General features: G+C 34.7%; 45 protein-coding genes and 2 pseudogenes (1 of these 47 running past the window's edge). 33 read left to right on the top strand and 14 right to left on the bottom strand.

What is annotated here, in order from left to right; genetic code table 11:
• The 3 genes from EVI01_RS06445 to EVI01_RS06435 form a co-directional block, all read left to right on the top strand.
• Window positions 1-2636 carry the 3' portion of a lysozyme family protein gene (locus tag EVI01_RS06445; RefSeq protein WP_010750050.1) on the top strand. Its footprint begins 385 nt before the window's first position, so only the last 2636 of its 3021 coding nucleotides appear in the window; its start codon lies beyond the left edge, outside the window; its stop codon occupies window positions 2634-2636.
• Window positions 2637-2829: 193 nt separating this feature from the next.
• The gene (locus EVI01_RS06440) at window positions 2830-3639 is read left to right on the top strand and encodes a hypothetical protein (RefSeq protein WP_244150176.1); all 810 of its coding nucleotides are present in this window, start codon (window positions 2830-2832) and stop codon (window positions 3637-3639) included.
• 36 nt (window positions 3640-3675) lie between these two features.
• Entirely contained in the window at window positions 3676-4458 is a 783-nt protein-coding gene (locus EVI01_RS06435; protein ID WP_010750052.1) for a hypothetical protein, read from the top strand.
• A 160-nt stretch (window positions 4459-4618) separates the two neighbouring features.
• On the opposite strand, the gene menA is transcribed toward EVI01_RS06435, so the two are convergent.
• The 3 genes from menA to pplA all read right to left on the bottom strand — a co-directional run bounded on the left by menA (window position 4619) and on the right by pplA (window position 7749).
• Complete coding sequence (gene menA, locus EVI01_RS06430; protein ID WP_010750053.1) at window positions 4619-5575, bottom strand: 1,4-dihydroxy-2-naphthoate polyprenyltransferase; 957 nt, start codon at window positions 5573-5575, stop codon at window positions 4619-4621.
• A 12-nt stretch (window positions 5576-5587) separates the two neighbouring features.
• Window positions 5588-6688 (bottom strand): FAD:protein FMN transferase, encoded by a 1101-nt coding sequence (locus tag EVI01_RS06425; RefSeq protein WP_010750054.1) that lies wholly within the window; start codon window positions 6686-6688, stop codon window positions 5588-5590.
• A 131-nt stretch (window positions 6689-6819) separates the two neighbouring features.
• Entirely contained in the window at window positions 6820-7749 is a 930-nt protein-coding gene (gene pplA / locus EVI01_RS06420; RefSeq protein WP_010750055.1) for an extracellular electron transfer flavoprotein PplA, read from the bottom strand.
• Window positions 7750-8053: 304 nt separating this feature from the next.
• Here pplA and EVI01_RS06415 point away from each other — a divergent pair, with 304 nt between their 5' ends.
• The 4 genes from EVI01_RS06415 (at window position 8054) to EVI01_RS06400 (ending at window position 12253) form a co-directional block, all read left to right on the top strand.
• Window positions 8054-9994 (top strand): NAD(P)/FAD-dependent oxidoreductase, encoded by a 1941-nt coding sequence (locus EVI01_RS06415; RefSeq protein WP_010750056.1) that lies wholly within the window; start codon window positions 8054-8056, stop codon window positions 9992-9994.
• Window positions 9995-10251: 257 nt separating this feature from the next.
• The gene (locus tag EVI01_RS06410) at window positions 10252-10662 is read left to right on the top strand and encodes a NusG domain II-containing protein (protein ID WP_010750057.1); all 411 of its coding nucleotides are present in this window, start codon (window positions 10252-10254) and stop codon (window positions 10660-10662) included.
• A 12-nt stretch (window positions 10663-10674) separates the two neighbouring features.
• Complete coding sequence (locus EVI01_RS06405) at window positions 10675-11241, top strand: Gx transporter family protein (RefSeq protein ID WP_010750058.1); 567 nt, start codon at window positions 10675-10677, stop codon at window positions 11239-11241.
• A 22-nt stretch (window positions 11242-11263) separates the two neighbouring features.
• On the top strand, window positions 11264-12253 hold the full coding sequence (locus tag EVI01_RS06400) for a polyprenyl synthetase family protein (RefSeq protein WP_010750059.1): 990 nt from the start codon (window positions 11264-11266) through the stop codon (window positions 12251-12253).
• A gap of 120 nt (window positions 12254-12373) precedes the next feature.
• On the opposite strand, the gene EVI01_RS06395 is transcribed toward EVI01_RS06400, so the two are convergent.
• Window positions 12374-13399, bottom strand: coding sequence for a hypothetical protein (locus tag EVI01_RS06395; RefSeq protein WP_010750060.1), 1026 nt, complete (start codon window positions 13397-13399; stop codon window positions 12374-12376).
• Window positions 13400-14054: 655 nt separating this feature from the next.
• On the opposite strand from EVI01_RS06395, the gene EVI01_RS13850 reads away from it, so the two are divergent.
• A complete protein-coding gene (locus tag EVI01_RS13850) occupies window positions 14055-14297 on the top strand; it encodes a hypothetical protein (RefSeq protein ID WP_010750061.1) in 243 nt (80 codons plus the stop codon).
• A gap of 562 nt (window positions 14298-14859) precedes the next feature.
• On the opposite strand, the gene EVI01_RS06385 is transcribed toward EVI01_RS13850, so the two are convergent.
• Window positions 14860-15321 (bottom strand): MerR family transcriptional regulator, encoded by a 462-nt coding sequence (locus EVI01_RS06385; protein WP_010750062.1) that lies wholly within the window; start codon window positions 15319-15321, stop codon window positions 14860-14862.
• Between the two features lie 452 nt (window positions 15322-15773).
• Between EVI01_RS06385 and EVI01_RS06380 the strand changes: the two genes are divergently transcribed.
• Complete coding sequence (locus EVI01_RS06380) at window positions 15774-16820, top strand: zinc-binding dehydrogenase (RefSeq protein ID WP_025480568.1); 1047 nt, start codon at window positions 15774-15776, stop codon at window positions 16818-16820.
• Window positions 16821-16933: 113 nt separating this feature from the next.
• Here EVI01_RS06380 and EVI01_RS06375 read toward each other — a convergent pair whose 3' ends face one another.
• The 4 genes from EVI01_RS06375 to EVI01_RS06360 all read right to left on the bottom strand — a co-directional run bounded on the left by EVI01_RS06375 (window position 16934) and on the right by EVI01_RS06360 (window position 20974).
• Window positions 16934-17896, bottom strand: coding sequence for a biotin--[acetyl-CoA-carboxylase] ligase (locus EVI01_RS06375; protein WP_010750064.1), 963 nt, complete (start codon window positions 17894-17896; stop codon window positions 16934-16936).
• Between the two features lie 380 nt (window positions 17897-18276).
• Window positions 18277-19080, bottom strand: coding sequence for an ABC transporter ATP-binding protein (locus tag EVI01_RS06370; protein ID WP_010750065.1), 804 nt, complete (start codon window positions 19078-19080; stop codon window positions 18277-18279).
• Window positions 19073-19987: an ABC transporter permease gene (locus tag EVI01_RS06365; RefSeq protein WP_010750066.1), complete on the bottom strand. Its 915-nt coding sequence runs from the start codon at window positions 19985-19987 to the stop codon at window positions 19073-19075. The genes EVI01_RS06370 and EVI01_RS06365 overlap by 8 nt, the downstream gene beginning before the upstream one ends.
• An 18-nt stretch (window positions 19988-20005) precedes the next feature.
• Window positions 20006-20974: an ABC transporter substrate-binding protein gene (locus EVI01_RS06360; RefSeq protein WP_010750067.1), complete on the bottom strand. Its 969-nt coding sequence runs from the start codon at window positions 20972-20974 to the stop codon at window positions 20006-20008.
• A 744-nt stretch (window positions 20975-21718) separates the two neighbouring features.
• Between EVI01_RS06360 and rpoB the strand changes: the two genes are divergently transcribed.
• The 3 genes from rpoB (at window position 21719) to EVI01_RS06340 (ending at window position 30842) form a co-directional block, all read left to right on the top strand.
• Window positions 21719-25336, top strand: coding sequence for a DNA-directed RNA polymerase subunit beta (gene rpoB, locus EVI01_RS06350; RefSeq protein WP_010750068.1), 3618 nt, complete (start codon window positions 21719-21721; stop codon window positions 25334-25336).
• 79 nt (window positions 25337-25415) lie between these two features.
• On the top strand, window positions 25416-29069 hold the full coding sequence (gene rpoC / locus EVI01_RS06345; protein ID WP_010750069.1) for a DNA-directed RNA polymerase subunit beta': 3654 nt from the start codon (window positions 25416-25418) through the stop codon (window positions 29067-29069).
• Between the two features lie 1539 nt (window positions 29070-30608).
• Window positions 30609-30842: a hypothetical protein gene (locus tag EVI01_RS06340; protein WP_010750070.1), complete on the top strand. Its 234-nt coding sequence runs from the start codon at window positions 30609-30611 to the stop codon at window positions 30840-30842.
• Between the two features lie 557 nt (window positions 30843-31399).
• On the opposite strand, the gene EVI01_RS06335 is transcribed toward EVI01_RS06340, so the two are convergent.
• Entirely contained in the window at window positions 31400-32893 is a 1494-nt protein-coding gene (locus EVI01_RS06335; protein ID WP_146811576.1) for a helix-turn-helix domain-containing protein, read from the bottom strand.
• 1102 nt (window positions 32894-33995) lie between these two features.
• On the opposite strand from EVI01_RS06335, the gene EVI01_RS06330 reads away from it, so the two are divergent.
• Window positions 33996-35432, top strand: coding sequence for a helix-turn-helix domain-containing protein (locus EVI01_RS06330; protein ID WP_010750072.1), 1437 nt, complete (start codon window positions 33996-33998; stop codon window positions 35430-35432).
• Between the two features lie 266 nt (window positions 35433-35698).
• A complete protein-coding gene (locus EVI01_RS06325; RefSeq protein WP_186808771.1) occupies window positions 35699-37906 on the top strand; it encodes a fibronectin type III domain-containing protein in 2208 nt (735 codons plus the stop codon).
• A gap of 151 nt (window positions 37907-38057) precedes the next feature.
• On the opposite strand, the gene EVI01_RS06320 is transcribed toward EVI01_RS06325, so the two are convergent.
• Window positions 38058-38447 (bottom strand): hypothetical protein, encoded by a 390-nt coding sequence (locus EVI01_RS06320; protein WP_010750074.1) that lies wholly within the window; start codon window positions 38445-38447, stop codon window positions 38058-38060.
• Between the two features lie 315 nt (window positions 38448-38762).
• On the opposite strand from EVI01_RS06320, the gene msrA reads away from it, so the two are divergent.
• The gene (msrA, locus tag EVI01_RS06315; protein ID WP_010750075.1) at window positions 38763-39287 is read left to right on the top strand and encodes a peptide-methionine (S)-S-oxide reductase MsrA; all 525 of its coding nucleotides are present in this window, start codon (window positions 38763-38765) and stop codon (window positions 39285-39287) included.
• A 125-nt stretch (window positions 39288-39412) separates the two neighbouring features.
• On the opposite strand, the gene EVI01_RS06310 is transcribed toward msrA, so the two are convergent.
• On the bottom strand, window positions 39413-39874 hold the full coding sequence (locus EVI01_RS06310) for a MerR family transcriptional regulator (protein WP_010750076.1): 462 nt from the start codon (window positions 39872-39874) through the stop codon (window positions 39413-39415).
• Between the two features lie 197 nt (window positions 39875-40071).
• Here EVI01_RS06310 and EVI01_RS14050 point away from each other — a divergent pair, with 197 nt between their 5' ends.
• Window positions 40072-40470 carry an NAD-dependent epimerase/dehydratase family protein gene (locus EVI01_RS14050; RefSeq protein WP_010750077.1) on the top strand — a complete coding sequence of 133 codons (399 nt, stop codon included), beginning with the start codon at window positions 40072-40074 and terminating at the stop codon, window positions 40468-40470.
• A complete protein-coding gene (locus EVI01_RS06305) occupies window positions 40418-41095 on the top strand; it encodes a Rossmann-fold NAD(P)-binding domain-containing protein (protein ID WP_010750078.1) in 678 nt (225 codons plus the stop codon). The genes EVI01_RS14050 and EVI01_RS06305 overlap by 53 nt, the downstream gene beginning before the upstream one ends.
• 1 nt (window position 41096) lies before the next feature.
• On the opposite strand, the gene EVI01_RS06300 is transcribed toward EVI01_RS06305, so the two are convergent.
• Complete coding sequence (locus EVI01_RS06300) at window positions 41097-41774, bottom strand: prepilin peptidase (RefSeq protein WP_010750079.1); 678 nt, start codon at window positions 41772-41774, stop codon at window positions 41097-41099.
• A gap of 63 nt (window positions 41775-41837) precedes the next feature.
• Between EVI01_RS06300 and EVI01_RS06295 the strand changes: the two genes are divergently transcribed.
• The 8 genes and pseudogenes from EVI01_RS06295 to EVI01_RS06260 all read left to right on the top strand — a co-directional run bounded on the left by EVI01_RS06295 (window position 41838) and on the right by EVI01_RS06260 (window position 48395).
• Window positions 41838-43421 carry a gluconokinase gene (locus EVI01_RS06295; protein WP_010750080.1) on the top strand — a complete coding sequence of 528 codons (1584 nt, stop codon included), beginning with the start codon at window positions 41838-41840 and terminating at the stop codon, window positions 43419-43421.
• Between the two features lie 134 nt (window positions 43422-43555).
• Window positions 43556-44023: a Dps family protein gene (locus EVI01_RS06290; RefSeq protein ID WP_010750081.1), complete on the top strand. Its 468-nt coding sequence runs from the start codon at window positions 43556-43558 to the stop codon at window positions 44021-44023.
• A gap of 304 nt (window positions 44024-44327) precedes the next feature.
• Window positions 44328-44756: a 50S ribosomal protein L13 gene (gene rplM / locus EVI01_RS06285; RefSeq protein WP_035008022.1), complete on the top strand. Its 429-nt coding sequence runs from the start codon at window positions 44328-44330 to the stop codon at window positions 44754-44756.
• 15 nt (window positions 44757-44771) lie between these two features.
• The gene (gene rpsI / locus EVI01_RS06280) at window positions 44772-45164 is read left to right on the top strand and encodes a 30S ribosomal protein S9 (protein WP_002287505.1); all 393 of its coding nucleotides are present in this window, start codon (window positions 44772-44774) and stop codon (window positions 45162-45164) included.
• Window positions 45165-45605: 441 nt separating this feature from the next.
• Window positions 45606-46673, top strand: coding sequence for a Fic family protein (locus tag EVI01_RS06275; RefSeq protein WP_010750083.1), 1068 nt, complete (start codon window positions 45606-45608; stop codon window positions 46671-46673).
• A gap of 132 nt (window positions 46674-46805) precedes the next feature.
• A pseudogene (locus EVI01_RS06270) lies at window positions 46806-46916 on the top strand (type II toxin-antitoxin system PemI/MazE family antitoxin); the annotation flags it as partial.
• Window positions 46916-47211, top strand: a pseudogene (locus tag EVI01_RS06265) (type II toxin-antitoxin system PemK/MazF family toxin). The pseudogenes EVI01_RS06270 and EVI01_RS06265, both read left to right, overlap by 1 nt.
• A gap of 680 nt (window positions 47212-47891) precedes the next feature.
• Window positions 47892-48395, top strand: a complete 504-nt coding sequence (locus EVI01_RS06260; RefSeq protein WP_010750085.1) for a hypothetical protein — start codon at window positions 47892-47894, stop codon at window positions 48393-48395.
• A gap of 684 nt (window positions 48396-49079) precedes the next feature.
• Here EVI01_RS06260 and EVI01_RS06250 read toward each other — a convergent pair.
• Complete coding sequence (locus EVI01_RS06250; RefSeq protein ID WP_010750095.1) at window positions 49080-49808, bottom strand: Rgg family transcriptional regulator; 729 nt, start codon at window positions 49806-49808, stop codon at window positions 49080-49082.
• Between the two features lie 433 nt (window positions 49809-50241).
• Between EVI01_RS06250 and EVI01_RS14045 the strand changes: the two genes are divergently transcribed.
• The 8 genes from EVI01_RS14045 (at window position 50242) to EVI01_RS06215 (ending at window position 57183) form a co-directional block, all read left to right on the top strand.
• On the top strand, window positions 50242-51063 hold the full coding sequence (locus tag EVI01_RS14045) for a hypothetical protein (protein ID WP_010750096.1): 822 nt from the start codon (window positions 50242-50244) through the stop codon (window positions 51061-51063).
• Window positions 51064-51081: 18 nt separating this feature from the next.
• On the top strand, window positions 51082-51543 hold the full coding sequence (locus tag EVI01_RS06240; RefSeq protein WP_244150177.1) for a thioredoxin family protein: 462 nt from the start codon (window positions 51082-51084) through the stop codon (window positions 51541-51543).
• A complete protein-coding gene (locus EVI01_RS13645) occupies window positions 51544-51705 on the top strand; it encodes a hypothetical protein (protein ID WP_010750098.1) in 162 nt (53 codons plus the stop codon).
• A 140-nt stretch (window positions 51706-51845) separates the two neighbouring features.
• Window positions 51846-53495, top strand: a complete 1650-nt coding sequence (locus EVI01_RS06235) for a MutS-related protein (RefSeq protein WP_010750099.1) — start codon at window positions 51846-51848, stop codon at window positions 53493-53495.
• Window positions 53496-53742: 247 nt separating this feature from the next.
• Window positions 53743-54678, top strand: a complete 936-nt coding sequence (locus tag EVI01_RS06230; RefSeq protein ID WP_010750100.1) for an ABC transporter ATP-binding protein — start codon at window positions 53743-53745, stop codon at window positions 54676-54678.
• Window positions 54671-55441 (top strand): ABC transporter permease, encoded by a 771-nt coding sequence (locus EVI01_RS06225; protein WP_010750101.1) that lies wholly within the window; start codon window positions 54671-54673, stop codon window positions 55439-55441. The genes EVI01_RS06230 and EVI01_RS06225 overlap by 8 nt, the downstream gene beginning before the upstream one ends.
• 142 nt (window positions 55442-55583) lie before the next feature.
• Entirely contained in the window at window positions 55584-56105 is a 522-nt protein-coding gene (locus EVI01_RS06220) for a GNAT family N-acetyltransferase (RefSeq protein ID WP_010750102.1), read from the top strand.
• Window positions 56106-56220: 115 nt separating this feature from the next.
• A complete protein-coding gene (locus EVI01_RS06215; RefSeq protein WP_010750103.1) occupies window positions 56221-57183 on the top strand; it encodes a tRNA dihydrouridine synthase in 963 nt (320 codons plus the stop codon).
• The last annotated feature ends 488 nt before the right edge of the window (window positions 57184-57671 follow it).

The following is a 57671-nucleotide window of genomic DNA, read 5'->3' as shown; positions in this document are numbered from 1 at the left end:
GACAAGAAAAACAAATAGATGGTAAAACAACTGGTAGCCCATCTTACGAATCGTCAACCAAAAGAAAAGATCAAAATAGAAATCGCCAACGTAGAACACAAAGGCTAAAAAATCAAAAAAGAAAAGAAGGAACGTTATCAAAGGAACAAGTAAAGTTATTAAGTCGTAAAAAGGCAACGATTGATATCAATAGTTCACGTATCAAAACAAAAAATAAACGAGAAAATCTCCAAGAAAAATCACCGATCAAAAAAAATGACACTTTAAAGAACATCAAGGTAAAACCCAAAAAAGAAAACAAAAAAAAGAAACTTAAAAAAAATAAACGCAAAAACGGTAAAAAGAAAGTCATTGGCCCCAAAAAACTTTTTGGTGGAACAAAAGATGTAAAGAAAACCATGTTTAACAAGATGACAGGTAAAGGTGGCGCAAAAGGCAAAGTTCAACAAATGATCATTGATAAAGTTGGACGAGATGAAAAAGGTAATTTAAATATAATAGGGATTATCCTAACTGTTGTTTTTTTACTTATGTCGACTACGGTATTAACTGTCGTTGCTACTGTACTTGCTATTCTTATTGTAGTGATTGCTGTGGTTGCTGTGGTTATGACTATTTGGTCATTTATCGTTGCGTTGTTTACTATAAAAACCGAGGATATGGCTTTAACAGAAGCCTATGAGTACGTCACTTACTTAGATGCTTATAAAAATAGAGATATTTATAAACGTTACAATCAATTAGTTGAACAATATGATAAAGTTTATTTTGAAGTGAATGGGAGAGAATCAGATCCAAACAACTTTTCTTTTGTTTCTAATGCGGATAACTATGTTTATTATCTAAATGCAAAATATGAAGATTATGATATCCAAAATAGTGCACTTAAGGATTATTTGAAACGTTTGAAAGAACATACTGGTGTTGCAGCGCCATCTTATGTACCTATTCATGCTGAATTTAAGGATAGTAAACAACCGATGGATGAAGATCCTGTTCAAATAACTAAGGTAAAAGATGAGATTCATGCCATGCATGATGCTACTATCACATATAATGTAAAAGTGGAAGACAAGAAAGCAACGATGGACGTGAAGATCCAAACACTAGGAGAAATGCTTGATCTTGATCCGCAGTTAGAAATCTATGCACGTGATAAAGTCATCGGAACAATTCCTGCATTTTCGGAAGACGAAATTGATAAATACTATCCAGCGTTAGAAATGGATCGATTTGAGTCAAAAATCTTTATGAATAATCCTTTAGGTCAGGATAGATATTCTTCTGTTATCGCACAATTTGGTTATCGTGGCAAAGACGATGCAAATAAGAATACGGAGATCATCATAGCTGCTGAACCAGGTACGCCAGTTTATGCAACAACGGTTGAGAAAGTAATAGCTATTGAGTCCTATACTGCTAGAGATAGCAGTGGCAAAGAACAAAAAACGAGAAGTATCAAAACGCAGACAGCGAATTATCAACCCTATTACATCAATGTGACATCGACGAGACGTGTTGGAGAGGTACTCAAAGAAGGCGATTTGATTGGTTATACACGGGATGAATTCGATGGGAATTTATTGGTGTCTATTAAAGAAAGACGGATATTTCTCTATCCAAATCCCAGAGTCGTTCCAGTTGTTTTTATTGATAAATTAACTTATGCTGATCGCACGAAATTTAGTTATAACGATATCAATCCATTACAGGGTGATTTGCTCTACCCTCCAGAAAAAGTAACTAAATGGAAAGAAAAGGTAGAGAAAGAAGCAAAAAAATACAATATTTTGTCTTACACGAATGCGATTTTATCCATGATTTGGGTAGAAAGTGGAGGAGATGAAGAAAAATTACCTGATATTATGGGCATTGCAAAAGCGAAAGGGTTAACCACTACCGTTTCACCTGAAGAATCAATTGAACAAGGGGTTGAATATTTTGCCGACTTATTAAAGAAATCTCAACTCAATCAATTAGGCGACCTAGCAGCAGTTCAAGCTTATAATTATGGTGAAGAATATTTGGATGATTTGATTCGTTTAAATAGTAAATACTCTTTTGACCATAGCCGACTTTATGCCAAAGAAAAAAGCAAGGGACATACGGTTTCCTGTAATGATGCAGCGGCTTTAGATTTAGGCTTCAATTGGCGTTATACTTTTGGTGATATGTTCTACGCTAGGAAAGTTACTTATAATATTTCGAAAAATCTCAATAAAATGCTTCAAGTTGCAAAAGAAGAAATCGGCACACCAAATGGCGATAAGTACTGGGAATGGGCTGGTTTTACCAACCGAGTCGATTGGTCGGCACTCTTTGTTAGCTGGGCCGCCGATCAAGCGGGTTACATTGATGAGGGACGAGTACTTAAGACCTCAAGTCCATTGAATATGATGGAGTGGTTTAAAACAAATAAGAAATTTGTTGCCCCTGATGAAAAATATATCCCCCAACCAGGCGATTTAGTATTCTTTGATTGGAAGGGTGGAAAGACAGGAAAAGACCAGGTAGGCATTGTGGAATTTGGTAGTGGAAGCATTCTCCAAGTGATTGAAGGAAATTCAAGTAATTTAGTTAGACGAAATACTTATGCACTAGATGATCCAGCAATCTCTGGTTATGGAACTCCTTAAATATCTTGATAAATTCATAATAAACATTTGTTAAAAATAAGTGTTTCCAAACTTTTAATAATAAAGGTGGTGAGGAATTTCTAAAAACTAAAGAGCAACTTTATTTTTAGAAACAACTATGATCAAAAACTTTTTGGAAACTAAAACTGGCAGAAATTTTTTAATAGGGCTAGCTCTTTTTACGGTAGTAGTAGTGAGTTTACTTGGGTATTCTTTATTGACGAATAGACCCAATCAAACAACCGCTTCAGAAAAAGACAAAACTACCGAAACACAAGAGAGTAAAGAAGTCACTGGCCAATATAATGCAACAATGTATAGTGGCAAATGGTATTCAAACCGGGAAGATGAGATGACACTTGATTTAGAAAAAGATGGTACGTACCAAGCTTCTTCTTGGTTGACTGATGGCAAATATTATTTAGTTGATAATGGTGTCTTAGTGTTAGAAGGAAAAGACGGTTCAACCAGAAAACTTAAATTACAGACACGTATGGGTACGACTATTTTGTCCTTAAAAGAAGACAAGAAAGAAATTTATTTCTATCCAAATGAAGATGTGAAAGCAAAAATGGAAGCAGAAATAACGGAGCAATCAGAAGCTGCACAACAAGTGATTTCGCAAGCATGGTTAGATATTTTAAAGCAAGGGACTTGGGAAAATTCTAATTCTAAACGCACGTTTAAATTAGAATTTACAGATGATACAATCACTCAAACCAAAATAGAAGAGGGGGAAAAAGATGAAAAAATAACTTATCATTACCGTATAGTCACCATGGATCTGAATCAAGATGGCGCAATATTCACTATTCAAAAAATGGATGAAAAAGATCGCAAAGAAGAAGTATCATTTTCTGTGAAAGAAAATGGCTCGAAATATTTATTAAATGGTGACCCAGGATCGTTTAATTGGATTACGATCTATGAAAAAGAGTATCAAGATGTGACGCCAACACAAGATGGAACGACGAAAGAAGAAGCAACCAAAAAACAGACATAGCAGAATAATTACTAGATAAAGGAGGTGAAAAATGAAATGGATAATGGACCAGATAGAGAACTCGGTAAGCTTGAAGATTTGTCTAAAGCTACACCAGCTATGATCTTTAAAGGTAGTAAAAAGTTAATACAAGCTGTTACATGGTTGGTAAGAAAAGTAATCAAAGCCCGTCAAACGAAAATAGAGGAATTAAGGAAAAGTGCAGAACGAGAAGTAATAGATGAAATATCTGCAAAGATTGATGATAAAAAGCTTTTAGAGAAGACATTCAGGAAAGAACCAGAATTAAAAGAATATCTTACACCTGAACCACAAAGTATGACAAGTAAATTATGGGGCAAACTTAGTGGAAAATCACAGGAAAAAACGATTACTCATCCGAGAGAGTTAAGTAAAGCAGCCTGGAAGTTTAAACATAACCTTCTAAAACGATTAATATCACTAGACAAAACCGGTAAGATTGAAGAGATAGTAAAAAATAATCCCCAATTATCAGTCTTACTTGAAAATCCTAAGAAACCGAAAGATATGCCATTGAAAGCTGTAGATACAGATCGAAACGTTGAACAAAGACGGCCATCGAAAGCTGTAGATACAAATTTAAATATGTCAAACAATCAGCCATTGGATAAAGAAGTAAAACAAAGTAGATTTTCAGACCGTGTTCAACATGCAAAACAAAAATCTGCTCTACAGAATGAGGAATTGCGACGAGGTAATAAGGCAAGAGAGCTAGGTCTAGGATCAACAGTAACTAAGTCTGGTATGAAACCGCCAATAAAACGTCTTAATACGCCAAATGTATCATTTGGTCGTTGATATTTGTAAGATTACTGCTCTGTTTTACGATCGCAACGTATTGAATTTGTCAAAAGACTCTAAACATCAAGCTAAAATGCTCGTTGTTTAGAGTCTTTTTATTGAAACGTATACTTGCTGTTGATTTCTAAAGTTAAAACAGCGTGCACGGGTTTTCTGATTAGTTCAGGTGAGTAAAAAGAATACTAAGCAATAATCCAAAAGCGTAACTTCCATTAAATAAAATCATATTTTTGATAGCATAGCTAAAACTAATCGGTTGTGGGAGTTGTTGTTTAAATTTCTGGAGATTGTTATAGATTTTTGGCAATGTGAAAAAAGTGACAAGCACTGGCCATTGGTACACTTGGGTAAATACGCCTAACAAAATCACCAAATAACAAGTATACATGAGTAGTTGAAATAAGACGATGCCCACTGGACGACCAATGTAAAAAACCAAAGTGTACCGGTGATTTTCAATATCACGTTCTAAGTCACGAAGATTGTTTGCTAACATGATGTTGGCGATCGTAAAGACTAAAGGTAGTGAAGCCAGGATGATTGCTAGAACTACCCAAATATTGCCCTCTAAGCGAAACTGCCCACTGTGCAAGGAAAGAACTAAATCAAATACTTTTGTACTGTAGGTATTGATATAAACCACCATGGCAAAAATACCTAACCCCATCGTTACGCCACTGAAAATTTCACCTAAAGGCATTCTTGATAATGGAATAGGGCCAAAGGTATAAAAAATACCAATAAAGCAACAAACAGCCCCCATAAATAGTAATAAAATTCCTGTACGAGCAGTTAAAATTAGACCTAGTATGAGAACGAATGAAATCATGCCTAAGATCATGTTTCGAATGAGTTTTGGTGAAATTCCTGTACGACCAATGACATTCTCCTCGTATTTATAAATAGTTGAGTGCGCTTTTTGATAGTCCATATAATTATTAATTGCAGTCGTTGCTAAATCAAAAATCAGCATACCAATAAAAAACAATAAGGTGTTGAACCAATGTACTTCATGAAAAAAAGCGATAGAGAATAAAACCCCTATCGCAAAAGGAAATACACTAGCCACCTTTGTTCGTAGTTCCACTACTTCTAAAAAGATTTTTAGTGTCATGTTTCATACTCCTTATTTTAATTCAGAACGATCACCCATTGTATATTTTGAATCTTTATCTAAGACAAAGGAATCTTTAATTGGGTCGGTTACATATACTTTATTTTCCTTGGTAACAAAGATTGCTTCGGTGCCATCATTTAATTCGCTTTCGACGTAGTCCAATCCTTTTTTGACACCCATTGAAAATACTGCTGTAGATAGGCCATCACCATCAATTGATTTATCCGTAATGATTGTGACACTGGCAATGTCGTTATCAAAAGGATAGCCAGTATCAGGATCAAATAAGTGATGGTATTTTTTGCCATCTACTTCCAAGTAGCGTTCGTAGATACCTGAAGTGACTAGTGTTTTGTTTCGTTCTTTAATGGAGCCTAAAACAGAGCCACGTGCTAAGTTAGGATCTTGGATACCAACTGTCCAGTCTTGATCATTTCCTCTTGGACTATGACCTAAAACATACACATTTCCACCTAAATCAACAATAGCTGTTGTCACACCTTGTTTTTTAAGTACTTTGACGACTTCGTCAGTAATGTAACCTTTTGCAATTGCCCCAAGATCGATGATCATTCCTTTTTCTTTTAGATAAACAGTTTTATCTTGATCATTTAGCACAATTTTATGATAATCAACTAATTTTAATGCTTGATCGATTTCTTCTTGTGATGGCTTTCTCGCATCATCAAAACCGATTCGCCACAATTGAGTAATGGCGCCGATTGCCATGTCAAATCCACCTTGAGAATCTTCACTATATTCATAGGCACGCTTTAGCAATGTATAAACATCATCCGAGACCTTTACCGGTTTAATCCCCGCCTGTTGATTGACGGCATCAATTTCTGAACCAGATTGATTGATGGTGATCTTGTCTCCTAATTCTTTTACCCGAGCAAAGGCCGGTTTTAAAGCATCTTTTTTCCCTTCATCATAGATGCGGATGCGAACGTAAGTACCTAATAGAAACTGTTCATCAGAATAGGGTTCTTGTAAGATTTTGTTTGCTGTTTGACTCTGTGTTGTCGCTTCTTTTGATGAAGTGCCACAAGCGGCTAACGTCAATAAAGAGAATAAAGCAACAACGAAGAGTAATTGTTTTTTTAACATGTGTTTCCTCATTTCATTCAGAAATAAGCCGAAATACCACAAAAATTTTTCAAAGAAAATTTTTGGATATCTCGGCTTGGATCGAAAGAAACCACTTTTGCGGTCATCTTTTTTCAAATAGTTCGTTTCAATTATTTTGTTACGATATTGTCAACTTCAATTGTTTGAGTGTCGCCTTTTTCAGCTGCATTCACTAATTGTTGTGCATACATTACGAATGAATGTGAGCTGTGAGTTGCCCCCGTAACCACTTCTACGTCTGCTGGAGAACCGTCTTCTTCACCCATGGCTTTCACAAGTTCATCATTTAGTTCTGGAATGTAAGTCTCAGGTGATGTACCAGATTTAGCTTTCATATTTTTATTGTAGTCAGCATCATCTTGTTTTGATTTGCCATCTTTATCCACATAATCAAATTTTGATTCTGATACTTTTCCATCAGCTACAGTCATCTCAAATTGCACACGGTAACCGTTAGAGTAGTTCTTTTCTTCTAATTTATAAGTGCCATCTTTAAGATCTGCACCATTATCGATTTCGATTGTGTCAGTGTTTCCAGCTTGAGCTGCTTGGATCAATTGTTGAGCATAGTTTTGGAAGCTTTCTGAAGAATGAGTTGCACCAGTCACTACTTCAACACCGCTTGCGCTTTGAGCTTCGATTAATTGTTTGTTCAATTCTGGAATGAATTTTTCTGGGCTTGTACCAGCTTTATTTTCCATATTTTTGTTATAATCTGTATCTTTGGTTTTAGATTCGCCGTTTTCATTTACGTTGTCATATTTTGATTCAGTAATCTTGCCATCTTTGACAACCATTTCGAAGACAGCACGATAGCCATTAGAGTAATTTTTTTCTTCTAATTTGTAAGTGCCATCTTTTAATTCGCCACCTGCAACGACTTCTGTTGTACTTTCAGTTGTTGCACTTTCAGAAGTTTGTGTAGTTGACTCTTTAGATGAGCTATTCGAACTGCTGTTGTTATCTGCACCACAAGCGCCTAACACTAAAGCTGAAAAAGCTAATACAGCAAATCCAGTAATAAATCGGTTTTTCTTCATTTTTTACTCCCACCGTTTCCTTTTTTATTCCACAATATTCTTTGTGATCCATTATACATTCTAATATATATCAGCTATAAGTCAACCGTTTTACGTAAATAACTGATGTATTTTTAAAACCGTTTTCTTTCTGTAATTTTCGTGAAAAAATGCTTTGCAACAAATTTTTAAAAATAATGAAAATGAATTAGACAAACGAACATAACATCTATATAATGTATAAAGATTGTGTAATAGTTATCAAATGAAAACTTTTATTATAAATTTTAAAATAATAGGTTTACAAATAAGGAGCGGATGAACAGTGGCAAAGCAAAATATTGTCGTTGTAGGTGCAGGTTATGCCGGAGTGTCAGCAACAAAGTTCTTGGCAAAAAAACTGAAAAAAGAAGATGTAACAATCACTTTGATTGATCGACATTCATACCACACGATGATGACAGAACTACATGAGATTGCAGGTGGAAGGGTTGAACCAGAAGCCATTCAATATGACTTACAGCATTTATTTGCACGACAAAAAAATGTTCACTTAGTCACAGATACAGTAGTTGGTATTGATAAAGAGCAAAAGATCGTCAAAACGAAATTAGGGACTTATCCATTTGACCAGTTGATCATCGGAATGGGTGGTGAACCCAATGACTTTGGAACACCTGGCGTAAAAGAAAATGGATTTACCTTATGGTCTTTTGAAGATTCAGTAAGAATCCGTGAACATATCGAAAAAACGGTTGCAAAAGCAGCGTTAGAGCCAGATGATGCGCTACGTCAAGCGATGTTGACGTTTGTTGTGTGTGGTTCTGGATTTACTGGAATTGAAATGATCGGTGAATTAATCGATTGGAAAAATCGCTTGGCTAAAGATTATAAACTAGACCCAAGTGAAATTACCTTAATGGTTGTAGAGGCAATGCCTACGATTTTGAACATGCTTGATCGTAATGATGCCGCAAAAGCAGAGCGTTATTTGAAAAAACAACAAGTAGAATTACTGTTGAATGCGCCAATCGTTGAAGTAGCCAAAGACCATATCAAATTAAAAGACGGCCGACAAGTACCAACTCACACGTTGATTTGGACAGCTGGAGTAAAAGGAACATCTGATGCCGCTGATTTTGGATTAGAATCTGCTCGCGGTCAACGCCTAGTGGCAAATGAGTACATGCAAGCGAAGGGTTACGAAGATAAAAACATTTATATCATTGGAGACTTAGTTTTTTATGAAGAGTTTCCTGGGACACCGACACCTCAGATTGTTCAAGCAGCTGAACAAACGGGACATACAGCAGCAGCCAATATTGTCGCATCAATCAAGGGTGGAGAAAAACATAAATTTAAAGGAAACTATCAAGGATTTATGGTTTCGATTGGTGCCAAATGGGGTGTGGCTAATTTATTTGATAAGATCCATTTAAGTGGTTTCTTAGCAATTGTAATGAAACATATAGTCAATTTGAAATATTTCTTTGATATTCGTTCAGGCTATTATATGTTCCAATATATGATGCATGAGTTCTTCCACATTAAAGATGATCGAAATGTCACACGTGGTCATTCTTCACGCTATGGTAATGTATTATGGAGTGTTCCTTTACGCATATTTTATGGGTTGGTATGGTTCATCGAGGCATTCAAGAAAATCGTAGGTGATGGCGAAGTATTGAAGCCAGGAACTTGGTTTGGTGAAGGTTCTTGGTTTACTGGCAATAGTGTTTTTCCTTGGACTTGGGAGTACAATGTCACAGATGTAGCAAGTGGAGCTTCTGCGACTGGGGATGCTACAACAGCTGCTAGTGGTGCTGCAACAAGCGGTGCAGGCGAAGCAGCGACACAAGCAGCCACGCATTTCGGCTTAAGCTATGGTTATGGAGAGCAACCAATGGCTGTGATTGAAAAATCACCGGATTGGTTTACAAAAATGATGCAAGTGATCATGCCGAATAATGATGTGGCGATGTTCTTTCAAAAATTCATGGTATTCTTTGAATTTGCTTTAGCTTTAGCGTTGATTGCTGGATTATTTACATGGCTATGTAGTGCAACAACAATTGTATTAGTCGTTACTTTCTGTTTATCAGGAATGTTTTATTGGGTAAATATTTGGTTTATCTTTGTTGCATTTGCTTTGATGAACGGTTCAGGTCGTGCGATTGGATTGGATCGATGGGTTGTTCCATGGTTACAAAAAACACTAGGTAATTGGTGGTATGGTCGATCTAAATCCCGATATGGCTCAAAATAACAATTGGCTGAACCATTAAACGAAACATTTAAAAACATAGTTGCTGAGAGATTGGATAAATCGCAAGAATTGAATAAATGGTGTTCGGTTTTCCAAAAGTAACTATTCTTGGAAATAAGCCGGAATATCCTGAAAATTTGTGACATCAAATTTCGGATATTCCGGCTTATTTCTCGGAGAAAAACCCTTTTGTCACAATCCATGTTTCATGCTAAAATTGGGAAACAGCTCAGAAAAAGAAGGAGGCGTACGAAAAAATGAAAGAATTTATCAAAAAAAGTTTACTCAAACCTTGGGATATATTCATTATCGTTCTTTTGATTGCTCTTTCTTTTTTACCAGTCATCGTGTTTAGCTACCAACAAGAAAATGCTACGCCGAATAAAGAAGCAGTATTACGTGTAGATGGTAACGAAATCAAAACTTTTCCATTAGTAGCTGGAAATAAAAATTATACGTATACTTATGAAGATGCTCATGGGGATTATAATTTAATTGAAATTGATGGGGACAAAATTCGAATAAAAGAAGCAGATTGTGATGATCAAATTTGCGTAAGGCGAGGTTGGGCTTCCAAAAACGGAGAAACGATCGTCTGTTTACCACATAAATTAGTGATCGAAGTTCGATCCACAGATGGGAGTGAAGAAGACAGCTTGATTTATTAAGCCGTTCACACCATGACAAAATTACAAAAAATGATTTATATTTCTTTACTAGTCGCACAAGGGGTTATTATCGGATTAATCGAAAATATGATTCCTTATCCTTTTGCTTTTGCTCCAGGAGCAAAATTAGGGTTAGCGAATCTAATTACGATTGTAGCAATCTTTACGATGAAAAAACGAGACAGTTTCTTATTACTGTGGTTACGTTTATTTTTGACTACTTTATTAGGTGGAACGATCTCCACTTTCCTTTATAGTATGAGTGGTGCCTTACTTAGCTACATTGGGATGCTACTAGTGAAACAGTTAGGTCCTAAGAGAGTAAGTATTATTGGCATCAGTGCAACGGGGGGCTTTATGCATAATGTTGGTCAGTTAGTCATGGCTTCCTTTATTGCCCAATCATGGACGGTCATGTTATATCTACCTGTCCTGTCTTTTTTAGGTATTTTATCTGGGATTGCAATTGGCATTGCAGCGAATTATTTATTGCAACATGTGCGAACTTTACAAAATTTCCAAAGAGAATATGAAAAAGAGCAAAAAGAGAAATGGCAACCACTTTTTTTGAAAAAATAATTGTTATACAAGGGGTTTTTTTATGAAGTTACATCCAATGTGGGACGACTACCCCACTTTAAAAGATGAATTAAACGAAACATTGAAGAAGATGGAAGAAGCTGTTCGTTTAAAAAATAAACCAGTGGAACAAGCAATCAAAGAGACCATCCATGCTGGAGGAAAATTGTTGAGACCTGCTTATCAACTGCTGTTTTCCCAATTTGGACCAGAACAAGATCGAGATAAAGCGATTGCATTAGCTGCTTCAATTGAAATGCTTCATACAGCAACATTGATCCATGACGACATTGTAGACGAAGCAGATGTTCGTCGTGGAGTGCTTAATTTGCGAGGTCGTTTTGGCAATACGGTGGCTGTCTATGCGGGCGATTATTTATTTGTGTGTTGTTTCAAATTGTTGTCTAATTATGCTACTTCACTAAAAAGTATCCAAATCAATTCACGGAGTATGGAAAAAGTATTAGATGGTGAACTGGGTCAAATGGACGATCGCTACAATTATCATTTGACTGTGTCCCAATATTTAGAGAATATTTCTGGAAAAACAGCCGAACTCTTTCAATTAAGTTGTTCGGTAGGGGCTTATGAAAGTGGCATGAACGAACGCTTTTCACAAAAAGCTGGTTCCATCGGATTATCTATTGGAATGGCCTTTCAAATCATTGATGATATATTAGATTATACGAAAAAACCTGAAGAGATTGGCAAACCAGTATTAGAAGATATGCGCCAAGGTGTTTATTCTTTGCCACTGATCTATGCATTACAAACAAAACGAAAAAATGAATTAATCAACTACTTAGAAAAGAAAGAGCAATTAACACAAGCAGAAGTGGAAGCTGTCCGTGCGATTGTGACAAAAGCAAACGGCGTAGAAAAAGCCCAACATTTAGCAAAGAAATATATCGAAAAAGCCTTAAATGAAATCAATAAATTACCAGAGACAACACGACAGACAAAAGAAACATTGATTTCATTAACAGAAGCAATTTTAAAGCGAGAGAACTAAATAAAAAACGCCTTTCTTAAGTCCAAATGGTTAAGAGAGGCGTTTTTTTGTTATATGTAAGCAATGCTTATATATTTTGATAGGATAGAGGTATCTTTTATTTAGAATTATCGGGCAATTTTAGTGTACAAAATTCCTATAAACTGGAGTAGTTAACTCTAAACCTGGTAAATTTCTTTTCTTCAAATCTTGATTGATTTGTTGGCTTTGTTTTTTTACCTCTTCTTTTCTAGTTGTTAAACTTCCTTTGGTAAAAGCTCTTTTTTCTATTTCCTCTAAACAAGTGTCAACGTGTTTTATTCGAAGATTTACAGTATTTTTATCTGGGAATTTATTTATTTGATTATAAAGATCTTTTTCAGAGTTTCGCAGTGGTTGCAGGTTAGCTATTACGGTATCTAAATAAGGTTCAATGATCTTTTTGTCATAACTACTACTTGGTAAGTCATATAGAGTATTTTTCAAAAAATTAGAGAAAGTCATTTTTTTGTACTCTTCTACGTAGTGTTTTTTTTGTACAGAAATATCATCATGGTGAGCAGGTTTAAGTTCAAGGTCAAGCAGAATACGTTCAGAAGGTTTATATTCAGAACCCATATTAGGTAATATTTCCTTATTAATGTAATTCTTTATCTTGTCAAGCTTCTCAAGTTGATTTTCAATGTCCTTTATCTTAATTTCGGAAAGATGATGATGGTTATCCAAAATTAACGTGGCAATAGAATTTTTCTCCATTTCAAATTTAGCGATTTCATGATTGAAAAATGCCTTATAATCAGCTTTTATTTTTTCATTCTTTTGTTCTGTATTTATTAGAAATGTATGGACAGCGTTTAAATCTTTTCGTTTTTCTTTAAGATGTTTTAAACGTGCATCATCATTAGGAAACTTCTCTTCTAGTTCTTTCATTGATAAAACATCTAAACTTTTACTACGTTCAGAAGATGGCATGTCAACGAGTTTTTTGAATATCTGTGCTGAAGACTGACTAATACTGGGTTCATTTGGTGATATTTTAAGGTGAGTTGTCAAGCCTTCTGTTTTTATTTGTGGGGCATTCTTTTTAAATTTGAGAGATCGCAACCAACGAATTGGTCTTAGTAAAAAATGTGTGTGTGTTTTTGGCTGTTGCAATGTTTTGGGCATATTGTTTCTCCTTAGTTTATTTTTATTTTGTGGACATGTTTACGATAGCACATTTTACTGGTAAGTCGTGCTCTATTTTTTCTTTGAAAAGAAATTAATGTTTATGTATAAATCCAATTCTTTGATGTCTCTAGAAGACTAGAAAGAAGTTCTGTATGGTTAATCCAATAAGAATAAATGTGTGCTACTTTTTTTTCTTTTTAAGAAAAAAATAGTTGTCAACGTGATTTGATAAGCAAGTATGCTAGTAATAGATGTCCGTAAATTTTATGAGTAGTTAGTATAGAGAAAATAGCTCTATTCATAAAATTTTACTACATAACTGTAAGAAACATCCTATACATAGCTTTTGAGATATGCAAGTATAGATACGATCAGCAACAAAAAAGGAGGGAGCAGACCATCACTATGAATGGACGACCAATTGTTTTGGGGGAAACGATTGGTCATCCAAAAAAATGAAAAAAGCGATTTTCTATTTAGAAAATTGTTTTTTTTTATAAAAAAATAGAAATAGCAAGATTTGATTGTAGTCATGGAAATAATGATTTTCGTGCCATTCTTTCCTTATTTTAAAAATTATTGTTCTTAATATGATAAAAAGACATGCTATATTTACTAATAGTAGAAATCTAATTAGAAAGGAAGTTTTTATTTGAAGAAGCGATTAACAACTGACCTAACGAGAGTAGATGTGAACAAAATTTTGACTCGTATTATCAGTAAAAAAAATCATTTTTCTTTTGAAGATATTGAAAAAGAATGCCAAAAAACTTTGACAACAGCGGATAAATTTTTGATAAGGTCTTTGGTTGTCAAAAAATTTAAACTGGATGTAGAATATCTTTCATCCAATCAACTAAAATTTTACAGATCAAACAATAAAATTTGTTTATAAAACATTGCTGTTTTTTTTACATATGTATAAAGTTGCAACGCTATACAAAATAATTATTAGATAAAAAAATAAGATAAGATAAAATCAGAGAAAAATAGAAAGGAGTGGAATGGAAAAAAGGGTTGTTGCATAAAAAATTGATGAAATAAGTTAAATCGTTTAGGGGAAAACAATTTAACGAAATGTAATTTGTGGGGAGAAGCGAGTAGAAATAGGTATTAAGAAATGCTACTGGAAGAATAATGTGCGATCAACAAAAGCTATTGGTAAAAATTCCATAGATTAGATTGATAGTACAATTGCATAAAAAAGCACATAGATAGTTTAGAAAATTGTGTAGTTTTTTATTATAAACAGCAATAGCACATAGAATAATCATATTTCATTTTTATATCTCGCTAAATGAAGGGGACAGAACATATTTTAGGAAAACAGATAAAAAAGGAACCACCATTGATGATAAAAGAGAGTAAGAAGATAATCAGATTTTTTCTGACTATTTTCTACTCTCTTTTACTATTGCAAATATTGTGAAAACCAATAAAAAATAATCAATCGTTTTTTAGGAATTGTGAAACTCTATAAGTTTTTTTTTCGTTTTTAACATCTGTTTAGGAACCTCATCCTCTGCGAGTGTATCATGTATGGCACAAGTGCCAGCATCTTTGGCTGTTTCATAATACCAAGTTTTGTATTTGACCACATCTAAAACTTCTTGTAATTCAGAAAGTTGTTTTTCCAGTTCAATTTGCCGTTCTTTGAACATATGTAGCCGATCTTCAATGGTTGCATCTCCTTGCATCGTCCATTCTACAAAAGATTTGATGTCTTTGATTGATAAACCTGCATGTTTTAAACATTTGATAATATAGATAAATTCTAAATCTGATTCTTTGAACAATCGCGTGCCGATACTATTGGAACTGCGCTCCACGAAATCAAATAGTCCTTCACGAGCATAATAGCGTAGTGTATAAGGCGTGAGGCCAGTCTTTTTGGCCACTTCATGAATGGTTAAATACATTTTTTCTCCTTCTTTTGTTGTAAATATTTGACTGATAGTTAACTATCAGGTTTAAGCTTAATATAAAGTTTAATCAATAAAGTGTCAACGAGCCATTTATGTTTGTTTATTAAAAAAGGATACATCGTTCAAGTTGCTTATTGAACTCAAACAAATGGTTAGATGACAAGGAGGGATGCTTGTTTCTTTGACATAAATAAATGAATAACAATCATAAGAACAAAGAATGGTTATTATGACGAATTATCCAATTAGTTAAGCTGGATCTTGCTGACTGAAATCATAAAGTCTTTTAAATAGAAATGGGTTTTGCTATTTAGATAATGATGTTTCGCATGAAAGCTGAATTGTATAAAACAATCGGCAAGCAAATTGAAAAAAAGATGATGAAAGGAATTGGACGTGAATCACTGATTAAACATAGAGATTTATTCGTTCATGGTACGATAATGATGAGAACTGCAATTTTTGAAAAAGCTGGTTTAGTAACTGTTCAAGAAGTAGAAAAGCCTAGATTGCAAGCGGAGGATGATGTCATCATCAAAGTAGTACGTGCTTGTGTCTGTGGATCTGATCTTTGGTCTTACGCTCATGGAGATAACAAAGAAGCACACTCTATCAATGATGGACATGAAGCGCTTGGGATTGTTGAAGAAATTGGTTCTGCGATCACGACTGTAAAACCTGGTGATTTTGTGATCGTCCCATTCACACATGGTTGTGGAGAATGTGATGCCTGTCGTGCAGGATTTGATGGAACTTGTGACCGTCATAAAGGAAGGACAAATTGGTCTAAAGGATTTCAATCAGAATATATTCGTTTTCATTATGCAAATTGGGCGTTAATCAAAATTCCTGGTCAACCTTCTGATTATACGGAAGGAATGATCAAATCACTGTTAACCTTGGCTGATGTGATGCCAACCGGTTATCATGCAGCACGCTGTGCGAATGTTCAAAGGGGCGATAAAGTAGTGGTAATCGGTGATGGTGCGGTCGGTCAGTGTGCAGTGATTGCCGCAAAAATGCGTGGGGCTTCTCAAATTGTTTTGATGAGTCGGCATAAAGACCGCCAAGAAATGGCACTTCAATCAGGAGCGACGGCTATCGTAGCCGAACGTGGAGAAGAGGGAATAACAAAAGTTCGTGAAATTCTTGGTGGAGGGGCGGATGCTGCTCTTGAATGTGTCGGGACAGAAGCGGCGATTGAACAAGCAATTGGTGTGCTTCATAATGGAGGGCGCATTGGCTATGTTGGGGTTCCTCATTACAATAAGCGACCACTAGGTTCAACGTTTGCTCAAAATATTTCTGTGGCAGGGGGTTCTGCTTCTGTGACCACTTATGATAAACAATTTCTTCTTAAAGCTGTTCTTGATGGTGACATCAATCCAGGACGTGTGTTCACTCAAACATATGACCTACATGCGATTAATCAAGCTTACGAAGACATGCAAGAACGTAAGACGATTAAGTCAATGGTTGTCGTGTCTAATTGATTGTTTGGGCTTATATCAAAGAGACCAGCAGATTTAACACTTTTATAAACAAAAAAAGTGTGGGCAGTGATCAGATAAAAACTGATCATTTCCCACTTTTTTGATTCAAATGATTATTCAATGGAATTTAAACTGATTTCGCCAGAAGACAGGGGAATGGTTTGTTCACCTATACGGACGATTAATTCACCATGATCTCCGATTTTTTCAGCCATGCCTGTATAGAGCTGTCCTTTTTGATGAAAACTCACTTTTTTTCCTAAAACAAAAGATTGTTCCCGATAAAGTGTCAGATAATCGTTGGTTGTTTCTGAAAGATACAGAAAGAAATTTTTCCAAATTTGACTAATCAACTGATTGCGTGTGATTGTCTTTTGCCCATCTGGAAAAAGAGAAGATGCTTTATGTTGGATCTCCTCTGGAAAATACTTTTGAGGAATTGAAAAATTCAGCCCGATGCCAATGATGATTGAGCTGATACCGCCACTTTCCATATCACTGATTGCTTCAGATAAAATCCCACTAATTTTCTTTCCATTCAAGTAAATATCATTCACCCATTTGATTGAAGATTCTTTTCCAGTTAACTCTTTTATTGCTTTCACGCAAGCACTAGCAGCGATAATTGTATACTGTGGTAATTCATCAAATCGTTTTTGAGGATGAATTAATAAACTCATGTAGATTCCCTGACCAGGTGCTGCAAAAAAAGGACGCCCAAATCGCCCATGGGCTTGTTCTTGCGTATCAGCGATAAATAGAGCGGGACCTATTCCTTTGGTCGCAGCAAGTTTTGCATCTGTCATAGTAGATTCTGAACGGTCTAGAACAACAACCTTTAAATTTGATTCAAAAGGGAGTAACTCTTGACGAATTTCTTTGGCGTCTAACACATCAGATGGCAAGTAACGATAACCTTTGGCTTGATGCTCAAAACGATAACCTATTTTTTCTAACTCTTTAATGGCTTTCCAAATGCTTGTTCGGGAAACTTGTAGTTGTTGGGCTATTTTTTCTCCTGAAAGAAAATCAGGTGATTCCTTTAATAGTTGGAGTACTTTATCTTTTGTCGTCATCTATTGCAACTCCTTTCAATAGTATTGTATCAATAAGTCCAACAAAGTAAATTAAGAAAATTTTCAAATAAAAATAGAGTAGAAAAATCTACTCTAAAAAAGTTATTTTTGGAAGTCCCACTGTTGAGATTACAACAGAGCTATTTTTCCCTGCTCGCTTTCAGTACTTGCTGAAGTCTAACCTTTTTACAGCCTATTTGAACTATACCCAAAAGCTAATCTTTGACTTATTGCTCAGGTCAAAGCGCTTCTGTCACAACCTATCCACGGTGTTCATCAAGCAACTCCTCAACAATAAGCAAAGATTTTCCAAAATATGAAAAGCTATTTTAGAAAATCATTGCTTATTTGCTCGGAGCTGATCGCTTGATTCACAACCTTTAACTTAACAGTACTTGGTCATCTTTTAGGATGGTTCCGCTGTTTTGTTTGAACATTTCCAATAAATGTGGGACGGTTAAATGTTGCTTTTCTTCGTGTGGAATGTCTACTACGATTTGACCTTGATGTAACATGATCAAGCGATTGCCATAGTGGATGGCGTCTTCCATATCGTGGGTGACCATGAAGGCGGTTAGTTGTTGCTCATTGATCAATTTTTCAGTGAGTTCCATAACTGTTTTTGAAGTGGCTGGATCAAGTGCCGCAGTATGTTCGTCTAGTAAAATTAATTCAGGTCTTTGTAAAGTTGCCATGAGTAGTGTAATGGCTTGTCGTTGCCCACCAGAAAGTAACCCGATTTCTGGTGTCAAACGATTTTCTAAACCAAGATTCAGACGAGCCAACTGTTCTTTAAAAAAGGTGCGATCTTGTGGTTTGACGCCTCGGAAAAAGCCTCGTTTTTTTCCGCGTTTCATTGCTAAAGCTAAATTTTCTTCGACGGTCAAACGAACGGCTGTGCCTAATTTAGGGTCTTGAAAAACACGACTAATATCTTTTGAACGAGCGACAACTGATTTTTTGGTGATTTCTTTTCCATTTAATAAGATATGACCTTGATCAACTGGAAAAGAACCAGCGATACTGTTTAGCAAAGTGGATTTACCGGCACCATTACCCCCGATGATTGTCACGAAATCTCCTTGTTTTAAGGTAAGATTAATCCCTTTTAACACATGGTTTTCATTGATTGTTCCTTTTTCAAAGGTATGATGAATGGATTGAAGTGTTAAGACATCACTCATTTGCGGGACCTCCTGTTACTTTTTTGCGAGCAGGTAATTTTAATTTTTGTTGGACTTGTGGCAAAGATAGACAGATGACCAACACAAGCGCAGAGGCTAATTTTGAATCGCTTGGTTGTACGTTTAATTCAAAAACTAATGCTAAAATAAAACGATAAATCACCGCACCTAAAATAATAGTCAATAGGCGCAGTAGCAGTGATTGGTTTCTAAAGAGTACTTCAGCAATAATAATCGATGCCAAACCAATAACGATTGTACCAATCCCAGAGTTTAAATCCGCAAAACCATTATTTTGTGCAAGTAAAGATCCTGCTAAAGCGATGCACCCATTTGAAATCATGTAACCGATAATTTTCATTGTATCCGTATTGATTCCGTTTGCTTCACTCATTGCTAAATTGTCACCGGTGGCATGGATCGCAAGTCCAGTTTCTGTTCTCAAAAATAAAACAAGTAGGACGACAACAACTAAAGCGACAATTAAACCAATAATTAAAACGACATTTACTTTGGAAAGTCCCGTTGATTCCAATAAAGTGAAAACTGTTTTTTGTCCTAATAAAGAAATATTAGGCGCCCCCATTACCCGTGAAGTGACTGAATAAAGACCAGTCATTGTAATAATTCCGGCTAAAAGTGCAGGGATCTTAAGTTTCGTATGAAGTAACCCCGAAACAAGACCTGCTAAAGCACCTCCTAAAAAGCCTAGCAGGCAAGCAACAAATGGATTGATCCCCTTAGAGATGGTCATAGCAGCAATGCCAGCACCTAAAGGAAAACTTCCTTCAGCAGTTAGATCAGCGATATCTAAAATACGGAAAGTAAGAAATACGCCGATGGCAAGCAATGCCCAAAGGACACCTTGTGAAGCAGAAGATAAAAAGATACTAATAATATTTGTCATGATAATCCTCCATTAAAATTATTCCGCTTCTTTGATCGTTGATGGGTCGATCCCAATTGCTTTTGCCATCTCTTCATTGACATATAATGAAAGATCATCAGCGGTTTCGACAGGAAGTTCACTTGGCTTTTTCCCATCTAGAATTTTAGCTGCCATCTTACCAGTTTGTTTTCCTAATTCCTCATAATCAATTCCAACCGTTGCTAAACCGCCTTCTTTGACTTGATCAACTGAACCAGCAACGATCGGTGTCTTTGTTTCCTTCGCTACTTCACCGATGACACTTGCTGCACTCGCAAATGTATTATCAGTTGGAATGTAGATTCCATCGACATCTTTTGCCAAGCTTTTCGTGACTTGTTGAACATCATTTGTTGAATTAGCAGTTAACACTTTGACTTTTACACCTGCTTTTTTTAATGCTTTTTCGGCTAAATCACCTTGGATTTTAGAGTTTGCTTCACCGTTGTTGTACATGATGCCGATTGTTTTAGCGTTGGGAACGATACGTAATAATAAATCTATTTGTTTTTCAATTGGCACCATATCCGTTGTACCCGTCACATTTCCTCCGGGTTTTTCATTCGAAGTGACTAAATGAGCTTTTTCTAAATCAGTCACCGCAGTTACCGTGATCGGAATCGTCGTTGTTTCATTTAACAGAGATTGTGCAGCAGGAGTAGCAATTCCTAATAATAGATCGGGCTGTTCTTTTACTAGTTTTTCACTCATACTTTTGAGATTATCTTGATTGTTTTGTGCATTTTGATAAACGATCTTTAAATTATCGCCTTCTTTGTAGCCATTTTCTGCCAATCCTTCTTTAAATCCTTTGTAACTGGCATCAAGTGAATTGTGTTGAACAAGTTGCAATACGCCGATTGTTTTCATGTCCGCTGATTTCTCAGTGGAGTTCCCAGCAGAACCACATCCTCCAAGTGCGAATAATAATGTTGCGCCTAACCCTAGTAATAATTGTTTTTTCATTTATTTTTCCTCCTTCAATTTTGAAAACAAAAAATCCATTTAGACAAAACGTCTAAATGGATTCAGTCATCGAAAGAAGTTAAAGTAAGAAACTTTGTTTACTTTGTCCTTTTTCGCTTAGCCACTTAGCGTTATGTCTACGTGGCCTTTGCGTAATACAAAGTTCTTTAGCCATCATAGATACAAACCGAATGTTTGGTGTTTGCATCCATAACTATGAATACAAACCTATCTAAAGTAGCTAAAGTAAAAGTTATTCAATTGTGTCGGTGTCAGTTGATTGTTTTTTATTCGCATAAAGAGTTCCTCCACAAATTGTTTACTTCCTTAAGTATAGCGAAAGAGCAAATAAAGTGTCAAGAATAAATTTCAGAAAATTCCCAAAAAACTTAAAATTTAGAAAGACACATTATAGTAAGAAAAATTTAAGAAAAAGCGAGGAAAAGTGAAATGAAACGCCAGGAAGTGTTGACTTTTGTAAAAAAAGAGTGTAATATATGAAGTTGCAAAAACTATCTGATGAAGTAAAGGCAGAAACGAAATATTGTCCGTTTCGGCTTTAATATAAGGAAACAAAAATAGAAGCGCATGGAGAAATGGTTCAAATGGATGCTCTATTTTTGGTTTTTTTTTGCCTAAAAGCCGCAAAAAATGTCTGTTGTTACTTAAATATAATATTTTTAATATTATTGTAACAATTGATCGGGTAGTCTTTTTGAATGACATTTTAGAGGGGTGAAGAGCTTGGCTGGACACGTAGTAAAATACGGAAAACATCGCGAACGTAGAAGTTTCGCACGAATCAGTGAAGTGTTGGAATTACCAAATTTGATCGAAATTCAAACAGACTCTTACCAATGGTTCTTAGATGAAGGACTTAGAGAAATGTTTGAAGACATTTTGCCAATCGATGACTTTAATGGCAATCTATCTTTGGAATTTGTGGATTATGAATTGAAAGAACCTAAGTATACTGTAGCAGAAGCACGCGCACATGACGCAAATTACTCTGCGCCCTTACATGTTACTTTACGACTAACAAACCGTGAGACAGGTGAAATCAAAGCACAAGAAGTGTTCTTTGGTGATTTCCCATTAATGACGGAACAAGGAACGTTCATCATCAACGGAGCGGAACGAGTAATCGTTTCTCAGTTGGTTCGTTCACCAGGCGTTTACTTCCATGGTAAAGTAGACAAAAACGGAAAAGAAGGATTCGGTTCAACCGTCATTCCTAACCGTGGCGCATGGCTAGAAATGGAAACAGATGCAAAAGATATCTCATATGTACGTATAGATCGTACACGTAAGATTCCATTAACTGTTTTAGTTCGTGCATTAGGTTTTGGTTCAGATGATACCATCTTTGAAATTTTTGGTGACAGCGAAACATTACGTAATACAATTGAAAAAGATTTACACAAAAATGCGAGCGACTCAAGAACAGAAGAAGGTTTGAAAGACGTCTACGAACGGTTACGTCCAGGCGAGCCTAAAACAGCAGATAGCTCTCGTAACTTATTAAATGCTCGTTTCTTCGATCCAAAACGTTATGATTTAGCAAACGTTGGTCGTTACAAAGTAAATAAAAAATTAGACTTGAAAACTCGTCTATTGAACTTAACTTTGGCAGAAACATTGGTTGACCCAGAAACTGGTGAAATCATTATTGAAAAAGGAACCGTGTTAACTCATCAAGTGATGGAAACATTAGCACCTTTCCTTGAAAATGGCTTAAATTCAGTGACTTACTATCCATCAGAAGACGGTGTAGTTACTGATCCAATGACTGTTCAAGTAATCAAAGTCTTTTCACCAAAAGATCCAGAACGTGAAGTCAACGTTATTGGTAATGGTTATCCAGAAGCAGCCGTGAAAACAGTCCGTCCAGCAGACATCATTGCTTCAATGAGTTATTTCTTGAACTTGATGGAAGGTATCGGCAATGTGGATGATATTGATCACTTAGGTAACCGTCGTATTCGTTCAGTTGGGGAACTTTTACAAAACCAATTCCGTATTGGGTTAGCTCGTATGGAACGTGTGGTGCGTGAAAGAATGTCCATTCAAGATACAGAAACATTAACACCTCAACAATTGATCAATATCCGTCCAGTTGTTGCAAGTATCAAAGAATTCTTTGGCTCTTCTCAGTTGTCACAGTTCATGGACCAAACGAATCCTCTCGGTGAGTTGACGCACAAACGCCGTCTTTCAGCCTTAGGGCCTGGTGGATTAACACGTGACCGTGCCGGCTACGAAGTTCGTGACGTTCACTATTCTCACTATGGCCGTATGTGTCCGATTGAAACACCTGAAGGACCAAATATTGGGTTGATCAATAGTTTGTCAAGTTATGCAAAAGTAAATAAATTTGGTTTTATTGAAACACCATACCGTCGTGTGGATCGTGAAACAGGTCGTGTGACAGACCAAATCGATTATTTAACTGCAGACATCGAAGACCATTATATTGTTGCCCAAGCAAACAGCTTGTTGAACGAAGATGGAACGTTTGCTGAAGAAGTTGTCATGGCTCGTGCTCAAAGTGAGAACTTAGAAGTTTCAATCGATAAAGTAGATTACATGGACGTTTCTCCTAAACAAGTAGTTGCGGTTGCGACAGCATGTATTCCTTTCTTGGAAAACGATGACTCGAACCGTGCCTTGATGGGTGCAAACATGCAACGTCAAGCAGTGCCGTTAATCAATCCACAAGCACCATGGGTTGGTACTGGTATGGAATACAAATCTGCTCATGACTCAGGAGCTGCTTTATTATGTAAACATGATGGAGTCGTTGAATTTGTTGATGCCTCTGAAATTCGTGTTCGTCGTGACAACGGAGCACTAGATAAATATGCGGTCACAAAATTCCGTCGTTCAAACTCAGGAACAAGTTACAACCAACGCCCAATCGTTCACTTAGGTGAAAAAGTCGAAAAAGGTGATACATTAGCTGATGGTCCTTCTATGGAACAAGGTGAAATGGCACTAGGACAAAATGTTTTAGTTGGATTTATGACTTGGGAAGGTTACAACTACGAAGATGCGATCATCATGAGCCGTCGTTTGGTAAAAGATGACGTTTATACATCTATTCATATTGAAGAGTATGAATCAGAAGCTCGTGATACAAAATTAGGGCCAGAAGAAATCACTCGTGAAATCCCTAATGTTGGGGAAGATGCGTTAAAAGATTTAGATGAAATGGGAATTATCCGGATTGGTGCGGAAGTGCAAGATGGTGACTTACTGGTTGGTAAAGTGACACCAAAAGGGGTAACTGAATTATCAGCTGAAGAACGTCTATTACATGCTATTTTTGGTGAAAAAGCTCGTGAAGTTCGTGATACTTCACTCCGTGTACCGCATGGTGGCGGCGGAATCGTTCATGACGTGAAAATCTTTACTCGTGAAGCAGGAGACGAATTATCACCAGGCGTAAACATGTTAGTACGTGTTTATATTGTTCAAAAACGTAAGATCCATGAAGGTGATAAAATGGCTGGTCGTCACGGAAATAAAGGGGTTGTATCCCGTATTATGCCGGAAGAAGATATGCCATTCTTACCAGATGGAACACCGATTGATATCATGTTGAATCCTTTAGGGGTACCATCTCGTATGAATATCGGACAAGTATTGGAATTACACTTAGGAATGGCTGCTCGTCAGTTAGGTATCCACGTGGCAACACCAGTATTTGATGGCGCAAGCGATGAAGATGTATGGGAAACCGTTCGTGAAGCTGGTATGGCTAGTGACGCGAAAACTATCCTTTATGATGGTCGTACTGGAGAACCATTTGATGGACGTGTGTCAGTTGGTGTCATGTATATGATCAAACTAGCCCACATGGTTGATGATAAATTGCATGCTCGTTCAATTGGACCTTACTCATTGGTTACACAACAACCGTTGGGTGGTAAAGCGCAATTTGGTGGACAACGTTTTGGGGAAATGGAAGTTTGGGCACTGGAAGCTTACGGTGCAGCTTATACCCTACAAGAAATTTTGACATACAAATCAGATGACGTTGTTGGTCGTGTGAAAACTTATGAAGCGATCGTTAAAGGTGAACCAATTCCAAAACCAGGTGTACCTGAATCATTCCGAGTATTAGTAAAAGAATTGCAATCACTAGGATTGGATATGCGCGTCTTAGATATCAAAGATACTGAAATCGAACTCCGTGATATGGATGACGAAGACGATGATTTGATCACCGTTGATGCTTTGACAAAATTTGCGGAACAGCAAACTGCCAAAGAACTAGAAAAGAAAGCGGCTGAACAAGTAGAAGATGAACGACAAGATATCATCCAAAACTTTGAAACTGCAGAAGATAATTTAGACTAATCCGGTCTATGAACTGTGAGGCGGTCGATGATCAGCCGCCTGACGGTTTTGCCATTAAACGAAATGGAGGGAACCCCTTTTGATCGATGTAAATAAATTCGAAAGTATGCAAATAGGTTTGGCTTCTCCCGAAAAAATCAGAAGCTGGTCTTATGGTGAAGTAAAAAAACCTGAGACGATTAACTATCGTACCTTGAAACCTGAACGCGAAGGGTTGTTCTGTGAGCGGATTTTTGGTCCTACAAAAGACTGGGAATGTGCCTGCGGAAAATACAAACGTATCCGCTATAAAGGAATTGTTTGTGATCGCTGTGGTGTGGAAGTCACACGTTCAAAAGTACGTCGTGAACGTATGGGTCACATTGAATTAGCAGCACCTGTTTCACATATCTGGTACTTTAAAGGGATTCCTTCTCGTATGGGACTTGTTTTAGACATGAGCCCACGTGCTTTGGAAGAAATCATTTATTTTGCTTCTTATGTTGTGATTGAACCAGGAAACACAAACTTAGAGAAAAAACAGTTGTTGACGGAACGTGAATACCGTGAAAAACGTGAACAATATGGACAAGAGTTCCAAGCAGCAATGGGTGCTGAAGCAATCAAACAATTACTAGATAGTGTTGATTTAGATGCGGAAGTTGCTGAATTAAAAGAAGAATTGAAATCTGCACAAGGACAAAAACGGACACGTGCAATCCGTCGTTTGGACATTTTAGAAGCTTTCCGTGCTTCTGGAAATGAACCAAGTTGGATGGTTATGGACGTTATTCCAGTCATCCCACCAGATTTACGTCCAATGATTCAACTAGAAGGTGGACGTTTTGCGACAAGTGATTTAAATGATCTTTATCGTCGAGTAATTAACCGTAATAATCGTTTGAAACGCTTGTTAGACTTAAATGCTCCTGGAATCATTGTGCAAAATGAAAAACGTATGTTACAAGAAGCAGTAGATGCATTGATCGATAACGGTCGTCGTGGCCGTCCAGTGACTGGACCAGGTAATCGACCATTGAAATCTCTTTCTCATATGTTGAAAGGGAAACAAGGACGATTCCGTCAAAACTTACTAGGTAAACGTGTTGACTATTCAGGTCGTTCAGTTATCGTTGTTGGACCATTCTTGAAAATGTATCAATGTGGTTTACCAAAAGAAATGGCGATCGAACTATTCAAACCATTTGTGATGCGTGAACTGGTTCAAAGAGAACTTGCTTCAAATATCAAAAATGCGAAACGTAAAATCGAACGTCAAGAAGACGAAGTTTGGGATGTATTGGAAGACGTAATCAAAGAACATCCAGTATTACTTAACCGAGCACCTACGCTTCACAGACTAGGTATCCAAGCATTTGAGCCTGTCTTAGTACAAGGTCGTGCGATTCGTTTGCATCCACTTGTATGTGAAGCTTATAATGCCGATTTTGATGGAGACCAAATGGCCGTTCACGTACCATTGAACGAAGAAGCTCAAGCAGAAGCGCGGATGTTAATGCTTGCCGCTCAAAACATCTTGAATCCAAAAGACGGAAAACCAGTTGTTACTCCTTCCCAAGATATGGTTTTAGGTAACTATTACCTAACAATGGAAGAAGAAGGAAGAGAAGGCGAAGGAATGGTCTTTCGTGATCAAAACGAAGCAGTCATCGCATGGCGCAATGGCTACGTTCATTTACATTCAAGAATTGGTGTGAACCCTAATTCATTAGGTGAAAAACCATTTACTGAATGGCAAAAAGAACGTACGATGATCACAACTGTAGGTAAGATTATCTTTAATGAAATCATGCCACCAGAATTCCCTTACTTGAACGAACCAACAGATTTCAATTTAACTGTCCAAACGCCGGATAAATATTTTGTTGAAGCTGGAACAGATATTCCTGCTCATATTAAAGAGCAAGAATTAGTCTTACCATTCAAGAAGAAAAATCTTGGAAATATCATTGCGGAAGTCTTCAAACGTTTCAAAGTAACAGAAACTTCTAAGATGCTTGACCGTATGAAAGACTTAGGATACAAACATTCCACACATGCAGGTATTACAGTAGGTATCGCAGATATCAGTGTGTTGAATGAAAAACAAGGCATTATTGAAAATGCTCATAAACAAGTTGAAACAATTACAAAACAATTCCGTCGTGGATTGATTACTGATGATGAACGTTATGAACGCGTAATCGCTGTTTGGAATGCGGCAAAAGACAGCATCCAACAAAAACTGATGGAAGGTTTAGAAGCGAAAAACCCAATCTTCATGATGTCTGACTCTGGAGCCCGTGGTAATATTTCCAACTTTACTCAGCTTGCTGGTATGCGTGGATTAATGGCCGCTCCGAATGGCCGAATCATGGAATTACCGATCATTTCAAACTTCCGTGAAGGTCTTTCTGTCTTAGAAATGTTTATCTCAACGCATGGTGCTCGTAAAGGGATGACCGATACAGCCTTGAAGACAGCCGATTCAGGTTATCTTACTCGTCGTTTGGTTGATGTTGCCCAAGATGTTATCATCCGTGAAGAAGATTGTGGCACGGATCGTGGTCTTGAAATTCAAGCTATTCGTGAAGGTAATGAAATCATCGAATCATTAGAAGATCGTTTAATTGGACGTTACACACGTAAAGAAGTTCGTCATCCAGAAACAAATGAATTAATCATTGCTGGGAATCAATTGATCTCTGAAGATGTAGCAAAACAAATTGTTGATGCAGGTGTTGAAACAGTAACAATTCGTTCTGTCTTCACATGTAACACGAAACATGGTGTCTGCAAACATTGTTATGGACGTAACTTGGCAACTGGTTCTGACGTTGAAGTCGGGGAAGCAGTTGGTACGATCGCCGCTCAATCAATCGGTGAACCAGGTACTCAGTTAACCATGCGTACGTTCCATACAGGTGGGGTAGCCGGAGACGATATCACTCAAGGTCTCCCTCGTGTCCAAGAAATCTTTGAAGCTCGTAATCCAAAAGGGCAAGCTGTGATTACAGAAGTAACAGGAGATGTCATTGATATCTCTGAAGATTCTTCAACACGTACAAAAGAAGTAACAATTAAAGGGAAGACAGATACACGTACGTATACTGTTCCTTATACAGCTCGTATGAAAGTTAGTGAAGGCGATACGATCCACCGTGGGGCACCACTTACAGAAGGGTCAATTGATCCTAAACAATTGTTGCAAGTTCGTGATGTATTGTCTGTAGAAAATTACTTGCTCCGTGAAGTACAACGTGTTTACCGTATGCAAGGGGTAGAAATCGGCGATAAACATATCGAAGTAATGGTTCGTCAAATGTTACGTAAAGTCCGAGTAATGGATCCAGGCGATACAGATATCTTACCAGGTACATTATTAGATATCGCAGACTTCAAAGACCAAAACTACAACACGTTAGTAGCTGGTGGTGTTCCTGCAACATCTCGTCCAGTCTTGCTAGGTATTACAAAAGCATCACTAGAAACAAACAGCTTCTTATCTGCCGCATCATTCCAAGAAACAACGCGTGTCTTGACGGATGCTGCGATCCGCGGTAAGAAGGATCCACTTCTTGGTTTGAAAGAAAATGTTATCATCGGTAAAATCATCCCAGCTGGTACTGGTATGGCACGTTACCGTAACATGGAACCAAAAGAAGTTGGCGTTGCCAGTGAAAATGTTTATAGTATTTCTGATATCGAAGCACAAATGGCCGCAGAAGATGCCATGAATGAACAAACAAAATAGATTTGACAAGAAATAAAAAACAGAGCGGAGAGAAAATCTCGGCTCTGTTTTTTTATCTAAAAATAAGAGAAGTACTTGATCTTATTGAAATGTACCAAGTCACTAAAAGAAAAATATTCGCTATTCTTTCAACCACCCTGATAGATTTTATAAAAATGATTTCTAGGATTGTTAATAACTATTTTTATCGTATAACTTTTCAAAAATAATAAGGAATTTAACTTCTATCTCATTAACTGCTAATGAAGATGTATTATTTGTATCAGCTCTAATGGAGATATCCATGTAACTTACTTATATGATAAGCATATATCTTTGGAAATTCATTTTAACGTTCAAATGTCCACATATCAGTCTAGCTTTTTACCCTTATAAATGCCCATTTTAAGAAATCGTTTATACAATCATTATCTGTGATATCAAAAAAATAGTATTCTTGATCTTCAACAGGTGTATCACCATAATTGTTTGAGATCCCAAATTCCTATAATCATCCAGTTATAGTCTCCTTACTGATGATTTTAGAAATAATAAATGTTATCAGGCATTTTTAGTACACATTTCTCAATTCCTTCGTAGCGTTTGCTATTGTTTACATTCTGCTATACGCAGCTTCATTATCCATAAATTCTAACCAGTTATATTTAGTAGAATCCATTATTTATAGATGCTTCATTTGTTTTTTTGTAAATAGCATAAATCTGGATTATCCAAATACACCACGCTTTCAATAAATTGAGATATTTGAGCAATGACTAAAGCTATTTTTACTTAATTCGCCTCCTTACAGTTAAATAAAAATATTATTTGTTGAATGAGAAAACGATTTCCCCCGACCTGTTTATTATTTATCAAGTCTTAATTTGAAGTCATCTGTGCTGTGCTCTTTCCAGAAAGGACAAAAGTGAACACGAACCTCCCCTAGTTCTGTGGAGTGACTTCTTTTTTATTTAGCTACAAGAAATTTTCATTGGTTCAAATAAAAATAAGGCGCCATTTATTTCTATTTGACTAAAAAGAATATACAATCACTTGTTGAAAATAAAACCTCGATTTTTGAATGAAAATTTGCAAAATAAGAGACTGGCAAAGAGGGGTGTTTTTTATTAGCAGTTTAAAAATAGTAGGACGATGTTCTCTTATTTACGCTAGTGATGCTAAATTTTTCTTCTCTTAGCAGAACACACGACTTTCCAAAACAATTATTTAGGCTAAATAGGAAATAAATTTATTTTATTATTAGCCGTTCATCCAAGTTAAAAAAATACCATTCAAAAAAAGTATAAAAAATAGATTCAAATGATCTATCACTTGTTAACATTCTTCCTGAGACGAATATAGAACAGATGATTCATTTATATAAATAAAATGATAATCTAAAAAAGCTTCAAAAAAATCTCATTTTTTTACGTATAAAATGTTATTTAGAATTTTTACCATATAGTTGAAAAGTTAGAATAAAGGTGGAAAGAATGAGATGTATTTTGTACGAATTTGTTATGATTAACAACATAGCAAGGAAAGGAGTGGAATAAAAAAATGGATAAAATTTTTTTACAAGAACTTTTTCGTTATCTAAAAATATATCAAAAAACATTTTTTTATTTTCAAGACATTGAACTGATTTATGAAAAAATTTACCATAAAGAGATGACAAATTACTTCAAACTTGTGTGTACAGAAGAACTTTTAGAAGACACTCATTTTTATCGAACATATATAAATAAAGATAACAGAATAAACACAGTGTTTAAAGTCATCCAAATGAATTAAAAAATGGAGTAATTGAAATATGAAACAGGAAGAATAAATTGTTAATTGGTAAATGAATGAAATATTGTAGATCCAGTGGAAATAAAATCTGAAGCTAGCCATATGGATTATCAAGTAATGATAAATAATGGTTCTAAACATGTAGATTTTTCAGACCGATATCCTGTTAAAGCAGTAATTAGGAAACCGAATAAAAATGTTCCTACTTGATTAGTATTTGATCAAGTAATGTTAGAAAAGAAAGTAACTGGAAAAATATTTACCAAGAAATAATCGTTTGATTTAAATAAATGACAAGGACTATTCAAGAAATAAGCGATGAGACGGTGCTTACTTCTTGAATAGATTTTTACATTATGAAAGAGAAGTTGATTATAATCTGACTAGAACGATAAACGTTAAATTTACGTAGAGGAGGAAAAAATATTTGAGGATGGTATGAACAAAAAATTTTTGTTCAATTTTTATCGAAAAGGAAAAATAAAAACTATGATACATAATCAGAAAAAATGATTTCTGTAAAATTAAATAATTACATTACTATTTATTTTGGTATTTTATAGATCACGTAAAGAATGCATCGATTGTTTTTTTAATTGAATGATTTTCTTAATTGTTTGTTCTATCTCTTGCACTGTAGGATATTTACATAATTGAAAATGAATAGGCGCTTTTGGCGGAAGTTCCAGAGGATAGTTGGTAATTAGTAAATCAAATGGATGTAATAAGCAACTTAGCTTAGAAGGAGATAACTGAATTGGTTGAATATCCATATGATAAACACTCAAACTTTCTTTAAAAGTTGAAAGAATGAGCAAACGATAAGTAGAAGGAATGTTTAAATCTATAGCTATTTTATACGTTTGTAATTTCATCCAGTCTTTGATTAATGAAAGCAACGTGTACTTCAGACCTAGTATTTGAATGTCCACTGAGTGGTCAAAGAGCAATGGGAATTTATTAATAAATTGTTGCCATTTTTTATACAAATCATAATGATAATACAGGAGATAATTATTTATTTCTGTATGAAGTAGATAATAATCTGGCAAAATCTGACTAAGTCTTTTTAATACAAAAAAAGTATATAAAATAGTATGAAAGATATTGTTTGTGTTAGCATTATTTTCAGTAAGGCAAAATGATCGTTCGAGTTCTTTTGTCATTGATTCAATAAATAAATTATTGGTTTTTAGACTTGCTATTAATTCGGAAGATTGTTTGAGAAATAAAAAAGAAAAGTCATTTTCAATGCATCCCCATAAAATAAGATAAATAAATTTTTGTTCAATTTCAGGTATGTCTTGTAAAAAGTAACTGTTTTTTAAATGTTCTTCAATTAGTTGGTGTAAGTCTGTTTTTTCAATTATATCTAAATTAATATCAGATAGTTTTATAAAATGCTGCATTTTGGTACGTAACGCAGTAGTAGACAACCATAAAAAAAATTTTTCAAAATTGATTTCTAAATTTTTCATTGACGTTTTAACCAATTTTTGCTCAAACTCTATACAAAAAGATAAGATTAATTCTTTTTGAAAATCTATCTTTAAATAATCAAAACTTTCTAAAAGATGTACATAAAAAGTTCTAATATTTATCTCAGAACCGATAAAACGAATCGGAAAATAACTTAACTTAATGCCATATCTGGTTAAATATTGATTAATAACAATAATGTATCTTTTCAAGGTGGTTTCAGATATAAATAACTCCTTGCAACATTCAAAAAAATTGAGTGATTCATTGGAAATTAATTTAAAAAAAATAATTAACGCAGGATCTTCTAATAAAAGAGGCTTTACTAGCTCTAAAATCGTGTAGTCTTCATTTACTTGAATCGTAATTAACTCACTGATTTCAATGGTTAACTGTATTGGATATAACTCCTTTAGTTCTTGTAGATCTCTTTTTAACGTAATTTTAGTTACATTTAATCGTTTTTCTAGTTCTTCACTTGTAAAGGTAAGTCCTTCTTGTGTAGATAGGAGTAAAAGAGTTAAACGCTTAATTTTTTTATTTATAATCATATTTAAAACTTCTTTTTCCATAACGATATCCTCTGAATTTTTGTGATTTTATATTAGCTATAAAAATTATAAAGATATAAAAAATAAAAATAATGATTTTGTTTACTATACGGGATTTAATACATAGATTAATCTCTAAAAAAGCTAAATATGATTCGTTATTTGAGATTTTTTATGAAGGAAATAAGTAGAAAGTATTAACGGGAAAAGTCATGAAAAATAAATAAATGACGAAAATAATTTTTTCTTGTATCGTCTCTTATAAAAGAGATAAAATAGAATGAAAAAACATGAATAGAAATATCTAAAATTTGTTGTAACTTTAGAAAATATAGTTGTATTATGGGAAAAAACACCTCGCTTAAATTAGTTATAGGTGGACTGTTAAGTGATAAAATTGGTTAAAAAGAAAACAATCAAAATAGATTGAATAAAATTTTTACTAGTTTTGGAATGATATTTTTACTGGAATGAACAATATAAAAAAACAAAAGAATATACGGAAGAACCGTTACTTACTCTCACTATTTTTCAAAACAAGGAAAGGGATAGGAATATTTGATAAATCAAACATATGGTGGATACTATTGAAGATATTCGTTATTTTAAAATTAATCATACTTTTTTGAGGAGTGGTTAGTGAAATTGCATAAAGAAAACTAACATTAAACTTACTTTATGTAATTGACTAAAAAGAACCATTATTTTTAATGAGAACAGTACAAAAAAGTTATTTAAAGTAAACTAAGCCTGTGTTTAGTTGTTTAATCATATAAATATTTTTACTTAGTCAAGGCAAAACAAGCAAATTACTTTTTGTAAAAATAATTACTACTCACAGAATTGTTTTATAGGGACTTTTCCATACTTACCAATTTGTTACTCAACTATTTTTATAGTTATTCTTTTTTGAATCAATATATATCTAAGTATGTAGGTAAATTTATAGCTACATATTTTCTGTTCTATAAAATATTCGGTATTTTCGGTTAGTGTTTCTCTGTTTATGTTGATCCGACAGTCATAAGAAGAATTGCTTGAGGTTGTTTTTAAAAGAAAACGCTATCTTAAGAAAGAGAGAAGTATTTAAAGTTGTTGCGTAATTAAAGAAAAGGAGTGGAAAATGGTAAAAAAGTTCCAATTATTAGATAGCCATGACCTTTTTGAATATAAATTAATCACTTATATCTTTGATAGAGACTGTAGTGTCAGCAAAAAAGAACTTTTAGAAAATTTTTTTGTCACTAGTCGAACACTGAAAACCATGATTGATTCAATCAATGAACGTGTAACAGTTTATGTAAATAGTGGAGATATTATTTTATTTGATCCCTATACAAAGTGTTATTTTATAGATAGAAAATTTAAAAATTTAAAAATAAATATTCTATCTGAATATGTAACGACTTCGGTTAATTTTAAAATTTTAGATTCTATTCTAAATGATAATCACATAACTGTTGAAAAATGCATACGTCAAAATGCGATCAGTCGAGCAAATTTTTTTCGACGACTAAAACAAATAAATAACTTACTTAATGAATTCAATTTAATTATACGGAATTGTAAATTAGTAGGAAATGAAGGTCAACTTCAATATTTTAGGCAACAGTTCTATCAAAATATTTATCCAGAAAAATATTTATATTTGAAAACCAAACATACGAGTCAATTAGAAAAATTAATTGCTTTCTTGGAAGCTCATTTAGAAAGTCATTTTAATTACTGTCAAAAAGCAAAATTATTGTTCTGGTTTACTTACTTTATTGGTAGGCAAAAAAAATCAACAAATATCTCAAATCGGTTATACAATTTTGTCATCAATAAAACAACATTTCATCAATTTGTTGCGATTATTAAGCCTTTTTTTTATAAACTTGGTATTCAACTTTCTTTATCAGAATTGGCCTACACATTTATTTTTATGATAAGCAATTATTTAGTTCCTAAACATGCTATTTTTTGGAAGCATCTATTAAATGAATCTTTTTCTGAAAATGATCTTATTGCTAAAAGATTAAATATACTCCTGTATGAATTCAAAAAAAATAATAGCCATGAAGAAGGGGATTTTAGAAACTATTATTTATATGGTGCTCATGTGAATGTTTGTTTTTTTAAAGGAGAAATTCAATATTTAGACGAAGAACAGTTGATTGACACGCCTGTCGTTCATAAAGAACAAATTAGAAAAACAATTAACCAACAGTTTGAAGGAGATGGTGCTGTTGCTAATGAAATTTTAATCAGTAAGTATTATTTATACATGAATATTCAATTGGTCTATAGTCAGAAAATTCGTATAGGGATTGCTCTATATTTAGATCCGATGTTTACAGAATATTATTTTAGGAATTTGGTCGCTGAATTATTGATAGAAAAAGGAATTTGCATTGAAGAATATAATCCTAATGGGCAATATGATTTAGTTATTACGGATTCGGAAAGTTATTTGACGAACCATAATTATCAACAAAAATGTATTTTTTCTACCGATTTTTCTTTAGCAAACGAAACGATTAAGCATTTAATTCAGAAAATAAAAGCGAATAAAAAATAATTTATAAAACAAAGTTTTCTGTCTTCCTACCACAGTTGCTCTTAAAAGATAGTTAGAGGGTTCTGCAATGAAATAGAAAACTAATGTGGGGATTCTTTTTTATTTCGTAATAGACCCACAATAATCTTTAGTAATTAGTAACAAAACAAGTAAAAAATAAAATATCTAGTTCATATTTTTTTGTTTATTTAAAAAAAATCACACCCCTTTTTAAGAAAAAAGTTGATTATACTTTGTTTGTACTAATAATTAAGGAGGAATGGATGATGGAAAAGATTAGGAAGAAGAATAAACTTTTTCGAAGGGGGTTGTATGGATCGCTGTTGTTAGCTGCAATTATTGTACCTACAACGTTTGCTAGTCATATTGTTGATGCCGTAGGTTATGTTAGTTCGCCACCCTCACGTGCTTATTATGGACATACATTAGCGCCAGACGAGGGAAGTGATATATGGGCATCTGTGCATAAAATTTATGGAAATGCCATGGGTGATTATCATAATATGAGTAGTTCAAAAACATTTGATCAACTGCCCGACGGAAACATTGCTTCTGCGGATAATGCGCATCCTGATAATTCACTAGGAGAACCTGTTTATTCATTAATTGATAAACAGACGAGTGATGCTTGGGTAAAGCAGTCGATGAAGTATGGTATGAATGCAATTACGTGGACAAATCCAGTAGAACAAGCGACAAAATCATGGCAATATTTTATCACAAAACCAGATTGGGATCCCGATAAACCATTAGCAAAAGATGAATTTATGCCGTTAAAAGATGAAAACGGAAAAACAGTCATTAATGGAAAAGATCAATTATCGGGTAAAACGGTTACTCATAACCTCAATATTCCTAAAGAAGTAAAACCAGGATACAATGTTATTGTTGCAGTTTGGAACCTTTCTAGACAACAACTGAGTTATTATCAAGTCATTGATATCGACTTACCCGAACCCCTCGGTGTACCAAGCAACTTGAAAGTAACAGATATTAGTGAGACAGCTGCAACGCTTTCTTGGGATGCACCTAAGAATGAATCGGCGAGTGAACTAATGTACAACGTATACAAAGAAGGTGAAGAAAAACCAATAGCTAAAGTGAAAGGTACGTCGTATCAATTGACTGGATTAAAACCCGATACCACAACTAAATATAATGTCACAGCACTTAAGGAAAATGGTGAGGAATCGGAACACTCTGAATGGGTTTCTGTGAAAACGTTTAAACATCTTGACGCACCAACTAATTTGAAAGTAAAAGATATTAGTTGGACAACTGCGACGCTTACTTGGGATGCAGTTCCAAGTGAAGGAAACCTTGTGTATAAAATATATAAAGAAGGTCAAACAACCCCATATAGGGCAGTAACAGGAACATCGTGTAATTTAGTGGGATTAAAACCTGATACTACAACTAAATTTAGTGTGACAGCGGCTACTGCAGATGGTAGAGAATCGGAACACTCTAAGTGGTTGACAGTGAAGACGCTTAAGGACACCGAGCCACCAGAAGTTCCAGTATTAAAAGTAGACAATGTTGGAACAACGACAATAGATATTTCTTGGGATAAAGTAAAGGACAATGTTGGTGTGTCATATATGGTAATTTATAAAGATAATAAAGCGTTCGCAACATTGGATCCAGAAACAACTAACTATCAATTTAAACAGTTGTACCTCGAAACTAACTACACGATAAAGCTTATAGCTTATGATGAATCCGGAAATAGTAGTACGAGTGAAGAAATTAACGTTAAGACCTTACCAGATACAGAACCTCCAAGCCCAGTGACTAATTTCAAGGCAGAAAAAATAGGGTCAAGAAGTGTACAGTTGAAATGGGATGAGGCAAAAGATAACGTCAAAGTAGCAAGTTACACTCTTTATCGTGATGGTAAAAAAATCGCTGAGAATATCAAGGAAACAGAATGGGTTGATAACGATTTAATGCCGTATACAATCTACAAGTACGAAATTGAAGCAGTTGATACATCAGGTAATGTTTCTAGAAAAAAACGTCTAATAGTACGTACAAACCAAGTTAGTGTTAAAGCACAGATACAATTAAAATTCAGTGCGCCTAATAATTTCTTTAGATTTAGACCAAAAGATACTAATTTAGTCTTGTTAACAGCGCCACCTGCAGGAAATCATACACCACTGGCCATCTTCTTTGCAGTCCCAAAGGGGTATTATTGGGGAGAAGATACTTATATTAATAATGTAAAAGGGGGGATTGTTCCTGAATTAGTCAACGAAATTTTAGATAATCATCAACAATTATTTATTCAGGGAGGCATTATAAATGTTTATCCTTCTGGGAGTGTTGGTATATTGGAATCTGGAATACATCCATTAGCAACAGTTCAAGGAGTAGAAAATGGGGTAGCAACAATAAAAGCTACTGGTACATTTTCTAATGATTATGGAAGTGTGACTTTTGATATTACTATTAGTATAGATGTCTATTAAAAAACATTCGTTGGAGAAAACAAAAAAGAACTTAATAGAAAATAAACTTATCTAATCGATTTGTCACTTGAGACTAAAGTCAAAATGACTAAGGTCTCAAGTGTTTAGTTCGTTATCAAATCAGAATAACCATCATAGTCAGTAGAATCTACTAACTATGATGGTTTTCATAATTAATTAAGCTGTTAATTAGGAAATAAGCAAACACATATTTTTGAAACAGAAAATTCATAAGGAATACCTTTAAGTGTTCCAGCGAATGATCTTTCTTTTGATCAGGGATACTCGTTAATACTGATTTTTGTTCAGTTAATAAACGGTACATAATCGAATTTGAACCGAGTATTTCTTCAAGCGAACGAAGTGTGTCTTGTGGATGGTCTATTTGTCTTTTTGAAGAATTATTTGTACAGATCTTGATCAAGGTCTCTAAGTTAGCTTTTAAGTCCATTTTTTGACTGGGTATCTTAGTATTAGGTTCTGTTGATTTATTGAATGATGCTTGTTGCGGTTGCTTGTATCGAGCATTGCTTTTGAACACCCATATTCCCCCCATATATCTGAAAATTTGCTAAATAAAAATATAGATTCGCAGAAAAGTATAGCATATCGGTAATTATCCACAAAGGAAATGAAAAAATATTTTTTCTTTTCTGTGGAAAAAAATGACAGATAAAAGTGTTAGAGTTATCCACAAGAGTGGAATAATAACCTAAAAATACCGGGTAGGGGTAAAATAAAAGGTGTTTCTTTAAAAGTATTCCAAATAGTTGATTATGCCTCTTTTATTTCACACAAACAAAATGTTATCCTCCTTTTGGAAATCAAGGTATGATGTTCAAAAGGGGGTTTTTGCATGACGAAAAAAGCAGTTTTTGCAGGTGGTTGTTTTTGGTGTATGGTTAAGCCATTTGAGACACAACCAGGAATTATTTCCGTGATGTCTGGTTACACTGGTGGACATGTACCCAACCCAACTTATGAACAAGTAACAACCGGAACCACTGGCCATACGGAAGCCGTGGAGATCGAATACGATCCGTCTATCATTTCCTATGAGCAACTGGTAGAGATTTATTGGCAACAAACAGACCCAACCGATGCATTTGGGCAATTTGCTGATCGAGGGGACTCTTATCGCCCAGTTATCTATTATAGCAATGAAGAAGAACGAGTAATTGCTGAAAAATCAAAAGAAAAACTACAAGCAAGTGGAAGATTTGATCATCCTATCGTTACAAAAATTGAGCCTAGAAGTGAGTTTTACCCTGCAGAAGATTACCATCAAGATTATTACAAGAAAAATAAGTTGCACTACAGCCTTTATCGAGAAGGCTCTGGTCGTGGTGGTTTTTTACGTAAACATTGGTCTGAAAAATAAATCAGCAGCGCCTAAAATATGGATTAAAAGTAGATAAACAAACGACTCTATTTACTGGCGAACATTGAGTAAAGTAGGTAAGCTGGTTTTCTTTGAGTGTAGAATAAGCGAATCTATGGTGATTTTTATTTAGATGAAAATGACACTTTTTTGAACGGATTAGCTAAATGGTTAATCCGTTTTTCTTCCATTGCATAAGCAAGTTGTTCTTCTATAAAGGAATCAGCATTTTTTAAGCTATAATGTTCAATCTTTTGGTCAATGCCTTCCAAACTTTTAATTATTTTTTCTTGTTTTGCTAATACTTGTCTTTTGTGAGCGAGTAGAAGAGCCTTCCTTTTTTCGATTGTACTGGGGCCTTCCATGCAATAATTGATATATGTGCGGATATCTTTGATTGGCATATCCGTATCTTTTAAGCAACAAATTGTTTGAATAAATTGGAGATCCGATTCTGTAAAGGCACGATGACCTGAGTCATTCTTTTCTACAAAGGGCAATAAGCCTTTTTTATCATAATAATGAAGAGTTGAAATAGATAGGTGAAACATTTCAGCAACTTCTCCAATGGAATAGGTTTTGTTCATATTCTTCCTCTTTCTAATGAAATGATTTGACCTAAACTATAGTCTAGGTAGTAAGCTAAGTCAAGTTACTTGAAACGTAAGAAAAAGTTCATGAATTCATTCATCTTTGAAAATGAATGAAAGCCAATTTTATCTTAACAGCTTTCTTTAGAAATAAAGAGAATCAATTCATTACTAAAGTTTTGGAGGAATAAATAATGAAACAAAAAGTATTAGTGACTGGCGGATCTGGTTTTTTAGGGAGTCAAATTATTTTGCAGTTATTGCAACAAGGTTATGAAGTGAAGACAACGGTTCGCTCTAAAAAAAGTGAAGAACATGTAAAAAGTCTTTTGAAGCAACAGGGTATGAGAGAATTGCATCCATTGACTTTTATCAAAGCAGATCTTTCAAAAGATGAAAACTGGGAACTAGCAATGAAAGATTGTACTTATGTATTAAGCGTAGCTTCTCCTGTGTTCTTTGAAATACCAAAAAATGAGGAAGAAGCCATTCGTCCAGCAGTAGATGGGATTTTACGAGTGTTAAAAATGGCAAAAAAAAATGAAAGTAAAAAAAGTCGTTATGACCTCGAATTGTGGCGCAATTGGTTTTAGTAAGAAAACGTCAACTCGATCTACCACAGAAGAGGATTGGACAACTCTGGAAGAACGTGGACTTTCTATTTATGAAAAATCCAAATTGATTGCTGAACGTACAGCCTGGAAATTTATTGAAGAAGAAGGTAATGGTTTGGAGTTGACTACTATTAATCCAGTGGCCATTTTGGGGCCTAGTCTTAACCCACATGTATCGAACAGTTTTGTTTTATTGGATATGTTGTTCAAAGATAAATGGGCGCCTCAACTTCCATTGAATATTGTTGATGTGCGTGATGTAGCAGATTTACACATTCGAGCGATGACAAGTGAAAAAGCAAATGGACAAAGATTTATTGCCAGTTGTGATGGACAAATTTCTTTATTTGAAATGGCAGAAATTATAAGAAAAGAACGACCAAATCTTGCAAAAAAACTTCAAGCAAAAAAAATACCCAATTGGTTGATCCAAGTAAGTGCCTTATTTAATCAGCGAGCAAAGGAAGGTGCACTGATGCTTTCAATTAACCGAAACATCAGTAATCAAAAAGCAAAAGAACAATTAGGTTGGCAACCTCTAGGAACCAATAAAAAAGTCTTACTAGCAACGATTGATAGTATGGAAAAGTACGGACTTTTATAAGCTAAAATAAATGAACCAAGAATAAAGCGATACTCAAAAATGGAACGAAAGGCAATTTCGTTTCTTTTTTGTTGTTAGCAGTAAAAAAAAGAAAAAACAGTAAGCCTAGTAAACTAGCAATAAATAATAACTGACTGAAACGTTCAAACGTTAGACCGCCACTCCAACTTAAAATGACGAAAACATCTCCTAATCCTAAAAAATGAGTAGCATAGTGTACAAGGAAAAAACTAATCACTAGAAGAGGAATAAAAGTCATCCATTGAAATTCCCCGTTGATAAACCAGTAAAGCCATAAGATAAACCAAATAGAGTAAAGTGTTTTTGCTTCGATCATCAAGTAAAAACAATCCATTAAAGAAAGCAAAAAGGCAGAAAAAAACCAAAAAACAAGAATCCCATCTAAATTCTGGGGAAAGTAAAAAAACCAGAGAAATAAACTCCCACAGATAAACTCAGCCATAAAATAGATAATGGAAAGCTTACAATGGCAATGACGACAACGAAAACGTTGGAGGCAAATCGAAAGAAGTGGGATCATTTCCCTCCAAGTTAATGGATGGTTACAGTTGACACAATGTGATCGTGGGTAAATAATAGAGTGTCCTTTAGGTATGCGTTGCGCAACTAAGCATAAGAACGAGCCAATGCTACAACCAATGATAAAATAAAAAAACATAGCTGTATCCTCCTTTTAAAGAAAGATACGCCAAGCATCATAAAATTTTTACGAGGTGACAAAATGAAAATCTCCATCGGCGTGGATATCGGTACGACGCAAACAAAAGCTGTTGCATTTAACGAACAAGCAGAGGTAGTGGCTTCAAATTATTTTCTTAACCCCATGATCCAGGAAACACAAGGAATGGCTGAACAAGACCCAGATTTGATTTTTCATGGTGTTTGTATTGTGATCCGAGAAGTGATGAAAAATCTGCCTAAAAAGGTAACGATTGAAGTGATTTCTTTCTCGTCAGCCATGCATAGCTTAATTTTATTAGATGAAAATAAACTTCCGCTAACTCGTATGATCACATGGGCGGATAATCGTGCAAAAGACCAAGCAGAAGAATTAAAGCATGAACCATTAGGAAAACAGTTCTATCAACAATCAGGAACACCCATCCATCCTATGACACCACTTATTAAAATCAAATGGCTAAAAGAAACGCATCCAGAGCTGATCAAGCAAACGGCCTATTTTATAGGAATAAAAGAATATATCTTTTATCGCTTTTTTGGACGATTAATGTGTGATTATAGCACAGCTTCAGGTACAGGGTATTTTGATATTCATCGATTCACTTGGTCTGGAGAAATCATCGCATACTTAAAGATCAATCAAAATCAGTTGCCAGAATTGTTTCCTCCAACGACTAAAATCAGTGGCTTAAAAAAAGATATGCGAGAATTATTAGGTTTGGGAAATGATATATCTTTTGTTCTGGGAGGTGCTGACGGACCATTATCCAACTTAGGGTTAGGAGCATTTGGCGAACATATTGTTGCTTTAACTGTTGGAACAAGTGGAGCAATAAGATTTATTACCAATGAACCGTATCTACATCCAGAAATGGAAACTTTTTGTTATGTACTTGATCAAACGCATTGGATCATCGGAGGAGCTACGAGTAATGGAGCAGGAATCTTTGATTGGGCAAGTCAAACATTGATGCAGGAAGTGACACAAAAAGCCATTGCTCATGGTGAAAATCCCTATGATGAGCTACTTTCTTCCATTGCTTTTGTGCCCCCAGGTGCCAATGGCTTACTATTTCAGCCTTACTTATTAGGAGAAAGAGCACCACTATGGGAAGCAGAAGCCTCTGGCAGCTTTTTAGGGTTACAAAGAAACCATACAGAAAAAGAAATGATGCGGGCTATTTTAGAAGGTATTTGTTTAAACCTCAAAAGAATTTTGTCGGGGATTTGTAAAGAAGAACAGTTCATACAAGTTAGAGCGACGGGTGGTTTTTCAAATTCAGTTATTTTTCGACAACTAATGGCTGATGTTCTTGGTTATCCACTTGTTTTTCCAACTGTAACTGAATCTTCCGCTTTAGGTGCTGTTTTTTTAGGTTGGCAAAGTATCGGGAAAATCACTGAATTAAGTGAGGTCACCGAAAAGATACAATTAGAGACACAAGTTTTAGTACAAGAAAATGTTCACGAGGTTTATCAAAAAGTTTACCCGGTTTTTGTTGAAACACAAAAACAGTTAGCGCGAACTTATCAGCCATTAACACAATTACGTAAAATATTGAATATTGAAAAAAAGAAGAGGGTGAATAATAGAAGTGGTGGATGCTGCTTGGTCACTAGATAAACCATTATCGTTAGAACGTGATCTTAAGGAAATTTTATGATGAAAATCGTTCTCATCTAATTGATTTTGTTGTACTTTTGCTTCAAAGTTTACTATGCTTTAATTGTAAACAAAAGTTAGGAGGAGAAAAGAACATGAAATTTTCACAAACAAAAGAAGTATTAAATCAATTAGTGGCAGATTTGAGTCAAATGTCTGTCGTTGTTCACCAAACACATTGGTATATGCGAGGACCAGGTTTCTTAACATTGCATCCAATGATGGATGAATTTATGGACGATTTAAATGAACAATTAGATGAAATCTCAGAACGTTTGATTACCTTAGATGGTTCTCCTTATTCAACTTTACGTGAATTTGCTGACAACACAAAAATTCCTGATGAAGTTGGCCGTTGGGATCGTACAATTCCAGAACGCTTGGAAATCCTTGTAAGAGGCTATCGCTATTTAGCAGACCTTTATCAAAAAGGAATTGAAGTCTCTGGTGAAGAAGGCGACGATCCAACACAAGATATTTTTATCGAATTTAAAACAGCGACGGAAAAACGCATCTGGATGATTCAAGCCCATTTAGGAAAAGCACCAGAAATTGATGCGTAATTTTTAAGTAGTAGTTTGTATCCTATATAATAGTAAAAACTGTGAGGAAAGATGTTTCCTTGCAGTTTTTATTTTATCAAATTAAAAATAACTACTTCTAATTTTAGTCATAAGAAGAAATACGTCGATCAGTTGCTAACAAAAATTAAAGTTTTTCAACAGTAAGAAAAAACGTTGACATTAAGGGGATTAGCAGGTAATATGTTAAATGGTATTGTTTGCCCCACAAAGAGCCCCGGAAACTCGAAGTGTATGTCAAACATCAGAACTTAAATTGGAGGAAACTAACGTGCGTACAACATATATGGCCAAACCAGGCGAAGTAGAACGTAAATGGTATGTAGTAGACGCAACTGATGTTCCATTGGGACGTCTTTCAACAGTTGTTGCATCTGTGCTACGTGGTAAAAATAAACCAACTTTCACACCTCATTTGGACACTGGCGATTTCGTCATCGTAATCAATGCAGACAAAGTGAAATTAACAGGTAAAAAAGCGACTGATAAAATTTATTACCGTCACTCAAACTTCCCAGGAGGATTAAAATCAATCACTGCTGGCGAATTGCGTGCTAAAAATTCTCGTCGTTTGATCGAAACTTCTGTAAAAGGAATGCTTCCTAAAAATACTTTAGGTCGCAAACAATTTACAAAATTGAATGTATACGCTGGAGCAGAACATCCGCATGCAGCTCAACAACCAGAAGTTTTAGACATTACAAACTTAATCTAATAGGAGGGAATTTCATTGGCACAAGTTCAATATATCGGCACAGGCCGTCGTAAAAATGCAGTTGCTCGTGTACGCTTAGTACCAGGAACTGGTAAAATTACTGTAAACAAAAAAGATGTTGAAGAATACATTCCACATGCTGACTTGCGTGAAGTAATCAATCAACCTTTCGCTGTTACTGAAACAAAAGGCGCTTATGACGTATTTGTTAACGTAAACGGTGGAGGCTACGCTGGACAATCAGGAGCTATCCGTCACGGTATCGCTCGTGCATTGCTAGAAGTTGATCCTGACTTCCGTTTAGCTCTTAAACGTGCTGGCTTACTTACTCGTGACGCACGTATGGTCGAACGTAAAAAACCAGGTCTTAAGAAAGCACGTAAAGCTTCACAATTTTCAAAACGTTAAGAATACCATTATATCAACGTTTCAGACACTTTCCATTTTTTGGAAGGTGTCTTTTTTGTATTTTTGGTACGGCAATGGTACGAGCTTTTTAAAACTACCATACTTTTTTCAACTAAAGTTTCCTTCGTGATTACAGGGTTTTACGCTTTTAACTTTGACGCTGATTTTTCAAATCGGAGTTTTGGAAGAACACATTCATATGTTCAACCCAATGCTTTACCGATTTTTTTCTAACGAGAAATTTGGACTACTTGGTATTTATTTTCAAGTTTTTTTTTAAAACGTTAATTTTTACTGATATAAGTTCTAAGAGGCATGAAGCTCTTCAAAACATATTGTTCTTTCGATAGAAAATACTTTAAAAGAAGAATTTTTGAATTTTCTCCGCCACTATTTGTTTTTTACCGCCAAATAAGATAAAATGGCGGAGAAAAGAGGTGGATGGCGGTGAAAGAATTTGATTACCGTGAGTTGCATAAACTCACTCTCAGTTATGACTTGTTGAATATCCTGACCAAGATTCATGAATATAAAGGAAAACAAGAACTCTATATTGCCACAAAACCAGAGATTTTAAATAAGCTAACGGATTTGGCTTTGATTCAAAGTACAGAAGCTTCTAATAAAATCGAAGGGATTGCAACGACGGATGGCCGCTTGAAGCAAATCGTGGCCGAAAAGGTTAACCCCCGTAATCGTGATGAAGAAGAAATTGCCGGTTATCGGGATGTTTTGAAACTGATTCATGATAGCTACGAGTACATTCGCGTAGTGCCAAACGATATTTTAATGTTACACAAAAATCTTTATAATTACTCGGCTAAAAGCTATAAAGGAAAGTTCAAAAGTGGCGATAATGTCATTACAGAAAAAGATTTGGAAGGCAAGGAGCGAGTTCGCTTCATACCGGCACCGGCGTATTTGACGCCGGATTTAATTGAAGGCTTATGTTACCAATACAATCAAGCCATTCAGAAGGCTGAGATAGATCCTTTACTGTTGATTCCTTGTTTTGTTTTAGACTTTCTTTCGATTCATCCGTTTAGTGACGGAAATGGGCGGATGTCCCGCTTGTTGACATTGTTGTTGCTATACAAGTCAGGCTATTTAGTTGGTAAGTATATCAGTATTGAGATGCTGATTGAAAAATCAAAACAAACCTATTATGAGGCGTTAGAGGCAAGTTCTGTCGGTTGGTTGGAAAATGAACAGGACTATACGCCGTTTGTTCGTTATCTCGTTGGAATCATTTTGCGAGCTTATGAAAACTTTTCAGATCGTTTCGAGATGATTATCAATCGTGAGCTAACACCTGCTGAGAGAGTAGTAGAAGAACTAGAAAAATCTTTTGACCCTCTAAGCAGAGCTGATTTAGAAAGTTTGTTGCCGGATATTAGCCAGCGAACGATAGAACGGGCATTGGCTGAGCTACAAACAGAGAATAAGGTTCAAAAAGTTGGGCAAGGGCGTTCGACTAAGTATCAGCTAATAAATGAATTTAAATCGTAATACGTTTCACTGTCCCGCACTAGAAGTATAAAATCGGCAGTTTGCAAATCAAGGAGGCTAATTGAAATTTGAATAGCTAAAAATATCAGTTCAATGTGTCATTTGAAACTCGTTAGAACAAGTGTATATATAATTACATTGGTTCCTAAAATTAAAGACTTATTTAGTGGTAGAGAAGAGACAGAATGTTATGAAAAAGGTGCGTGGGAAGATTTAACGCCAGTAGGACGAGAAATCCTCTAATGATTGCAGAAAGAAATTGTATACCTGAAAAAAGAGTTATTGTTTGGATTGATTTTGATCCTTCAATAGGAAAAGCGATTCAAAAAAGAAGGCTTAGAGTAATGGTTTCTCTATATAATTTCAATTGTAAAACAATGTTTGCCATTATATGTCCAATTACATCGACTGTAAAAAAACTATCTATACGTTATTCTTTACCAGAAGATTTGGATACAAATGTAAAAGTACTTATTTCACAATTAAAAGCATTTGATTTCAAAAAAGAAAATGAAGAAAAATCGAAAGTGTAGCATAACAAGATATGGCTAAAATCGATCAAATTATCCAGTATATATTCTAAGTACTGTAATTAATTTTTACGATGTAAAATCAGCTATATAATATGGTGTAGAAGCAATCTCATATAGAATAACTTAAATACCATAAATTAGAATGATATTTGATAATAAAATCCAAAATCATATTTCGATTTTAAAAAGTGAATCATTATAATTAAAAAGAAGTTAACAGTGTTTCTGAACTGTTGGCTTCTTTATTTTACTGTTTAGTGTATAGGTTAGGTAAGTATGAAGGAGATTGATGCTCTACTTATTATATCGTCATAATTATAAATAACGTTAGAAATGTTATTTGTATAAAAAGCTACTAATACCAAATAATATATTAAACAAGGAATGATAAAAATGAAGTTAATAGTTGGAAAAAATATTGAAAAATGAATTTTAAAATAATTATTAATATTTATATATGAGTATGTTAAAATAACTTTTTGGGATGTTTTTAAAATTTAAAGGGGGTGGATGATAGTTATGAAATGTTTTATATTTAACTATTTAAATCGGTTTTAGTAGTCGATAAAAAGTTAGATTCTAAACGAATAAATAGTTATATAATAACTATTATAATATGTTTTATTAATTATTTAAATAACGTTTTTTGTTAAGAACAAAAAATATTTCTGAAAGGGATTTTTATATGATTAAAAAAATTATTACTGGAGCGTTGACTTCTTTTACTATTTTTTCAGCATGTTCGCCATTGTTGGTTAATGCAGAGGTAGTAACACAAGATAAGATAGTTAAATCTTCTAGCGCATTAAATGTTTTAATACCACAAGAAGAGAGCAAATTAAATTTTCTTACTTACATAGGATTTGAAGGAATAACGGATAGCTTTGAAATGGCTGTTCACACTTTTAATAAGACAACAAATAAATTAAATTTTCAGGATGGTGTGTCTCTAATTAATCCTGGAAGCCACATTTTTACTACGAATCAATTAATTGGAATTAAGTCAAATGGTTCAGAAGTTGTTTTAGATAAACAAAGTGCGACTGGTGGAGGCTTTGTTTTCACTATAAAATATCAAACTCAAATTAATGATTATAAAGATTATACTCACTTTAGAATTGATGTAGTATATCGTGATACCCTCTGGAATACAGAACGAAAAGCAACAGCAGATTTCACAATTGATTAAACCAGTTAATTGAGTGTCGAGACTGCTCAGTATATGGAAAACGGGAGAATTCGCAGTTTTTCAAATGCGATTAGTTGATATGGTATCCATCTAATCTAATGTTAATTTACACGTGAGAGCAAATCTCGAAAAATTTTTAAAAATCACAATTCTCAAAACATTAATTGCGATTATCATTCGAGTTACTAGAATCGTACTGGGCAAAGCAATGCTGAGCGCAGTTACCTTGATCCTAACTTTTCAGACACTTTCCAATTTTGGAGAGTGTCTTTTTTGTGTTTTTAGGCACGACAATGAATGGGCACGAACTTTTTAAACCTGCTATTCATTTTCCATTTTTTGCTTCTTCAATAGTGGTTCAAATTTTTCATAAGAGGATAAGATCAACAATGTTTAGTGTGTTCACATAAACTGCGGTAGCTTTTGTATCAGAATGAGTAAGCGCTCTAGAAATTGGTTCTATGGTTGTGCCACTCTCACATACAAGCTTACTAAAAATTATAACTCGGTTTATGATATATGTTATTTATAAAGTATTTACTTTGGTCTTTAACTGAATGGATGTGGTGGTTAAGTTAATCTATGTATACCGACATATTTCTACTAGTGTAAGTGAAAAGAATTTGTGCGAAGTGTCGTTTGTTCTCCAGCTTGAATGGCCTATTTCATTATAGAGTGATATATTTACTCAAAAATCGGTGGAATAGAATAAAGCTTTTCGAATTTTATTAAATCACATTTAAATTCATTGATTAAACTATTTAGCTCTAATAATTCTAGACCTTGAAAAATTTCAATCATTCGTTTTCGTCCATCTTTGTTATTTTTTTCTATATAAAAGATTAGTGCTTTATAAAATTGAACAGATATCTGAGTATTTTTTGCAAATAATGATCTATGTTGAATAGTTTCAAGTTTTTGTAAGTATTGTTTAGAGAAGCGAATATTTTTACGTTCTAACATTAAAAGAAAAGCATTATTATAAAGACTGGATAATATTGAATGAAAAATTTCAAAGTCGCTGTATTTTGAAATTTTTTTTTCGATTTCTTTAAGTCTCTGGGAAATATAGTTTGTATTGAAAAGAAATAGTAATGAGCTAAAACTGATCATTTCAAACCTTCCCCATTCATTTACTTTTTCTAAATAATTGGCAAAGTGATCTAGATATTTTCTATCATTTTTGTTCAGCTTACGTTTCTCTCTGGGCAGAGCATACCAATCAAAAGTTTTTATTAGTAAATAATTACGGATATCAACGATGTTTTGCGTAGTATATGCTTTTCTTCTAAGTATTTCTGAAGTGTACTTTCGGGAACCTTTATTCTCTTTAACATCACTAATAAATTTCTTTATCTTTTTATTTTTATCTCGTACGCTATCAACTTCTAAATATAGGATAAATTCGTCCATAGTTATATTTAATCTATCGAGTAATCTCAATAAAATAACGAAAGGTATACTGTTTTTTCCATTTTAATATCTAGATAATGTATCTCTTGTAGTTATATTATAAGCTAATTTTTTTTAGAAATCCCTCTATCAATACGTAATTTCTTGAGCAATTCCCAGATATCCATATTAACACTCCGTTCTTTTATAATTACGATGCATGAATTACACACAAAATAAAAAATAATTTGTATTTTTCATCATAATAACATAGTAGTTAAAATAAAAACATGGAAGGTGTGCATTTAATGTTAAAAATCAGTAATAGATTGACAGTGGGGTGGTGAAGAGATTTTCGCTTGTTCATTTTTTCTAGAGATGAAAGGAGGATGTAACTAAAGTATCACTTAATAAAAAAATTAATTGGATTGTAAAAGATAAAGGAAGAGTTTAGATGTCATACTTAGTAAAAAATTTACGTAAGATAACTGTAATAAAGTTTGGAACAATTTTTGCACTGTTATTGATATTAGGTAGTTCATTTATCCCAGTTTTAAGTGTCTCTGCAAATGAAGTAGTTTTTTCTAGGGTAACAAATGCAAAACTAATCTCAGACTTTACGGACGAAGAATTAGAAACGCTTGAAAAAATGTCTGATATTATGGAAACTACAAAATTAGTAAGTACAACAGAAAATAGTGAAATCAAGACAAGATTTCAAAGTGAGCTTCGCAATAGGAATATTGTTTTTCATGTACCCGAAAGCTCGTTAGATTTGACAAGCGCAAAAGTGTTACAAGTTACACAAAATTCAGAGGATTTTTATATGATTACAGTTCCCATAGTAGGTGATGGCTATAATTTATTTAGCAATTTGACGGTTACTTATAGTTGTAGTGGGAAAAATGAAGGATATCAAGAAACTATTATTAGCCAGGGATTGAACAATAAGACCCAAATTGAAACTTATGCAAACGGAAAATTGATGAAATCTAATTTACTTAATGAAGATTTTTTATCTAACGAACAAATTAAAAAGGATATGAAGAATGTACAAAAACAGGGAGCTTTGTTACCTCAGAGTAGAGGATTTGCTAATAAAGTTGCTTGTCTTGTTGTTGTTCTTGGTATTAGCAAGTATGTTGCGACAGTAATTGCAGGAGCTTGTGTTGGTTCATGCCCAGCTATCCCAGTTATTTGTGCTGCATGTGTTGGTGGTTTTGTAGCTTTAGGTACTGGAACAATGAGCTCTGTAGTAGCTTGTTTTAAACTTTGAATGTGGGATTGATAAGATGTGAAAAAGTTTGTTAAAAATAATAGCATAGTTATATCATGGCTGTGTCTCTTTGGAGTATTATTCTTATTGATTTTTTTTAAAACAGATGGATTTGGGATGAATAATACTTTACCTGAGATAAAGACAGAGATGTTAAAATTAAAGCTTGAAAATTCAGATACATTCTTATTATATGTGGGTAGACCGACTTGTGTTCAATGCCAAGAGTTCGAACCTACACTTCGAAATGTGTTAAAAAATGTGGGTGTAAAAGCCAATTATTATAGAACTGATGTAGCTCGAAATAAAGACGAGAAAAGCTTAGAAGCACTAGCAGAAAAACTCAATTTAGCTGTGATACCTTCGTTATTGATCATCTCTAAAGGTAAGATTGTTGCCAGATTAGATGGTGTTTATACTGAAAAAGCTATTTCTGAATTTTTAGAAAATAATAAAAACACCTTTGAGGAGGATGCATAGTTGTTTATACCCATATATAGTATGATACTTTTAGGATTATTTTTAGTCTTTTGTCTTTATGCTTTAAAAATACTTCAAAAAAATAATGAAGATACGCAACGTCAAATAGAACAATTAAGAAAAGACATTGAACTAATCTTAGAAAAACTGAAGGACAGATAACTAAAAAATTTGTATTTCCATTACGTTTAAACTATCCCTTGAAACGCGAATATATTTTTTCAGTTATCTATCAATAACCGCTCTTGTTCTCTTTCTTTCAATGCTATACTTAAGCAAACAACGTTAGATAGGAGAAAAGCATGGATCAAAAAAAATTTATTGCCGTAATGATTCTTGGGGTCATTATTTTACTGATTGGTTTGGAAATAAATTCACGACACAAATTAAAAGAAGAGGTTCGCAAGAAATGGGGGAAGTTGCCTTATCAACCTCGTTTTGATAAAGAGGAAAGTTTAAAAGAAGCTTGGTTGACAGAAAAAAAGTTTCGTTCTTGGCAGAGTGAAGTGGATGATTTGACTTGGTATGATTTGGATATGTTCGAAGTGTTTGAAGGAATCAATTTAACATATTCTAGCATTGGATCGGAAGCTTTGTATCAACGATTACGTAGCTTTGATTTTGTTAAGGATCAACGCTTGGAGCAGCTGATTGCTTTTTATAAGGAACAACCAGCGGTACGTGAAAGGATCCAATATCAGTTTGCTCGATTTGGTAAAAAAGATGGGAATTTTACGAAACAATACCTAGCGGATGGTCAAAGCAAAAAAGTTGGGCATATCGGTTTATTTACCTTACTAGGATTATTACCAATTTTTGGACTTATTCTTTTTTTAGTAGGACAAGTTTTTGGTTTTTATTTAGCGATAGGCAGTTTAGTCTTTAATGCGATTTATTATCAAGTAAAAAAACAGACGTTAGAGACAGAGCTCAATAGTATGGGTTATTTGGTTTCAACCATTTCAACGGCGAATCAATTGGCAAAAATCCAATCTCCATTACAAGCTGAATTACAAAAAAACATAAAGCCATTAAAGGATATCCCTAAATTTGGTTTTTCTTTTCGAGTAAAAAGTGGATCAGAGGCAGAAATTATATTTGATTACTTGAATATGATGTTTATGCTTCCGTTTATTTCTTACCATTTTGTTATTAATAAATTAGAAAAGAAGACAAATGAAGCAATGAAGGTCTGGGAACTATTAGGAGAACTGGAAGTTGCGGCAGCGGTGCTGAATTATCGAACATATATGCCGATTACTTGCCAACCCGAGTTTGTCAGTGGAGGTGTCGTTGCAAAAGATTGTTACCATCCGCTATTATCAGAAGCAGTGGTCAATCCGGTGGAATGGCAGAACAATACCTTAGTCACGGGATCGAATGCTTCAGGGAAATCAACTTATGTAAAAAGCATTGCGATTAACTGTATTTTAGCGCAAAGTATTCAAACTGTTTTAGCTGAAAAGTTTACATTAGAACATGGACATGTTTTGACTTCCATGGCAATCGAAGATGATCTATTCGAAGGGGATAGCTATTTTGTTTCAGAAATCAAATCAATCAAACGATTATTGGATAAAGTGGCAACAAAAGAACATTGTTATTGTTTTGTTGATGAAATCTTAAAGGGAACCAATACGATTGAGCGAATTGCTTCTTCTGCTTCGGTAGTGAAATGGTTGTCGGATTATCCTTCGTTGGCATTTGTGGCAACACATGATATTGAACTGACAGAGATTCTAAAAAATGAATGTGACAATGTTCATTTTGAAGAACAAGTCACACCAGAAAAAGGGATTAGTTTTGATTTTCAGTTGAAAGAAGGACCAGCAACAACTAGAAATGCGATTGCATTGTTAAAAGTATTGGATTATCCCGATAAATTAGTGGAAAATGCAAAGGAAGAAGCAACGTTTTTTGATCAGAATCGAACATGGCGTGTGTTTGAATAGCCGTAAAAAGAGTCGCAAGATTAATTGAAATCTTGTGGCTTTTAAAGTTTATGCGCTATTATTTTATCTTTTGTTTTGGTTAAATTGGATTAAAAGAGGTGAATTTCTACAATTAAATCGATGAACAGCAATAGTGGTCATTATTTTCTTTTAAGCAACGTTTTTTAGTTCTTTTCTTCGTTCAATCTGCCCATTCCGTGGTACAATAGAAAATTGTGAATTAGATAAAAAGGAGATTGTTAAACCAATGACACAGGCTCTTGAAATAAAAAATTTAAAAAAAGTATATGCAACGGGAGTTGAAGCGTTGCGAGGGATTGATTTAACAGTAGCAGAAGGTGATTTTTATGCGCTTCTTGGCCCAAACGGTGCTGGAAAATCCACGACTATTGGTATTATCACTTCGCTTGTAAATAAAACTTCTGGTGAAGTGAAAGTTTTTGGCTATGACCTTGATACTGACTTGGTTCGTGCGAAACAACAAATTGGCTTGGTGCCACAAGAATTTAATTTTAACCCTTTTGAAACGGTTCAACAAATTGTAGTGAACCAAGCAGGCTATTATGGTGTCTCACGTCAGGAGGCGTTAAAACGCAGTGAAAAATACCTAAAGCAATCCAATCTTTGGGAAAAGAGAAATGTTCGTGCCCGCATGCTCTCTGGTGGAATGAAAAGGCGGTTAATGATTGCTAGAGCATTGATGCATGAACCTAAGCTGTTGATTTTAGATGAACCGACAGCGGGCGTGGATATTGAATTAAGACGAGAAATGTGGGAATTTCTACGTGAATTAAACGAAAAAGGCACAACCATCATTTTAACCACTCACTATTTAGAAGAGGCGGAAATGCTTTGTCGAAATATTGGGATTATCCAATCAGGAGAATTGATTGAAAATACGAGTATGAAATCATTACTTTCAAAACTGCAATTTGAAACATTTATTTTTGATTTGGCTCCTTATGACCAGAAACCACTTATTCAAGGATACAATTATTTGTTTGAAGATGAGCGGACACTTGCGGTGGAAGTCGAACGCAACCAAGGGGTGAATGGCATATTTGATCAATTAAGTGAACAAGGTGTAAAAGTACTTTCGATGCGAAATAAATCCAATCGTTTGGAAGAATTATTCTTGAAAATTACAGAAGAAAATGGTCATGTGGAGGGAAAAAATGTTTAGTCTTTATTTTACCGCTTTAAAAAGTTTAGCGATCAAAGAAACGAATCGTTATTTGCGCATTTGGGTTCAAACATTAGTTCCGCCGGTTATTACAACATCGCTATATTTTGTAATCTTTGGAAAAATGATCGGTGGACGGATTGGTGATATGGGTGGATTTTCTTATATGGAATTTATCGTTCCAGGGTTAATTATGATGTCAGCGATCACTAGCTCTTATTCGAATGTTTCTTCTTCTTTTTTCTCGCAGAAATTCCAGAAAAATATTGAAGAGATTTTAGTTGCCCCCGTACCTACTCACGTGATTATCTGGGGATTTGTGATTGGTGGGCTAGGGCGTAGTGTACTTGTTGGTGCGTTAGTTACTATGATTTCCTTATTTTTTGTACCTTTACATGTGTATTCATGGGGAATGGTTATTATTACCTTATTGATGACTGCTATTTTATTTTCTTTAGCAGGTTTGATTAATGGTATTTTTGCTCAATCCTATGATGACGTGTCAATCGTGCCGACGTTTGTCTTACAACCATTGACTTATCTGGGTGGTGTTTTTTATTCTATTTCGATGTTACCCCCTGTTTGGCAAGCTGTTTCAAAAGTCAATCCAATTGTATATATGATCTCTGGGTTTCGGTATGGCTTTCTTGGAACAACGGATGTACCCATTATGGTTTCAATTGCTATTTTAATCTTATTTATTGTTGTCTTATATTCTGCTTGTTGGTATTTGATCAATAAAGGACGTGGATTGAGAAGTTAATTGGTTGCATAAGATAAAATCATTTTATGGAGAAGAAACTGGGAAAAGGTTATTTTTCCTAGTTTCTTTTTTTAAGTTTTATTTGTTGTTGCTATAAACTTGTTTACTGTATAAAATAGAAAATTAAAAAGGAGTAAATAGCATGACCCTTGTGTTTCAAAAAACGACAGAAGAAGATGTTCCTGCTGTTATGAAGATTATTGATGATGCCAAATCTTTACTTGCAGCCACAGGTAGCCCACAGTGGCAAAATGGTTATCCAAATATAGAAACGATCGAAAAAGATATAGAAGAGGCGATTTCTTATGTCCTTCTAGTCGATGGAGAGGTGGCAGGAATACTGGCTTTACAACAAACACCAGATAAAAATTACCAAGAGATCTTTGAAGGTAGATGGGAAGAAGAGGCGGACCCGTATACAACCATCCATCGTATCGCATTATCAAAAGCATTTCGAGGACAAAAACTAGCATATCGCTTAATTGAATTTGCGCAAGCAGAAACAAAGACATTAGGGATAACGCAAATAAGAGTAGATACGCATAGAATGAATAGTGGTATGCAACGGATCATGGCGCATTGCGGGTTTAAATTCTGTGGTATTGTTTATGTGGATGATTACGTGGATAATGAGCGACTAGCTTATCAAAAATTGTTGCAATAAAGGAATGAAGCGAGGATTTTGCTTCTTTTATATCTTACTAGTATAATGATCCTGTTTTTTTAGAAAATGAGTAATTTGATGGACTGATAAATTGCAATGAAATGGAGTGTCTTGCATGAAAGAGAATTTTTGGGCAGAGTTACCAAAGCCCTTTTTTATATTAGCACCGATGGAAGATGTAACGGATGTTGTTTTTCGACATGTAGTGAAAAAAGCAGGAAGACCGGACGTATTTTTTACGGAGTTTACCAACTCAGATAGTTTCTGCCATCCTGATGGAAAAGAGAGTGTCAGAGGCCGCCTAACGTTTACGGAAGATGAACAGCCAATGGTCGCTCATATTTGGGGAGATAAACCCGAATTTTTTAGAAAAATGAGCATAGAGCTTGCTGAAATGGGATTTAAAGGCATTGATTTGAACATGGGATGTCCTGTGCCAAATGTTGCTGAACGAGGAAAAGGGAGCGGTTTGATTTTACGTCCAGAAGTTGCGGCTGAATTAATTGAAGCGGCTAAAGCAGGGGGATTACCAGTCAGCGTGAAAACGAGAATTGGTTACACTGACAAAGAAGAATTAGAAGGTTGGTTGAGTCATCTCTTAAGACAAAATATCGCCAATCTTTCTGTGCATTTACGTACGAGGAAAGAAATGAGTAAAGTGAAAGCGCATTGGGATTTAATTCCTCGGATTGTGGCTTTAAGAGATAAAATTGCCCCACAAACACTGCTGACAATTAATGGCGATATTCCTGACCGTCAAACAGGCTTGGAATTAGTAGAAAAATATGGTGTAGATGGTATCATGATTGGTCGTGGCATTTTTAAAAATCCATTTGCTTTTGAAAAAGAACCGCAAGAACATTCAGCAGAAGAATTACTTGATCTTTTGCGCCTGCAATTGGACCTTCAAGACCAATATGCAAAGGAAATCCCTCGTTCAATGACTGGGCTTCACCGTTTTTTTAAAATTTATGTCAAAGGGTTTCCAGGTGCCAACGATTTACGTGTGCAACTAATGAATACTAAATCTACGGATGAAGTTAGAATTCTTTTAGATACTTTCCAAAAACGTGTATAGTACATTAGATTGCTTGATCGAAAGCGTAACTTTTTAATAAATACAATTAGTTTTAAATAAAAAGCCAAAAAATCTGAAAGTAATAAGTTTATTTTCGCGATTTTATGGCTTTTTTAGTTTGATAAAGAGAAATATTTTATCATTTTTAAAAATAGATTGGTAAATTTCAAAATACAAGTAATTATTTTCAACAGTTTGTTCTTAATTCTTGAAGCAGATCATGCTATTCACAATCTTATCTACAGTGTTCAAACATCAGCTTCTTGAAATAAGTCGAAATTTTTCAAAATATGAGGAGCTATTTTTCTCTGTTCGTTCTTATTACTTGAAGCAGACCAGCCTTCTCACAACCTTATCTACGGTGTTCACAGCATTGCTTCTACGAAATTAAGCCCAAAAATATGAGGAACTATTTTCGTATTTTCGTTCTTAACTCTTGAAGCAGACCATGCTGTTCACAACCTTATTCACGGTGTTCCATAGCCAGC

Source organism: Enterococcus villorum (assembly GCF_007990225.1).
Lineage (GTDB): Bacteria > Bacillota > Bacilli > Lactobacillales > Enterococcaceae > Enterococcus_B > Enterococcus_B villorum.
Note: the sequence above shows the minus strand (reverse complement) of the source record. Positions and strands in the feature narration are given on the sequence as shown.

Excerpts from the sequence above, each read along its gene's own strand:
- EVI01_RS06435 (WP_010750052.1), top strand. The coding sequence starts at position 3,676 with ATGGATAATGGACCAGATAGAGAACTCGGTAAGCTTGAAGATTTGTCT.
- menA (WP_010750053.1), bottom strand. The coding sequence starts at position 5,575 with ATGACACTAAAAATCTTTTTAGAAGTAGTGGAACTACGAACAAAGGTG.
- EVI01_RS06425 (WP_010750054.1), bottom strand. The coding sequence starts at position 6,688 with ATGTTAAAAAAACAATTACTCTTCGTTGTTGCTTTATTCTCTTTATTG.
- pplA (WP_010750055.1), bottom strand. The coding sequence starts at position 7,749 with ATGAAGAAAAACCGATTTATTACTGGATTTGCTGTATTAGCTTTTTCA.
- EVI01_RS06410 (WP_010750057.1), top strand. The coding sequence starts at position 10,252 with ATGAAAGAATTTATCAAAAAAAGTTTACTCAAACCTTGGGATATATTC.
- EVI01_RS06405 (WP_010750058.1), top strand. The coding sequence starts at position 10,675 with ATGACAAAATTACAAAAAATGATTTATATTTCTTTACTAGTCGCACAA.
- EVI01_RS06400 (WP_010750059.1), top strand. The coding sequence starts at position 11,264 with ATGAAGTTACATCCAATGTGGGACGACTACCCCACTTTAAAAGATGAA.
- EVI01_RS06395 (WP_010750060.1), bottom strand. The coding sequence starts at position 13,399 with ATGCCCAAAACATTGCAACAGCCAAAAACACACACACATTTTTTACTA.
- EVI01_RS06385 (WP_010750062.1), bottom strand. The coding sequence starts at position 15,321 with ATGTATTTAACCATTCATGAAGTGGCCAAAAAGACTGGCCTCACGCCT.
- EVI01_RS06380 (WP_025480568.1), top strand. The coding sequence starts at position 15,774 with ATGAGAACTGCAATTTTTGAAAAAGCTGGTTTAGTAACTGTTCAAGAA.
- EVI01_RS06375 (WP_010750064.1), bottom strand. The coding sequence starts at position 17,896 with ATGACGACAAAAGATAAAGTACTCCAACTATTAAAGGAATCACCTGAT.
- EVI01_RS06370 (WP_010750065.1), bottom strand. The coding sequence starts at position 19,080 with ATGAGTGATGTCTTAACACTTCAATCCATTCATCATACCTTTGAAAAA.
- EVI01_RS06365 (WP_010750066.1), bottom strand. The coding sequence starts at position 19,987 with ATGACAAATATTATTAGTATCTTTTTATCTTCTGCTTCACAAGGTGTC.
- EVI01_RS06360 (WP_010750067.1), bottom strand. The coding sequence starts at position 20,974 with ATGAAAAAACAATTATTACTAGGGTTAGGCGCAACATTATTATTCGCA.
- EVI01_RS06340 (WP_010750070.1), top strand. The coding sequence starts at position 30,609 with ATGGATAAAATTTTTTTACAAGAACTTTTTCGTTATCTAAAAATATAT.
- EVI01_RS06335 (WP_146811576.1), bottom strand. The coding sequence starts at position 32,893 with ATGGAAAAAGAAGTTTTAAATATGATTATAAATAAAAAAATTAAGCGT.
- EVI01_RS06330 (WP_010750072.1), top strand. The coding sequence starts at position 33,996 with ATGGTAAAAAAGTTCCAATTATTAGATAGCCATGACCTTTTTGAATAT.
- EVI01_RS06325 (WP_186808771.1), top strand. The coding sequence starts at position 35,699 with ATGGAAAAGATTAGGAAGAAGAATAAACTTTTTCGAAGGGGGTTGTAT.
- msrA (WP_010750075.1), top strand. The coding sequence starts at position 38,763 with ATGACGAAAAAAGCAGTTTTTGCAGGTGGTTGTTTTTGGTGTATGGTT.
- EVI01_RS06310 (WP_010750076.1), bottom strand. The coding sequence starts at position 39,874 with ATGAACAAAACCTATTCCATTGGAGAAGTTGCTGAAATGTTTCACCTA.
- EVI01_RS14050 (WP_010750077.1), top strand. The coding sequence starts at position 40,072 with ATGAAACAAAAAGTATTAGTGACTGGCGGATCTGGTTTTTTAGGGAGT.
- EVI01_RS06305 (WP_010750078.1), top strand. The coding sequence starts at position 40,418 with ATGAAAGTAAAAAAAGTCGTTATGACCTCGAATTGTGGCGCAATTGGT.
- EVI01_RS06300 (WP_010750079.1), bottom strand. The coding sequence starts at position 41,774 with ATGTTTTTTTATTTTATCATTGGTTGTAGCATTGGCTCGTTCTTATGC.
- EVI01_RS06295 (WP_010750080.1), top strand. The coding sequence starts at position 41,838 with ATGAAAATCTCCATCGGCGTGGATATCGGTACGACGCAAACAAAAGCT.
- EVI01_RS06290 (WP_010750081.1), top strand. The coding sequence starts at position 43,556 with ATGAAATTTTCACAAACAAAAGAAGTATTAAATCAATTAGTGGCAGAT.
- rplM (WP_035008022.1), top strand. The coding sequence starts at position 44,328 with ATGGCCAAACCAGGCGAAGTAGAACGTAAATGGTATGTAGTAGACGCA.
- EVI01_RS06275 (WP_010750083.1), top strand. The coding sequence starts at position 45,606 with ATGGCGGTGAAAGAATTTGATTACCGTGAGTTGCATAAACTCACTCTC.
- EVI01_RS06260 (WP_010750085.1), top strand. The coding sequence starts at position 47,892 with ATGATTAAAAAAATTATTACTGGAGCGTTGACTTCTTTTACTATTTTT.
- EVI01_RS06250 (WP_010750095.1), bottom strand. The coding sequence starts at position 49,808 with ATGGACGAATTTATCCTATATTTAGAAGTTGATAGCGTACGAGATAAA.
- EVI01_RS14045 (WP_010750096.1), top strand. The coding sequence starts at position 50,242 with ATGTCATACTTAGTAAAAAATTTACGTAAGATAACTGTAATAAAGTTT.
- EVI01_RS06235 (WP_010750099.1), top strand. The coding sequence starts at position 51,846 with ATGGATCAAAAAAAATTTATTGCCGTAATGATTCTTGGGGTCATTATT.
- EVI01_RS06230 (WP_010750100.1), top strand. The coding sequence starts at position 53,743 with ATGACACAGGCTCTTGAAATAAAAAATTTAAAAAAAGTATATGCAACG.
- EVI01_RS06225 (WP_010750101.1), top strand. The coding sequence starts at position 54,671 with ATGTTTAGTCTTTATTTTACCGCTTTAAAAAGTTTAGCGATCAAAGAA.
- EVI01_RS06220 (WP_010750102.1), top strand. The coding sequence starts at position 55,584 with ATGACCCTTGTGTTTCAAAAAACGACAGAAGAAGATGTTCCTGCTGTT.
- EVI01_RS06215 (WP_010750103.1), top strand. The coding sequence starts at position 56,221 with ATGAAAGAGAATTTTTGGGCAGAGTTACCAAAGCCCTTTTTTATATTA.